Source organism: Streptomyces spirodelae, from assembly GCF_017676385.1.
Lineage (GTDB): Bacteria > Actinomycetota > Actinomycetes > Streptomycetales > Streptomycetaceae > Streptomyces > Streptomyces spirodelae.
In genome coordinates this window covers 115344-170382 of record NZ_JAFFZN010000004.1, presented here as the reverse complement: position 1 = coordinate 170382, position 55039 = coordinate 115344, and the positions used below count along the sequence as shown (strand labels likewise).

General features: G+C 70.1%; 56 protein-coding genes and 1 pseudogene (2 of these 57 only partly in view). 30 read left to right on the top strand and 27 right to left on the bottom strand.

All coding sequences use genetic code 11. The features are described 5' to 3' along the window. The 3 genes in view from JW592_RS06630 to JW592_RS06620 are tightly spaced (at most 14 nt apart) and all read right to left on the bottom strand, a layout consistent with a single transcriptional unit that may run on beyond the window. Nucleotides 1–41 carry the start of a flavin reductase family protein gene (locus JW592_RS06630; protein ID WP_209263965.1) on the bottom strand. 463 nt of this gene lie to the left of the window's left edge, so only the first 41 of its 504 coding nucleotides appear in the window; the start codon lies at nucleotides 39–41; the stop codon falls past the left edge of the window. A gap of 14 nt (nucleotides 42–55) precedes the next feature. Beyond that, complete coding sequence (locus tag JW592_RS06625) at nucleotides 56–493, bottom strand: ester cyclase (RefSeq protein ID WP_209263964.1); 438 nt, start codon at nucleotides 491–493, stop codon at nucleotides 56–58. Next, complete coding sequence (locus JW592_RS06620; protein WP_209263963.1) at nucleotides 480–2060, bottom strand: BCCT family transporter; 1581 nt, start codon at nucleotides 2058–2060, stop codon at nucleotides 480–482. Before JW592_RS06620 ends, JW592_RS06625 begins: the two co-directional genes overlap by 14 nt. Nucleotides 2061–2334: 274 nt before the next feature. On the opposite strand from JW592_RS06620, the gene JW592_RS06615 reads away from it, so the two are divergent. The 8 genes from JW592_RS06615 to JW592_RS06580 all read left to right on the top strand — a co-directional run bounded on the left by JW592_RS06615 (nucleotide 2335) and on the right by JW592_RS06580 (nucleotide 11529). Further along, nucleotides 2335–2964, top strand: coding sequence for an amino acid synthesis family protein (locus JW592_RS06615; RefSeq protein ID WP_209263962.1), 630 nt, complete (start codon nucleotides 2335–2337; stop codon nucleotides 2962–2964). Then, the gene (locus JW592_RS06610; RefSeq protein ID WP_209263961.1) at nucleotides 2961–3512 is read left to right on the top strand and encodes an amino acid synthesis family protein; all 552 of its coding nucleotides are present in this window, start codon (nucleotides 2961–2963) and stop codon (nucleotides 3510–3512) included. Before JW592_RS06615 ends, JW592_RS06610 begins: the two co-directional genes overlap by 4 nt. A gap of 5 nt (nucleotides 3513–3517) precedes the next feature. Next, nucleotides 3518–4249 carry an alpha/beta fold hydrolase gene (locus JW592_RS06605; protein ID WP_209263960.1) on the top strand — a complete coding sequence of 244 codons (732 nt, stop codon included), beginning with the start codon at nucleotides 3518–3520 and terminating at the stop codon, nucleotides 4247–4249. Continuing rightward, nucleotides 4242–5729 carry an aldehyde dehydrogenase gene (locus JW592_RS06600; RefSeq protein ID WP_209263959.1) on the top strand — a complete coding sequence of 496 codons (1488 nt, stop codon included), beginning with the start codon at nucleotides 4242–4244 and terminating at the stop codon, nucleotides 5727–5729. Before JW592_RS06605 ends, JW592_RS06600 begins: the two co-directional genes overlap by 8 nt. A gap of 1 nt (nucleotide 5730) precedes the next feature. Then, nucleotides 5731–6030, top strand: coding sequence for a tautomerase family protein (locus JW592_RS06595; RefSeq protein WP_209263958.1), 300 nt, complete (start codon nucleotides 5731–5733; stop codon nucleotides 6028–6030). Further along, a complete protein-coding gene (locus JW592_RS06590; protein ID WP_209263957.1) occupies nucleotides 6027–7070 on the top strand; it encodes an LLM class flavin-dependent oxidoreductase in 1044 nt (347 codons plus the stop codon). The genes JW592_RS06595 and JW592_RS06590 overlap by 4 nt, the downstream gene beginning before the upstream one ends. A 188-nt stretch (nucleotides 7071–7258) precedes the next feature. After that, nucleotides 7259–8956 (top strand): tetratricopeptide repeat protein, encoded by a 1698-nt coding sequence (locus JW592_RS06585; RefSeq protein WP_209263956.1) that lies wholly within the window; start codon nucleotides 7259–7261, stop codon nucleotides 8954–8956. Between the two features lie 179 nt (nucleotides 8957–9135). Further along, entirely contained in the window at nucleotides 9136–11529 is a 2394-nt protein-coding gene (locus tag JW592_RS06580) for an Orn/Lys/Arg family decarboxylase (RefSeq protein ID WP_209263955.1), read from the top strand. Here JW592_RS06580 and JW592_RS06575 read toward each other — a convergent pair. Then, complete coding sequence (locus JW592_RS06575; protein ID WP_209263954.1) at nucleotides 11478–11615, bottom strand: hypothetical protein; 138 nt, start codon at nucleotides 11613–11615, stop codon at nucleotides 11478–11480. The genes JW592_RS06580 and JW592_RS06575 overlap by 52 nt on opposite strands. Before the next feature lie 137 nt (nucleotides 11616–11752). Here JW592_RS06575 and JW592_RS06570 point away from each other — a divergent pair, with 137 nt between their 5' ends. Both JW592_RS06570 and JW592_RS06565 read left to right on the top strand, forming a co-directional pair. Continuing rightward, the gene (locus tag JW592_RS06570; protein WP_209263953.1) at nucleotides 11753–12838 is read left to right on the top strand and encodes an ATP-binding cassette domain-containing protein; all 1086 of its coding nucleotides are present in this window, start codon (nucleotides 11753–11755) and stop codon (nucleotides 12836–12838) included. After that, complete coding sequence (locus tag JW592_RS06565; protein ID WP_209263952.1) at nucleotides 12835–13305, top strand: hypothetical protein; 471 nt, start codon at nucleotides 12835–12837, stop codon at nucleotides 13303–13305. Before JW592_RS06570 ends, JW592_RS06565 begins: the two co-directional genes overlap by 4 nt. Before the next feature lie 45 nt (nucleotides 13306–13350). On the opposite strand, the gene JW592_RS06560 is transcribed toward JW592_RS06565, so the two are convergent. Genes JW592_RS06560 through JW592_RS06550 form a run of 3 tightly spaced genes read right to left on the bottom strand, consistent with a single transcriptional unit; the run spans nucleotide 13351 to nucleotide 17109 of the window. Next, nucleotides 13351–15774 carry an ABC transporter permease gene (locus JW592_RS06560; RefSeq protein ID WP_209263951.1) on the bottom strand — a complete coding sequence of 808 codons (2424 nt, stop codon included), beginning with the start codon at nucleotides 15772–15774 and terminating at the stop codon, nucleotides 13351–13353. A gap of 4 nt (nucleotides 15775–15778) precedes the next feature. After that, nucleotides 15779–16588 (bottom strand): ABC transporter ATP-binding protein, encoded by an 810-nt coding sequence (locus tag JW592_RS06555; RefSeq protein ID WP_209263950.1) that lies wholly within the window; start codon nucleotides 16586–16588, stop codon nucleotides 15779–15781. After that, a complete protein-coding gene (locus JW592_RS06550; RefSeq protein WP_209263949.1) occupies nucleotides 16585–17109 on the bottom strand; it encodes a PadR family transcriptional regulator in 525 nt (174 codons plus the stop codon). Before JW592_RS06550 ends, JW592_RS06555 begins: the two co-directional genes overlap by 4 nt. 175 nt (nucleotides 17110–17284) lie before the next feature. On the opposite strand from JW592_RS06550, the gene JW592_RS06545 reads away from it, so the two are divergent. The 5 genes from JW592_RS06545 (at nucleotide 17285) to JW592_RS06525 (ending at nucleotide 24151) form a co-directional block, all read left to right on the top strand. Further along, a complete protein-coding gene (locus JW592_RS06545) occupies nucleotides 17285–18568 on the top strand; it encodes an ABC transporter substrate-binding protein (protein WP_209263948.1) in 1284 nt (427 codons plus the stop codon). A 234-nt stretch (nucleotides 18569–18802) separates the two neighbouring features. Further along, complete coding sequence (locus JW592_RS06540; RefSeq protein WP_209263947.1) at nucleotides 18803–20479, top strand: glycoside hydrolase family 13 protein; 1677 nt, start codon at nucleotides 18803–18805, stop codon at nucleotides 20477–20479. Next, entirely contained in the window at nucleotides 20476–21810 is a 1335-nt protein-coding gene (locus tag JW592_RS06535) for an ABC transporter substrate-binding protein (RefSeq protein ID WP_209263946.1), read from the top strand. Before JW592_RS06540 ends, JW592_RS06535 begins: the two co-directional genes overlap by 4 nt. A gap of 11 nt (nucleotides 21811–21821) precedes the next feature. Beyond that, nucleotides 21822–23216, top strand: a complete 1395-nt coding sequence (locus JW592_RS06530; protein ID WP_209263945.1) for an ABC transporter permease — start codon at nucleotides 21822–21824, stop codon at nucleotides 23214–23216. A gap of 107 nt (nucleotides 23217–23323) precedes the next feature. Continuing rightward, nucleotides 23324–24151: a carbohydrate ABC transporter permease gene (locus JW592_RS06525; RefSeq protein ID WP_229375322.1), complete on the top strand. Its 828-nt coding sequence runs from the start codon at nucleotides 23324–23326 to the stop codon at nucleotides 24149–24151. 133 nt (nucleotides 24152–24284) lie between these two features. Here the strand turns inward: JW592_RS06525 and JW592_RS06520 are convergent, their stop codons facing one another. Next, the gene (locus JW592_RS06520; protein WP_209263943.1) at nucleotides 24285–25163 is read right to left on the bottom strand and encodes an alpha/beta fold hydrolase; all 879 of its coding nucleotides are present in this window, start codon (nucleotides 25161–25163) and stop codon (nucleotides 24285–24287) included. Between the two features lie 130 nt (nucleotides 25164–25293). On the opposite strand from JW592_RS06520, the gene JW592_RS06515 reads away from it, so the two are divergent. Next, nucleotides 25294–27237, top strand: coding sequence for an AfsR/SARP family transcriptional regulator (locus JW592_RS06515; RefSeq protein ID WP_209263942.1), 1944 nt, complete (start codon nucleotides 25294–25296; stop codon nucleotides 27235–27237). Nucleotides 27238–27302: 65 nt separating this feature from the next. On the opposite strand, the gene JW592_RS06510 is transcribed toward JW592_RS06515, so the two are convergent. Continuing rightward, nucleotides 27303–28421 (bottom strand): serine hydrolase domain-containing protein, encoded by a 1119-nt coding sequence (locus JW592_RS06510; protein ID WP_209263941.1) that lies wholly within the window; start codon nucleotides 28419–28421, stop codon nucleotides 27303–27305. 219 nt (nucleotides 28422–28640) lie between these two features. On the opposite strand from JW592_RS06510, the gene JW592_RS06505 reads away from it, so the two are divergent. Continuing rightward, nucleotides 28641–29312: a TetR/AcrR family transcriptional regulator gene (locus JW592_RS06505; RefSeq protein WP_209263940.1), complete on the top strand. Its 672-nt coding sequence runs from the start codon at nucleotides 28641–28643 to the stop codon at nucleotides 29310–29312. Between the two features lie 53 nt (nucleotides 29313–29365). On the opposite strand, the gene JW592_RS06500 is transcribed toward JW592_RS06505, so the two are convergent. Next, entirely contained in the window at nucleotides 29366–30070 is a 705-nt protein-coding gene (locus JW592_RS06500; protein WP_209263939.1) for a TetR/AcrR family transcriptional regulator, read from the bottom strand. A 190-nt stretch (nucleotides 30071–30260) separates the two neighbouring features. Between JW592_RS06500 and JW592_RS06495 the strand changes: the two genes are divergently transcribed. Further along, a complete protein-coding gene (locus tag JW592_RS06495) occupies nucleotides 30261–31223 on the top strand; it encodes a zinc-dependent alcohol dehydrogenase family protein (RefSeq protein ID WP_209263938.1) in 963 nt (320 codons plus the stop codon). A gap of 84 nt (nucleotides 31224–31307) precedes the next feature. Here the strand turns inward: JW592_RS06495 and JW592_RS06490 are convergent, their stop codons facing one another. Continuing rightward, nucleotides 31308–31715: a MerR family transcriptional regulator gene (locus JW592_RS06490; RefSeq protein ID WP_209263937.1), complete on the bottom strand. Its 408-nt coding sequence runs from the start codon at nucleotides 31713–31715 to the stop codon at nucleotides 31308–31310. Between the two features lie 49 nt (nucleotides 31716–31764). On the opposite strand from JW592_RS06490, the gene JW592_RS06485 reads away from it, so the two are divergent. Next, nucleotides 31765–32652, top strand: a complete 888-nt coding sequence (locus JW592_RS06485) for an NAD(P)-dependent oxidoreductase (RefSeq protein WP_209263936.1) — start codon at nucleotides 31765–31767, stop codon at nucleotides 32650–32652. A 52-nt stretch (nucleotides 32653–32704) separates the two neighbouring features. Here JW592_RS06485 and JW592_RS06480 read toward each other — a convergent pair whose 3' ends face one another. Continuing rightward, complete coding sequence (locus tag JW592_RS06480; protein ID WP_229375285.1) at nucleotides 32705–33730, bottom strand: hypothetical protein; 1026 nt, start codon at nucleotides 33728–33730, stop codon at nucleotides 32705–32707. A gap of 101 nt (nucleotides 33731–33831) precedes the next feature. Between JW592_RS06480 and JW592_RS06475 the strand changes: the two genes are divergently transcribed. The 3 genes from JW592_RS06475 (at nucleotide 33832) to JW592_RS06465 (ending at nucleotide 36056) form a co-directional block, all read left to right on the top strand. After that, nucleotides 33832–34500 carry a TetR/AcrR family transcriptional regulator gene (locus tag JW592_RS06475; RefSeq protein ID WP_209263935.1) on the top strand — a complete coding sequence of 223 codons (669 nt, stop codon included), beginning with the start codon at nucleotides 33832–33834 and terminating at the stop codon, nucleotides 34498–34500. Between the two features lie 223 nt (nucleotides 34501–34723). Continuing rightward, complete coding sequence (locus tag JW592_RS06470) at nucleotides 34724–35428, top strand: GNAT family N-acetyltransferase (RefSeq protein ID WP_209264121.1); 705 nt, start codon at nucleotides 34724–34726, stop codon at nucleotides 35426–35428. A gap of 130 nt (nucleotides 35429–35558) precedes the next feature. After that, nucleotides 35559–36056: a hypothetical protein gene (locus tag JW592_RS06465; protein ID WP_209263934.1), complete on the top strand. Its 498-nt coding sequence runs from the start codon at nucleotides 35559–35561 to the stop codon at nucleotides 36054–36056. Nucleotides 36057–36133: 77 nt separating this feature from the next. On the opposite strand, the gene JW592_RS06460 is transcribed toward JW592_RS06465, so the two are convergent. The 3 genes from JW592_RS06460 to JW592_RS06450 form a co-directional block, all read right to left on the bottom strand. Next, nucleotides 36134–37003 carry an alpha/beta fold hydrolase gene (locus tag JW592_RS06460; RefSeq protein WP_209263933.1) on the bottom strand — a complete coding sequence of 290 codons (870 nt, stop codon included), beginning with the start codon at nucleotides 37001–37003 and terminating at the stop codon, nucleotides 36134–36136. A gap of 119 nt (nucleotides 37004–37122) precedes the next feature. Then, complete coding sequence (locus JW592_RS06455) at nucleotides 37123–37629, bottom strand: anthrone oxygenase family protein (RefSeq protein WP_209263932.1); 507 nt, start codon at nucleotides 37627–37629, stop codon at nucleotides 37123–37125. Nucleotides 37630–37809: 180 nt separating this feature from the next. Continuing rightward, nucleotides 37810–38595, bottom strand: coding sequence for a DUF1963 domain-containing protein (locus tag JW592_RS06450; protein ID WP_229375283.1), 786 nt, complete (start codon nucleotides 38593–38595; stop codon nucleotides 37810–37812). Nucleotides 38596–39167: 572 nt separating this feature from the next. Between JW592_RS06450 and JW592_RS06445 the strand changes: the two are divergent. After that, nucleotides 39168–39488: pseudogene (locus JW592_RS06445) on the top strand (FAD-dependent oxidoreductase); the annotation flags it as partial. Nucleotides 39489–39604: 116 nt separating this feature from the next. On the opposite strand, the gene JW592_RS06440 reads toward JW592_RS06445, so the two are convergent. From JW592_RS06440 to JW592_RS06415, 6 genes are all read right to left on the bottom strand, one after another. Continuing rightward, nucleotides 39605–40240, bottom strand: a complete 636-nt coding sequence (locus tag JW592_RS06440; RefSeq protein ID WP_209263931.1) for a class I SAM-dependent methyltransferase — start codon at nucleotides 40238–40240, stop codon at nucleotides 39605–39607. A 150-nt stretch (nucleotides 40241–40390) separates the two neighbouring features. Next, nucleotides 40391–41080 carry a ribonuclease H family protein gene (locus JW592_RS06435; RefSeq protein ID WP_209264119.1) on the bottom strand — a complete coding sequence of 230 codons (690 nt, stop codon included), beginning with the start codon at nucleotides 41078–41080 and terminating at the stop codon, nucleotides 40391–40393. A 159-nt stretch (nucleotides 41081–41239) separates the two neighbouring features. Beyond that, entirely contained in the window at nucleotides 41240–42343 is a 1104-nt protein-coding gene (locus JW592_RS06430; RefSeq protein WP_209263930.1) for a chitinase, read from the bottom strand. A gap of 187 nt (nucleotides 42344–42530) precedes the next feature. Further along, complete coding sequence (locus JW592_RS06425) at nucleotides 42531–43076, bottom strand: AAA family ATPase (RefSeq protein WP_209263929.1); 546 nt, start codon at nucleotides 43074–43076, stop codon at nucleotides 42531–42533. 175 nt (nucleotides 43077–43251) lie between these two features. Further along, nucleotides 43252–43674, bottom strand: a complete 423-nt coding sequence (locus JW592_RS06420) for a DUF6223 family protein (RefSeq protein ID WP_209263928.1) — start codon at nucleotides 43672–43674, stop codon at nucleotides 43252–43254. 111 nt (nucleotides 43675–43785) lie between these two features. Continuing rightward, nucleotides 43786–43959, bottom strand: a complete 174-nt coding sequence (locus tag JW592_RS06415; RefSeq protein WP_209263927.1) for a hypothetical protein — start codon at nucleotides 43957–43959, stop codon at nucleotides 43786–43788. Between the two features lie 77 nt (nucleotides 43960–44036). On the opposite strand from JW592_RS06415, the gene JW592_RS06410 reads away from it, so the two are divergent. The 3 genes from JW592_RS06410 (at nucleotide 44037) to JW592_RS06400 (ending at nucleotide 46346) form a co-directional block, all read left to right on the top strand. Then, nucleotides 44037–44969, top strand: a complete 933-nt coding sequence (locus JW592_RS06410) for a haloalkane dehalogenase (protein WP_209263926.1) — start codon at nucleotides 44037–44039, stop codon at nucleotides 44967–44969. Nucleotides 44970–45291: 322 nt separating this feature from the next. Next, entirely contained in the window at nucleotides 45292–45627 is a 336-nt protein-coding gene (locus JW592_RS06405; RefSeq protein ID WP_209263925.1) for an ArsR/SmtB family transcription factor, read from the top strand. After that, entirely contained in the window at nucleotides 45627–46346 is a 720-nt protein-coding gene (locus JW592_RS06400; protein WP_209263924.1) for a cation efflux transmembrane domain-containing protein, read from the top strand. The genes JW592_RS06405 and JW592_RS06400 overlap by 1 nt, the downstream gene beginning before the upstream one ends. A 62-nt stretch (nucleotides 46347–46408) precedes the next feature. Here JW592_RS06400 and JW592_RS06395 read toward each other — a convergent pair whose 3' ends face one another. Continuing rightward, nucleotides 46409–46975: a dihydrofolate reductase family protein gene (locus tag JW592_RS06395; RefSeq protein WP_209263923.1), complete on the bottom strand. Its 567-nt coding sequence runs from the start codon at nucleotides 46973–46975 to the stop codon at nucleotides 46409–46411. A 305-nt stretch (nucleotides 46976–47280) separates the two neighbouring features. Between JW592_RS06395 and JW592_RS06390 the strand changes: the two genes are divergently transcribed. Then, nucleotides 47281–48285, top strand: coding sequence for a winged helix-turn-helix domain-containing protein (locus JW592_RS06390; RefSeq protein WP_209263922.1), 1005 nt, complete (start codon nucleotides 47281–47283; stop codon nucleotides 48283–48285). Between the two features lie 110 nt (nucleotides 48286–48395). On the opposite strand, the gene JW592_RS06385 is transcribed toward JW592_RS06390, so the two are convergent. Both JW592_RS06385 and JW592_RS06380 read right to left on the bottom strand, forming a co-directional pair. Next, nucleotides 48396–48959: a cysteine hydrolase family protein gene (locus tag JW592_RS06385; protein ID WP_209263921.1), complete on the bottom strand. Its 564-nt coding sequence runs from the start codon at nucleotides 48957–48959 to the stop codon at nucleotides 48396–48398. Nucleotides 48960–48987: 28 nt separating this feature from the next. Further along, nucleotides 48988–49824: an AraC family transcriptional regulator gene (locus JW592_RS06380; RefSeq protein WP_209263920.1), complete on the bottom strand. Its 837-nt coding sequence runs from the start codon at nucleotides 49822–49824 to the stop codon at nucleotides 48988–48990. Between the two features lie 54 nt (nucleotides 49825–49878). On the opposite strand from JW592_RS06380, the gene JW592_RS06375 reads away from it, so the two are divergent. Together JW592_RS06375 and JW592_RS06370 are read left to right on the top strand one after the other, a co-directional pair. After that, entirely contained in the window at nucleotides 49879–51150 is a 1272-nt protein-coding gene (locus tag JW592_RS06375) for a MalY/PatB family protein (protein WP_229375282.1), read from the top strand. Between the two features lie 123 nt (nucleotides 51151–51273). Further along, complete coding sequence (locus JW592_RS06370; protein ID WP_209263919.1) at nucleotides 51274–51717, top strand: nuclear transport factor 2 family protein; 444 nt, start codon at nucleotides 51274–51276, stop codon at nucleotides 51715–51717. A gap of 51 nt (nucleotides 51718–51768) precedes the next feature. Here JW592_RS06370 and JW592_RS06365 read toward each other — a convergent pair whose 3' ends face one another. The 3 genes from JW592_RS06365 to JW592_RS06355 are packed head-to-tail and all read right to left on the bottom strand — an operon-like array spanning nucleotide 51769 to nucleotide 54227. Continuing rightward, nucleotides 51769–52218, bottom strand: a complete 450-nt coding sequence (locus tag JW592_RS06365) for an aconitase X swivel domain-containing protein (RefSeq protein WP_209263918.1) — start codon at nucleotides 52216–52218, stop codon at nucleotides 51769–51771. A gap of 3 nt (nucleotides 52219–52221) precedes the next feature. Then, nucleotides 52222–53475: an aconitase X gene (locus JW592_RS06360; RefSeq protein WP_229375281.1), complete on the bottom strand. Its 1254-nt coding sequence runs from the start codon at nucleotides 53473–53475 to the stop codon at nucleotides 52222–52224. A 59-nt stretch (nucleotides 53476–53534) separates the two neighbouring features. After that, nucleotides 53535–54227 carry a GntR family transcriptional regulator gene (locus JW592_RS06355; protein ID WP_209263916.1) on the bottom strand — a complete coding sequence of 231 codons (693 nt, stop codon included), beginning with the start codon at nucleotides 54225–54227 and terminating at the stop codon, nucleotides 53535–53537. A gap of 95 nt (nucleotides 54228–54322) precedes the next feature. Between JW592_RS06355 and JW592_RS06350 the strand changes: the two genes are divergently transcribed. Then, on the top strand, nucleotides 54323–55039 hold the 5' portion of the coding sequence (locus tag JW592_RS06350) for an ornithine cyclodeaminase family protein (protein WP_209263915.1). The gene runs 204 nt beyond the window's last position; only the first 717 of its 921 coding nucleotides appear in the window; it begins with the start codon at nucleotides 54323–54325; its stop codon lies beyond the right edge, outside the window.

Below are 55039 nucleotides of genomic sequence, written 5' to 3'. Positions count from 1 at the left end.
TTCATCAGGTCGGTGTCGGGCTTCGTTGGAAGCACGGGCATGGGAGTGCTCCTTGTCACTGTGCTGGCCGGTCCTGTCCGACGTGGATGATGCCGAGCGCCGAGAGCAGGGCCCGGGGGTCCCACGTCACGAATTCCTCGACGATGCGGTCTTCCTCGAACCGCGCGAACGTCGCGCCGCCGACTTCCACCCGCCGCTTCGTGGCAGGGACGCCCATCAGGGAGCCCTCGTGGTTGCCCGTGCTGTGCCAGCGGATCGCAGCCCGGTCCCCCTCGATGAGGATGTCGTCCAGCGTGGTCGACAGATCGGGGAACGCGGAGCGGGTGGCGAGAATCGACGCCTTGAATGTACGCAGGTTCTGAGGGTGCGGTTCGCTGCTGTGGCGGAGGTAGTCGCTGCTGAGGAGTTCGTCCAGCGCATCGACGTCGCCGCGGTTCCAGGTGGCTTCCCAGACGCTCCGGATGAGCGCGCGGCGGGACTCAGCGTGCGGCATCAGCCTTCTCCTTCGGGTCCGGGATCTCGTCCCGCTCGGTTACGGGTTGGGCTCCGTGCCGCCGGTCGGATGCCAGCTCCCTCCAGAAGGACACCGCGAGGCAGGCGATGATGAACAGGAAGGGCAGCGAGGTGACGATCACGGTGTTCTGAAGTGCGCTGAGACCGCCGGCGAGCATCAGGGCGACGGCGGTGACACCGGTGAGGACTCCCCAGAGGACGAGGACGGAGCGGCGCGGCGCGAGTGAGCCGTTGGACGTCATCGATCCCAGCACATAGGTGTTGGAGTCCGCGCTTGTCACAAAGAAGATCACCGCGAGCAGGACGGCCATCACCGACGTGACTCCGGACAGCGGGAAGTGCTCGAGGGTGGCGAAGAAGGCGTTGCCGAAGTCGGCGGCCGTCTGCTCTGCGATGTCTCCGCCCTGGAACAGGTCCACGTGGATGGCCGAGCCGCCGAACACCGCGAACCAGGTGAAGAAGGCGAGGCTCGGAACCAGCAGGACTCCCATGACGAATCCGCGGATGGTACGGCCGCGGGAGATACGGGCGAGGAAGATCCCGACGAACGCGCCCCACGAGACCCACCACGCCAGCATGAAGTAGGTCCACAGCTGCATCCATTCCAGTCCGCCGAAGGCGGTGCCCTGCAGGCTCATCCGGAAGAAATCGCCGGCCCATACGCCGATCGACTCGACGTAGAGGTTGATCAGGAAGACGGTGGGGCCGGCGATCACCATGAACACGAACATCGCGATCGACAGGGCGCTGCTGGTGTAGCTCAGTACCTTGATCCCCTTGTTGATGCCGGTGACGGCCGACAGGGTGAACACGGCGGTGATGGCCGCGATGATGAGCACCTGAGCGACGGAGTTGACAGGCACGCCGAACAACCGGCCCATTCCGTTGTTGATCTGAAGCGCTCCCAGCCCCAGTGACGTGGCCGTACCGAAGAGCGTCGCGAAGACGGCGAGGATGTCGATCGCCTTGCCGATCGGCCCGTTGACCCTCTCGCCGAGGAACGGCGTGAACAGCTGACTCACCAGGGGGCGGCGGCCCTTGCGATACGTCGAGTAGGCGATTGCGAGGCCGAAGACGGCGAAGACGGCCCAGGCGTGCAGACCCCAGTCGAAGTAGGAGTACTGGAGCGCGCGGACCGCGGCCTCGTGGGTGTTCGGCTCGGCGAGGTCGTGCGGTGGCGTGGCCAGGTGGGATATCGGCTCGGCGACGCCGTAGGAGACCAGGCCGATTCCCATCACGGCGCCGAGCAGCATCGCCAGCCAGGCCGGGGTGGAGAACTCCGGCCTGTCGGTGTCCTTGCCGAGCCGGAGGCTGCCCATGGGGCTGAACGCCAGGAACACCAAGAAGATCAGAATCCCCAGGGTGACGACCAGATAGCTCCAGCCGAACGAGGAGGTGACCCAGTTCAGCGAGGAGGCCGTGACCCGGTTGAGGTTCTTGGTGAAGAGCGCCGCCCAGGCGACGAAGACGGCGGCGACACCGACCGACGTCCAGAAGACGGAGCCGAGCTCGCCGGCCCTCCGGGGGCGTTGAAGTTGTCTGGACATAGAGCTCCTCGAGTTGGATGCCGCTCAGAACCCCGCGCTGGCATACAAGCTGGGTCACCTGGAGCCGCTGGCATGCAAGGGACCGTAAGTCAGGCCACGGCAGCCATGTCAAGAGTCGCGTAAGCATTCGACTGGCCCGCTTGCTACCCGCCAGGCAAATGCGCACGTCAGAGCCGCCATAATGACCGCTTCATGCATCTGCTTCGCACTGCGCAGCGCGAGAACAACGCACCTCCCTTGACCTGAGACGACATGCATACCTACGGTCTCTGCCATGCAAGAGACTCCTGCTGATCCCGCTGCCGAACGGATCGGACTACGTAAGCTGGTGACGTACCGGGACGTGGTCGTCACCGAGGCGGGCCACGCCCCGGCCCGGCCCGCCCGGCGCGCCAGCGTGGCCGCCGTCATACGGAATCCGTGGTTCGGCGCGGCACCGCTCACCGACCTCTCCGAGGAGCAGGCCCGCGTCGGTCCCGTGCTGGCGAAGCTCCTCTCCGACCGGCTCGCCGAGGCACTCGGCGGAGTGGACGCGATCGAAGCCTTCGGAAAGGCCGCGGTCGTCGGCACCGCCGGCGAGATCGAGCACGCGGGAGCGCTCATCCACACGCCGTTCTTCGGCAATCTCGTCCGCGAGCTGCTCAGCGGCGAGTCGATCATCTGCTTCGCCGACGCACGGGCCGAAGCAGGCGACTCATTGATCGTCCCGCTCTGGCACAAGACGCACGCCGCGACCCGCAGCCACTACCAGACCATCAGCGCACGAGTCCCCGACGCGCCACGGGCCGACGAGATCGTCGTCATCGCCGCCGCATCCACAGGCCCCCGCCCGCACGCCCGCATCGGAGACCGCAGGACCGACCCGGTCGTCACCACCCGGACTCTGGAGGAGTCACCGTCATGAACGTCCGCAAGATCGTCACCGTCATCGAGGAGATCCGGACCGAGGGCGGCCGTGCGGTCAGCCCCCCGGCAACCGTCGCCGTCGTCGCAGCCGTGATCGACAACCCGTGGGCAGGCCGGGGCTTTGTCGAAGATCTCGCCCCCGGGATCGAAGCGCACGCCTCGGGCCTCGGCGCGCTGCTCGCGCCCGCCGTGCTCGAAGCGCTGGGGGCTCCCTCCGAGGCGTACGGCAAGGCCGCCGTCGTCGGCCTCGACGGTGAGATCGAGCACGGGTCGGCACTGATCCACACCCTCAAGTTCGGTGACCACTTCCGCAAGGCCGCGAATGCCACCACACTGCTGCCCGCCGTCGAGAAGCGGGGGCCGGCCGGCGTCGTGTTCGACATCCCGCTCAAGCACATCACCGATGCGACGATCCGCTCCCACCACCAGTCCGTGGAGGCTCGGATCGCCGACGCGCCCCACCCCCACGAGATCGTCATCGGGCTGGCCGCCGCCGCACAGGGCCGTCCCCAGCAGCGACTCGCGGCCCTTACGAGCGAGCAGTAGCGGGCATGCGGAAGCCGACACTCGTACTGCTGCACGGCGTCGGACTCGACCACACGATGTGGGAGCCCAGCGTCGAGCTGCTGGCCGACCGGTTCACCCTGGTGACGCCCGACCTCCCCGGACACGGACGGAACAGGCCCGCCCCGGCGGGCACCACCCTTGAGGACCTGGCGCTCGGCGTCGCAGCCGGGATTCCTCGGAAGTCCCACCTCGTCGGCTTCTCCCTCGGCGCCCTCGTCGCCCAGTACCTGGCACTCCACCAGCCGGACCTCGTCGCTACGCTGACGTCGGTCAGCTCGGTGTGCCGGCGTACACCGGCGGAGCGGGAGGAAGTCCTCAACCGTCTCGACACCGCACGAGCCGACTTCACGGCCGCGACCGCCGCGTCACTGCAGCGGTGGTACGCGGACACCGGCGTACCGGCGGAATGGGTGAGCCGTACGGAGGCGACCCTGCTCGGAAACGACGTGGAGTCCTTCCTCCACTGCTACCGCGTGTTCGCGACCGCGGACGCAACCCTCGGCCCCCACCTGCATCGGATCACCGCACCCGCGGTGGCGGTCACCGGTGAGAACGACCCCGGGTCGACGCCCGCGATGACCCGGCGGCTCGCCGCGGCACTGCCGAACTGCAGGGCCGTCATCGTCCCCGGGGCACGCCACATGCTCCCTGTCCAAAGCCCCGAGACCCTCGTCGACTGCGTCACCACCCTCATCAGGGACAACACTCATGGCTGATCTTGAGAAGCTGAACCACTTCATCGGCGGCGAGCAGGTCGAGCCCGCCTCCGGGGAGTATTTCGCGAGCACGAACCCGGCAACGCGCCGGCCGCTCTACCAGGCCGCGCGAGGCGGTGCCGCCGACATCGGACGAGCCGTGACCGCGGCGAAGGAGACGTTCGAGGACCCGCGATGGCGCGACCTCAGCCAGACCGGACGCGGGCGCCTGCTGCGCCGGCTCGGGGACCTGATCGCGGACAACTCGGCGGATCTCGCACGTATGGAGACACAGGACAACGGCAAGCTGCTGCGCGAGATGAGAGGGCAGCTGGCCGCCCTGCCCGAGTACTACTATTACTACGCCGGTCTGGCCGACAAGATCCACGGGGAGGTCGTTCCGACCTCGGACCGGAAGGTCTTGAACTACACGAGCCGCGAACCGCTCGGTGTGGTCGGAGCCATCACCCCGTGGAACTCTCCGATGACGCTGACCAGCAGCAAGCTGGCGCCCGCGCTCTGCGCGGGGAACACCGTGGTGGTCAAGCCCTCGGAGCACACGTCAGCCGCGCTGCTCCGGCTCGCCGAACTCGCGCTCGAGGCGGGCTTCCCGCCCGGCGCGGTCAATGTGGTCACCGGCTTCGGGGACGAGGCCGGACAAGCCCTCGTCGAGCACCCTCACCTCGCGAAGATCTCGTTCACCGGCAGCACCGCCACCGGTTCCCGTATCGCCGCGGCCGCGGCCGGCCGGTTCATCGGAGCGACGCTGGAGCTGGGCGGCAAGTCGCCCAACATCGTGTTCGAGGACGCGAACATCCCGAACGCCGCCATGGGCGTCGTCGCCGGCATCTTCGCCGCCGCGGGCCAGACCTGCATCGCAGGCAGCCGAGTGTTCGCCCACCGGTCCGTCTACGACGAACTGCTCCAGCGCGTGTCCGAGCGGGCCGAACGCATCCGCATGGGCGACCCGATGGACGAGAACACCGAACTCGGACCCCTGGCCTTCGAGGAACAGCGGGACAAGGTCGCAGGGTACGTCGAACTGGGGCGCAGCGAGGGCGCCCGCGTTCTCACGGGTGGCCGCGCCTCGGACGGCGGACTCGGCGGCTACTTCTACGAGCCCACCATCCTGGTCGATGTGGACAACAGCATGCGCGTCGTCCGGGAGGAGATCTTCGGCCCGGTCCTCACGGTCATGCCGTTCGAGACCGAGGAGGAAGTCGTCCGCCTCGCGAACGACACCGAGTACGGCCTCGCTGCGGGGGTGTGGACCTCCGACTTGGCCCGGGCCCACCGCATGGCTGCGCGGCTGGACGCGGGGACCGTGTGGGTCAACACCTACCGGGCCATGTCGCCGATGTCCCCGCGTCAGGGCTTCAAGGCCAGCGGCGTCGGTGTCGAACACGGCACCGAGACGATGAAGGAATACACCCGGCTCAAGAGCGTCTGGATCAACACCAGCGAAGAGCCGGTGGCCGACCCCTTCGTGATGCGGGGCTGAGATGCCACAGGTCGACATCGCCCTCGCCGAGGGGCGCACCCCGAGTCAGATCCGGAACCTGGTGCACGAGGTCCACGCCGCGGTCCTCCGCACCGTCGGCACCAGGCCCGAGAACATCCGTGTCGTCGTCCGCGAAGTGCCGCGGACCCACTGGGCCACCGGCGATGTGACTCTCGCCGAGACGGACGCCGTGAGCGGGACGGATGCCGTGAACGATACCGCCGCCCTTGCCACCGGCCGGCTGGACGACAGCGCCGCCACCGGGCAGTCCGCCAACACCGCACCCCAGGAGCAGCCGTGAAATTTTCCTTGTTCGTGCACATGGAACGCTGGGACGAGAGCGTGAGCCCCTCCCAGCAGTTCGAGAACCTCACCGAACTCGCACAGATCGCCGAGGCGGGCGGCTTCGGCACGGTGTGGATCGGCGAGCACCATTCCATGGAGTACGTGGCTTCCCCCAGCCCCATGCCACAACTCGCCTACCTGGCGGCGCGCACCTCGACGATCCGGCTCGGCGCGGGCACCATCGTCGCCCCCTTCTGGCACCCGGTCCGGGCCGCGGGCGAGACCGCACTACTGGACGTGATCAGCGGTGGCCGGGCCGAGATCGGCCTCGCCCGCGGTGCTCACCAGTTCGAGTTCGACCGGCTGGCGGGCGGCCTGCCCGCAGCCGAGGGGGGAAAGCACCTCCGCGAGTTGGTACCGGCAGTCCGTGCGCTCTGGCAGGGCGACTACGCGCACAGCGGCGACATCTGGCAGTTCCCCACCTCCACCAGCGTGCCCAAGCCGGTGCAGCAGCCGACTCCGCCGATGTGGATCGCCGCACGGGACCCCGACTCCCACGACTTCGCGGTCGCCAACGGGTGCAACGTCATGGTCACTCCCCTGATGAAAGGCATCGAGGAGGTCGAGAACCTCGTCGACAAGTTCGAGACCGCGGTGGGCAACCACCCCGAGGTGCCCAGGCCCCGGCTCATGGTGCTGCGCCACACCCATGTGCACAGTCCGGACGACCCCGAAGGCTGGCGCCCGGCAGCCGAGGCGATCCAGCGCTACTACCGCACCTTTGACGCATGGTTCGGCAACGACCGGACTCCCGAGAACGGATTCCTCGATCCGAGTCCGGTCGCGAAGTTCGAGGGACGCCCGGAGTTCGAGCCGGAGTCCCTGCACCGGACCGCGATGATCGGCACTCCGCACGAGCTCGTCGCGCGGCTGCGCCGCTATGAGGCCCTGGGCATCGACGAGTACAGCTTCTGGATCGACAACAGCCTGCCGCACGAGGAGAAGCGCAAGTCCCTCGAACTGTTCATCAAGGAGGTCGCGCCGGCCTTCCGTTAGCCGACACCGACAGAGAGCACACCGCCTGCCGAACACCCGGCCCTTGTCCCCCGCCCCCCGGGGGGCAAGGGAGGCGGCCCCGAGACGTGCCCGCAACCCAGCGCGTGTATTGCAGCAAGGAGCACGTCATCTGCTGCGAGGATATGGGCGGCCAGGGAGAAGAACGCCGAGGCGGCGCTGGAGGCTCGATGGGTGACTACTACGATCTCGGCCGCCACACCCGACCGGTGTCGACCGGGGTGGTGGAGGCACAGACCTGGTTCGACCGCGGCCTGGTGTGGAGCTATGCCTTCAACCACGAGGAAGCCATCGACTGCTTCGAGCGGACCCGCGAGCTCGACCCGGAATGTGCCATGGCTTCCTGGGGAATCGCCTATGCCCTGGGCCCCAACTACAACAAGCCCTGGGACCGCTTCGACCCTGCCGAGCTCGAGACGAACGTCTCCCGCGCGTTCGAGGCGTCCGCACAGGCCGAACGTCTCGCGCACAAGGCCACGCCCGCCGAACGGGCACTCATCGGCGCGCTCCGGCATCGTTACCCCCAGCCGGAGACGGCCGCGGTGCCGGACCTCTCTGCGTGGAATCACCGATATGCCGAGGCGATGCGCCTGGTGTACGCAGAGCACTCCACGGATCTCGACGTGATCACGCTGTTCGCCGACGCGCTGATGAACCTCACCCCGTGGCAGCTGTGGGACCAGAGGACCGGTGAGCCGGCCCCGGGATCGTTCGCTGTCGAGGTGCGTGACGCACTCGATCACGCACTGGAACTGCCTGGTGGGCAGGACCACCCGGGTGTGCTGCACATGTACATCCATCTGATGGAGATGTCGTCCACGCCGGAACGGGCCCTGCCGATGGCCGACCGGCTGCGCGATCTCGTTCCCGATGCCGGTCACCTGCAGCACATGCCCACACACCTGGACGTCCTGTGCGGCGACTACTCCCGCGTGGTGTCCTCCAACGCCCGTGCGATCGCGGCGGACGAGAAATTCGTGAGCCGTTCCGGCCCGATGAACTTCTACACGCTCTACCGCTGCCACAACTATCACTTCAAGATCTACGGCTCGATGTTCCTCGGGCAGCGCGCCGCCGCGCTGCGCACCTGCGACGAACTCGAGGCGGCGGTTCCCGAAGAGCTCCTCCGCGTGCAAGAGCCACCGATGGCGGACTGGCTCGAGGGGCTTCTCCCGATGCGGATGCATGTGCTGATCCGCTTCGGCATGTGGCAGGAGATCATTGACGCACCACTGCCGACGGACCCCGGACTCCACTGCGTGACGACGGCGCTGACGCACTACGCGAAGGCGATCGCCCACGCCTCCTCCGGCCAGGGGGAGACGGCCCAGACGCAGCGGGCGCTGTTCGAGGAGGCGGTGGAGCGGGTCCCGGAGTCGCGCATGCTGTTCAACAACACCTGTCAGGACATCCTCGAGGTGGCGGCCGCGATGCTGGAGGGCGAGGTGGAATACCGCAAGGGGAACGTCGACGCCGCCTACGCGGCGCTGCGGCGGTCGATCGAGCTGGATGACAACCTCCCCTACGACGAACCCTGGGGGTGGATGCAGCCGACCCGGCACGCCTACGGGGCGCTGCTGTTGGAGCAGGGCCATGTGGAGGAGGCCGCAGCGGTGTACCAGGCCGACCTCGGCCTGGACGGCACCATCCCGCGGTCGCAACAGCACCCGGGCAACGTCTGGAGCCTGCACGGCTTCCACGAGTGTCTGGTTCGGCAGGGCCGCAGAGGAGAGGCCGCCATCGTCGAGCAGCAGCTGCGCCTCGCCCGGGCGAGGGCTGACGTCCCGATCCACGCTTCGTGCTTCTGCCGACTGTCGGCGGTCGGGGAAGAGCCCTGTGGCACCGGGTCCGTCGAAGGCTGCCACTGACAGAATCGACCGCTCAGCCGTCAGATGTCCACTGGAACACCGTGGGCCCCTCTCCAACGGCCGAGCGATACCCACGTCCGGGTGGTTTCAGCACCGGCCGGGCGCGTATTCCGGTGCGGGCCCCGTTCACTCTCTCCAGACCTGTATGTGCGGGTCTCCAGCGACCGCGGAGGGGTGGCATGGCGGAGGGGACAGTTCTGTTCGCGGTACCCGAATCGCCCGGGGGCGGGGGCACGGGTGCCGAACAGCTGCACAGGGTCGGCGAGGAGCTGACGACCCACGGCTTCGAGGTGCGCTGGGCGTCGACGAGCGGGGACGCGCAGGCGGTGCTGCGCACCGAGGCGGGGCTGGCCGCCGCCGTGGTGGACTGGGGGCTTCCGCCCAACGGCACGGACTCGGGCGAGCCGGGCGGTGCCGAAGTGCTGCGCCAGGTGGGGCGGCGCTTCCAGAACCTGCCGGTCTTCCTGGTCATGGCCGGTGAGGACCTGGAACACCTGCCGCTGTGGGTGGCGGAGACGGTGGTCGGCTACATCTGGGCGCTGGAGGACACCGCGCGCTTCATCGCGGGCCGGGTCGCCCGCGCCGCCCGCGGCTATCAGGAAGAGCTCCTGCCGCCGTTCTTCCACGCGCTGCGCCGCTTCGACGACGCGCACGAGTACTCCTGGCACACCCCTGCCCACTCCGGCGGTGTCGCTTTCCTCAAGTCACCGGTCGGCCGGACCTTCCACGACTACTTCGGGGAACGGCTGCTGCGCAGCGACCTGTCCATCTCTGTCGAGGAGCTCGGCTCGCTGTTCGAGCACACCGGGCCGGTCGGTGCGGCGGAGCGCAACGCAGCCCGGGTCTTCGGCGCCGACCGCACCTACTTCGTCCTGCACGGCGACTCGACCTGCAACCGCATGGTCGGCCACTTCAGCGTCACCCGCGACGAGATCGCGCTGGTGGACCGCAACTGCCACAAGTCGGTGCTGCACGGTCTGGTCCTGTCCGGCGCCCGGCCGGTCTATCTGGTCCCCACCCGGAACGGCTACGGCTTGGCGGGACCCCTGCCACCCTCTCAGGTCCGGGCGGACGCGATCGCAGCCAGCATCGCCCGCAATCCACTCGCCCAGAGTGCGGTCACCTCCCAGGTCCAGTACGCGGTGCTGACCAACTCCACCTACGACGGGCTGTGCTACGACGCGCTCCAGGTCGCCAGAGCGCTCGCGCCCAGCACCCCGCGACTGCACTTCGACGAGGCATGGTTCGCCTACGCCCGCTTCCACCCCCTCTACGCCGGACGCTTCGGCATGTCGGTGGGCCCCGACACGTTCCCCGGCCCCGAACGCCCGACCGTCTTCTCCACCCAGTCGACGCACAAACTGCTGGCGGCCATGTCGCAGAGCGCGATGGTGCACGTCAAACCCGCGCCCCGTGCACCGGTTGAGCACGACCGCTTCAACGAGGCGTTCATGATGCACGGCACCACCTCGCCGCTGTACCCGATGATCGCCTCGCTGGACGTGGCCGCCGCGATGATGGACGGGCCGCAGGGCCGCTGGCTGGTCGACGAGTCGGTGACCGAGGCCATCCGCTTCCGCCAGACAGTCGTACGCGTGGGCCGGCGCGTCGCGGCCGCCGGCGACCGGCCCGGCTGGTTCTTCGGCGTCTGGCAGCCCGACACCGTGGTCGATCCCGCCTCCGGCGAGCGGCTGCCCTTCGCCGACGCCCCGGTGGAGCTGCTGCGCAGCGAACCGTCCTGCTGGCAGCTGGAGCCGGGCGCCGACTGGCACGGTTTCGCCGGGCTGTCCGACGGCTACTGCCTGCTCGACCCCGTCAAGGTCACCCTCACCTGCCCCGGCATCGACGCCGGGGGGCGCATGGCCGACTGGGGCGTCCCCGCCCGCGTCCTCACGGCCTACCTGGCCACGCGCAACATCGTGGTGGAGAAGACCGACACCTACACCACTCTCGTCCTGTTCTCCATGGGGATCACCAAGGGCAAGTGGGGGACGCTCATGGACGCTCTGATGGACTTCAAGGCGCTCTACGACCAGGACGCACCCCTGGAGCGCCTGCTGCCCGAACTGGTCGACGCGCACCCCCGGCGCTACGCCGGGCAGACCTTGCGCGCGCTGTGCCAGGAGATGCACGACCACCTACGGGAAGCCCGGCTGGTCGAGCTGCTCGACACCGCCTTCCAGGAGCTGCCCGAGCCTGTCGCGCCACCTCAGCACTGCTACGAGCGCCTCATCCGCAGCGGCACCGAACGGGTGCGGCTCGCCGACGCGGCCGACCGGACCGCAGCCGCCATGGTCACCGTCACACCGCCCGGTATCCCCGTCCTGATGCCGGGTGAGAACACCGGTGCGCCCGACGGTCCGCTGCTGCGCTATCTGAGGGCACTGGAGAGCTTCGACCGGCGGTTTCCCGGCTTCCACAGCGAGACCCACGGTGTCACCCTCGACCCGGACACCGGTGACTACCTCATCGAGTGCGTACGCCGCATCCCCGCCCAGTCGGCCACACGTAGCAACCGCACTCATGGCGAATCCGGCCCGTCCAGTCCGACGGCGAAGAAGGCGCGGAAGTAGCCGGGCGGGTGGTCCTCGCCGACCGGGGTGCGGTCGGCCTCCGCCCAGGCGCGCGGGGTGGGCTGGAAGCGAAGTAGGACCGTCACAAGAGCGCCGTATGCATCGACGCATCGATCGCGTATGACCGCCACGAGTGCATCCGCGCCGCGGCACGGATGCCGCCGGCCGCGATGGGAAGCCCTCCTGAGGACTTCATCCCCCGGCAAGAGGAGGGCAGGACCCGGTGGCCGACAGCACGTACGCCGTTCAGGCACACGGGCTGGTCAAGACGTACCCGCGCGGAGGCAGCGGCGGCACACCGGTCGAGGCGGTGCGCGGAGTGGACCTGGAGGTGGCCGACGGCGAGACCTTCGGGTTCCTGGGGCCGAACGGTGCGGGGAAGACGACCACCATCGCCATGCTGTGCGCGCTCGCCGTCCCCACGGCCGGACGCGCGTGGGTGCACGGCGCCGATGTGGCGACCGAGGCCGGGCTCGTACGGCAGCGCGTGGGCCATCTGTTCCAGACCAGCTCGCTGGACGACGGTATGACGGCGCGGCAGAACCTGTATGTGCACGCGCGTCTGTACGGGCTCTCCCGGCGGTACGCACACCGGCGCGTCGCCCGGCTGCTGGAGCTGGCGGGAGTGGCGGAACGGGCCCGGCAGCCGGTGCGTACGTACTCCGGGGGCATGCGGCGCAGGCTCGAGATCGCGAGAGGGCTGCTGCACCACCCCAGGGTGCTGTTCCTGGACGAGCCCACCGTGGGGCTCGACCCGCACGCCAGAGCCCAGACCTGGGAGCACCTCAACTCGCTGCCCGGACGCCGGCGCACCACGCTGTTCGTCACCACGCACTACCTCGATGAGGCCGAGAACTGCGACCGCATCGCCATCATCGACCAGGGCCGCATCGTGGTCTCCGGCACTCCGGATCGGCTGAAGGCCGCCATCGGGCGGGACCAGTTGCACCTGCGGACCGACGACAACGCCGCGGTGTGGGAGGTGGCGCGGAACATCCCTGAGCTGCGCGAGGCACTCACGGCTCAGGGGCCTTCCGGTGCGTCCGATCCGGCCAAGTCCGTGGCCCCGCCCGGCGGCGAGGGGGTCACCCTGCGCGTCCGTGAAGCGAGTGCCTGGCTCCCCCGGCTGTGCGCTGCCCTCGCTCAGCGGGGCGTCACCGTGTACGCGGCAACGGCGACGCCGCCGACGCTGGACGATGTGTTCTTCCACCACACCGGCCGAAGCATCAGCGTGGACTCGATGGCAGCAAGTGCCCTCGGCGGACCGGTCGAAGCGCCGCCCCCTGGCGGACGGGAGAAGCCCTCATGAGCGCCGAGTCGGCATCCCCCACTCCACCCACCGGGACAGCCGCCAAGGGAGCCGGAAGCCGGACCGGCGGGGGGTTGGAACCGGCCGACGCGCTCACCGGCCCGGACCCGGTTCCCGGTTCAGCGCTGCGCCGCGAACTGCGTGCGGCTCACGCCCTGGTGTACCGGGAGTGCCTGCGGCTGCTGTCCCTGCGCCTGCACACGGTGATCATCGTGCTGGAGCCCGCGGTCTATCTGGTGGCGCTCGGGGGCGGACTGTCCGGTCTGATCCCGTCCGAGACCGTGGGCGGCGACTACAAGACGTTTCTGTTCCCGGGCATCCTCGCCATCGCTGTGCAGGCTCCCGCCATGTCCGTCGGCATCCGCCTCATCATGGACAAGGAGAACGGCTACCTGCGCGAGACGCTGATGGCTCCGGTGCGCCGCTCGACCTGCTGGGCGGCACACCGGTTCGGCCGCCCTGAATGAGGCCACGGCCACCCACGCGAGTGGCCGCTCAGGGCGCAGGGACGCTCAGAGGGAGTCGCCGAGGGTGTCCGCCAGTCGCTGCCGTACGGCGCGTGACGCCGGGAGCAGGGAGACGGCGACCGCGCCCGCCACCACCGCGGCGACCAGCAGCAACAGCGCCGTGACCGGGGGCTGTTGAGCGATCCCGGCGCCGATACCGCTGGAGCGGCCCTGCAGGTCGATCAGCCATCCCGACGCGATGACCCCGGCCACGGTTCCGACCAGGGCAGCGGCAAGGGCGGTGAAGCCGGTCCCGGCCACGATCACCGCGATGATCTGCCGCGGCGTCAGTCCGATGGCCTTGAGGGCGAGCAGGTCCCGGCGACGTTCCCGTACGCCCGCGGCGATCGTCGTCGACAGCTCGGCCAGACCGATCAGCGCCAGCACCGTGACGAGACCGCCCAGCACCCCGCGTACGGACGAGAGTTCCTGCACCGGATTGGGGATCTCGCGCACGTCCAGTCGGCCGTCGGCCCCCGACGACAGTTCGGCGGCCACGGCAGCGGGATCGGCGTCCTCGTCCAGGACGAGGTTGTAGAAGCCGGGGCTCAGCGTGCTGTCGCCCTCGCGGAGCGTGTCGAGCGGGGTCGAGATCACCCGGCCGTCCTCCTCCGGCTCGATGCTGCGCCCGACGATGTGCAGCACCTGCGGGTCGCCGCCGACCGTCACCCGCACCCAGTCGCCGACCCGCACGTCCAGCAGGTCCAACAGCCCTTGTCCGGCGACCGCCTCGTGGGATCTGTCCGCGGCGCGCCCCTCGGCGATGGTGAAGGGGTAGGGGTCACGGTCCGTGCCGAGGCCGCGGAGTGTGATCGTGCCGGTCTGGCCGGGCACCAGCGCCTTGACCTCGTCCCCCGGATAGGCCGCGGTCACCTTCGGCTGGTCGGCGAGCATCCGCCGTACGGCGGCGGCGTCGAGCCCGTCGCCGCGCACGGTGAGCGCGGCCGGGATGCCCACTCTCTCCGGATGGTGCTCCAGACGGTCCAGGGTGGTCCACGCGCCGAGGACGATCGTGATCAGCAGCAGGGGCACGGCCAGCCGTCCGACAGCGGCGCAGGACCGGGCCCTGGAGTGGAAGGCCCCTCTCCAGCCGAGGACGAGGGCAGGCGGCAGCCGGAGCCCGAGGGCTCGCCGTACCGTGCCGGGCATCCGCCGGACGGCGGGAATCGCCGCGCGGGCGACCGGTACGGGCGATACGCGGCCGGCCCGCCAGGCGGCCAGCGCGGTCGTGCCGACGATGAGGAGCAGCGCGCCGAGCGGGATCGCGAGCGGTACCCAGGTGTGGGCCGGAAGCGCCTGCCACAGCCGCATCGCCTCACCGAGCCGTCCTGGCATCCGTGGGCCGAGGACCTCGGTGAGCACGGCACCGCAGGCCACGCCGAGCAGGGCGAGCGCCGCGTGCTCGACGAGGAAGGTACGGATGAGCTGGCCCGGCGTGAAGCCGATGGCCTTGAGGATCGCGATGTCCCGCAGGTGACCCCGGATGCGGGTGCTGATGGCTCCGGCCACGGCGAGCGCGGCGGCGAGCAGTGCGCTGAGGCCGAACAGGCCGAGGAGCAGCCCGAGGAGCCGGCCGCCGCCCTCGGCGTCGTCCCGCGCCTGCTGCCAGGTGGAGACGGAGACGATCTGGTTGTCGCCCAGTTCGGTGACTGCCCGCTGGATCGCGAAGTCGGTGTCCTCGGGATCGTCCAGCCGCAGCCCGATCGTCTGCCCGCGCTGGTCGGCCTCCGTCCCGAGGCGGTGCATGGCGCCCGGCAGCACCCAGCCGATGCCGGGGGTGCGGCCCGGGCTGTACCGGTCCTCGGCGGTCTCCGCGACACCGGACACGCGCAGGGCGTGGGCGATGCCGTCGGAGCCTCGAACGTGCAGCATGTCGCCGGGTTCGGCCCACAGGGCGCGGGCGAGCGAGCTCTCCAGCACGATGCCGTCGGCAGCTCCCGCCGTGTCGCGGTCTGCGGAGTCGGTGCCGGCCGGACCTTCGGTGGGGGCGCGTGCGGCCGCAGCCCTGGCAGGGGCGTGCGCGGCCGCAGCCTCGGCGGCGGCCGGTGCTTCCTGCTCGGGCCAGCGGCCCTCGGTCATCAGGGGGCGGGCCACCTTCGGGGGTTCGGCTCCCGCCGCGCGGAGCTGGACCCTCGCCTTGGCGCCGTCGAGTTCCACGGTGGTGACGGCGGTGCGGAACGGTCCGGAGGCGGACTCGACCCCGTCCAGCCCGGCCAGCGCCTTGGCATCGGCCCCCGCCGTGGTCTGGATCCACACGTGGGCGCCGGTGGACTCGGTGAACACCCGCTGCCAGGGGCTCGCCCCGTAGGCGAGGAAGGCGCCCGACAGCAGCAGCGAGACGATGACCCCTGCCGTGGCGAGGACCAGGAACAGCGCCTCGCCCCGGTGCGCCCGCAGATCGGCGCGGACCCAGCGCGCCGTGGCCCGCACCGCCTCAGCCCTTCAGTTCGAGCGTGCCGGACACGCCGCCCTTGGACCGGCCCGGCCGGGTTCCGCCGCCGAGCGCCGCGTCGTCGACTATGCGGCCGTCGAAAAGGCTGATCACCCGGTCGGCGGCGCTGGCCACCCGGGCGTCGTGGGTGACCAGCACGATGGTCTGGCCGCGCTGGTGGTAGCGGGACAGCAGCCTCAGCACCTCGCGGGTGCCCTTGCTGTCGAGGCTGCCCGCAGGCTCGTCGGCCAGCAGCAGGCTGGAGTGGTTGACCAGCGCGCGGGCGAGCGCGACACGCTGCTGCTCGCCCCCGGACAGCTCGCCGGGGGTGCTGTTGTCCTTGCCCTCCAGGCCGAGGTCGGCGAGCAGCTCCGCGCGTCTGGCGCGGGCCTGACGCGGGCTGCTTCCGGCGAGCAGCGCGGGCAGCTCGACGTTGTCGGCCACCGTCAGGTGGGAGATGAGGTTGAAGAACTGGAAGACGATACCGACGTGGCGGCGGCGCAGTACGGCCCAGCGTGCCTCGCTGTAGGTGTCGACCCGCTCGCCCTCCAGCCAGATGCGCCCGCTGTCCGGTTTGTGCAGTCCGCCCAGCAGGTGAAGCAGGGTGGACTTGCCGGCCCCGGACGGTCCTGTGATCGCGACGAACTCGCCGCGCTCGATCTGCAGATCCACACCTTGTACGGCCTTGACGGGGGTGCCGGACTCGGTGCGGTGGGTCTTGACCAGCCCCTCGGCCGAGACGACGAGGTCGGCGGCGGCCGATATGCCCCCCGCGTCGTCAGCGGCAGGGGCCTCACGGGCCTTGCGGCTCATTCCAGCTCCTCCAGCTGTTCCAGCTCCTCCTGGCAGCGCTCGAGCCAGTCGAGGTCCGCCTGGAGGTGCAGCATCGCCCCCTCGACGAGCAGCTGTGCGACCCGGTTGTCCCGGTCCTCGGCCGCGGAGAGCTTGGAGAGATCACGCATGGCGTTGAGGTAGTGACGACGCTGCTTGTTGATGAGGTCGACCTGGTCGGCCATCCCGGTGCCGGGGGCCACGGCGAGCTTCATGAAGAACTCGTCCCGCACCCGCGGCTCCTCGGTCGGCTCGTCGAACCACGCGGCCACCGCTTCCCGTCCCGCGTCCGTGAGCTGGTAAGTGCGCTTGTTCGGCCGGCTCGACTGTGCGATGTCTTCGCCTTCGATGAGTCCGGCCTTCTCGAGCCTGCCGAGGGTGACGTAGACCTGCCCGATGTTGGGCTGAGGGTACGCGGCGCCCAGAAGCTTCTCAAGGGCCTGCTTGAGTTCGTATCCGTGGGCCGGGCCTCTGGCGAGCAGCGCCAGCAGGGACAGCCGCATGCTCGCCCTCCTCTCCGGCCATTGTTACCTTCTCGTTAGCTGCCCAGCCCCTGCCTGTGAGCCGGATCGCCCCTGTATTGTCCAGGACGTTTAGTATCCCGCATACCTAACAGCTATGCAGAGGGCGCGGACGCCGACGCGGGCGGATCGACGCCGGTGTGCGAAGGAGGAACCTATGCGGTGGAAGCGGGCCGCGGGTAGGGGACTCCTGGCTGCCGTGCTGATCCTGGTGGGCTACACGGGGACCGGCGCCGGAGCCCGCGACGCGACGGTCGGCGGCTCCGGTACGGGGCGCGGACCGCTGACGGTAGTGACGGGCGGAGACCTGACCGGCTATCTGCGCGGGGTCCTGGACGACTGGAACCGTCAACGGCCGGCCGAGAAGGTCACCCTGGTCGAGCTGCCGGACGCCGCGGACGAGGTCCGCGCGCAGCTGGCGTCCAGCCTCCGGTCCGGCAGCGACCGCTACGACGTGCTCAACATCGACGTCGCCTGGACCTCCGAGTTCGCCGCCGCCGGCTGGATCGCCCCGCTGAACGCCGACCGCTTCCCCCTCGAGCACTTCCTGCCTCCCGTGGTGGACACCGCCACCTTCCGCGGCCGACTGTACGCGCTGCCGTACGTCACGAACGCGGGGCTGCTCTATTACCGCAAGGACATCCTGGACAAGGAGGGCAAGGCCCCGCCGCGCACCTGGGCCGAGCTGGAGCGGCTCGCGAAGACGGTGGCGCCGAAGTACGGCCTGGAGGGTTACGCGGGGCAGTTCCTGCCGTACGAAGGGCTCACGGTCAACGCGTCGGAGGTCATGAGGTCGGCGGGCGGCACCCTCCTCGCGGACGAGGGGAAGCGGGTCACCGTCGACTCCCCCGCGGCACGGAAGGGCATCGGCTTCCTGGCCCGGGGCGTACGGGAGGGCTGGATCCCGAAGGAGGCCCTCACCTACAAGGAGGAGGAGTCCCGGCAGGCATTCGAGGACGGGAAGCTGCTGTTCCTGCGCAACTGGCCGTATGTCCAGGGGACAGCGGCCGCGAGCGACTCGAAGGTCGCGGGGAAGTTCGGGGTCGTGCCACTGCCCGGCTCCCAGGGGGCGGCGGCCGGGGTGCTGGGCGGCTCGAATCTCGCCGTCAACGCACGGTCAGCGCACAAGGAGTCGGCCGCCGACCTGCTCGACTACCTGACGAGTGAGCACATCCAGCGGCGCGTGCTCACCGAGGGGGCCTTGCCGCCGGTGTGGGCCGGCGTCTACACCGATCCCGCGCTGGTGCGCCGGTATCCGTATCTGCCGACGCTGCGCAAGAGCGTACTCGCGGCCAAGCCGCGACCCAAGAGCCGCAGGTACGAGCAGGTGAGCCTGGCCGTACAGGCTGTCGTGTACGACGCGATGGCGCAGCGGGTGACGCCCCGGCAGGCGGTGGCGCGGCTCGAACGGGAGCTCCAGGAGATCGTCCGCCGCGGCTGAGCGGCTCCCTGTCGGGACTCCCTCCGGAGCCTGTCTCACCTCGAATCACCTACCTACTTGTTAAGTAGAGCTGTCGTGCTCTCGATGCTCTCGACGCCTCGAAATTCCGGTGCAAATACGGGCAAGTCGAACAGGTTTCCGGGTGGTTACGAGCAAACTCATTGACACCTGCGTGAAATTCCTACATAACAAGCATGCACAACGTCGGAACACTCGATGAGACAGGCACCACGCATGCACACAGCCATGGCCGTCACCCCCCAGCACTGGTGGCGGGATGCGGTGATCTACCAGGTCTACGTCCGCAGCTTCCTCGACAGCACCGGGGACGGCGTCGGCGACCTGGCCGGAGTCCGCGCCGGACTCCCGTACCTCAAGAAGCTGGGCGTCGACGGGATCTGGCTCAGCCCCTTCTACCCCTCGCCGCACCACGACCATGGCTACGACGTCGCCGACTACCAGGGTGTGGACCCGCTCTTCGGGGACCTGGACGAGTTCGACCGTCTGGTGACGGACGCCCACCGGCTCGGCGTGAAGGTCGTCATCGACATCGTTCCGAACCACTGCTCCAGCGAGCACCCGTGGTTCCGCGCCGCGCTGGCGGACCGTCCCGGCGGCCCTGCCCGCTCCCGTTTCCACTTCGCCGACGGAAGGGGAGCGGACGGCGAACTGCCGCCCAACAACTGGCGGGCCATGTTCGGCGGCCCCGCCTGGTCCCGCGTCACCGAGCCGGACGGCGAGCCGGGCCAGTGGTACCTGCACCTGTTCACCCCGGACCAGCCCGACCTCAACTGGCGTGACCCGGCGGTCGGCCGCGAGTTCGGCGATGTGCTGCGCTTCTGGCTCGACCGCGGTGTCGACGGCTTCCGCATCGATGTCGCCGCGGGCCTGTTCAAGCACCCCGAACTCCCCGACTCCCCCGACCCGGAGGCCGACGAGCGCGCCCGCGACTCGGTCAACCCGCTGGCCTGGAACCAGCCCGAGGTGCACCAGGTATGGCGTGACTGGCGCACGGTGTGCGACGAGTACACCGCGCGCGACGGCCTCGACCGGCTGCTGGTCGGCGAGGTGTCCGTGCCGACCGCCCGCGAGCACGCCAAGTACGTACGCCCCGACGAGCTGCACCAGGCGTTCTTCTTCGACCTGTTGAGCGCCGAATGGGACGTGGACGCCTTCCGGAAGGCCATCTCCGAGGCGCTCACCGACATCGCGGGCACCGGCTCCACCGTCACCTGGGTGCTCAACAACCACGACCAGGTCAGGACCGTCACCCGATACGCCGGGGAGAGCACCACAGTCGGCCCCGCCCGCGCCCGGGCCGCGGCCCTGCTGATGCTCTCGCTGCCCGGTGCCGCCTACATCTACCAGGGCGAGGAGCTTGGTCTGCCCGAGGTGGTCGACCTGCCCGACGAGGTGCTCACCGACCCCATCTTCCGCAGGACCGGCTCGCGTCGGCGCGTCCGTGACGGCTGCCGGGTGCCACTGCCGTGGTCCGGGCACGCCTCCCCGTTCGGCTTCACCGCCGCCGACAGCACGGCCCAGCCGTGGCTGCCGCAGCCCGAGTGGTTCGCCGAGCACGCCACCGAGCGGGCGCTGGCCGACACCCGCTCCTTCTGGCACCTCTACCGCGACGGGCTGCAGCTGCGGCGCAGCCTGCCACAGCTGGGCGAGGGCAGCCTGCGCTGGCTGGAGACCGAGCCTGAGGTCCTGGCCTTCGTACGCGGCGAAAGCCTGGTCTGCGCCGTCAACTTCGGCCTCGATCCCGTACCGGCGCCCGTCGCCGGCACTCCGCTGCTCGCCAGCCGGGACTGCCCGCCGGGCGTCCTTCCCGGGTCCACCGCCGCCTGGTGGATCAGCGACCTGTCCACCCGCTCCACCGACTCCAACTCCCAGGAGGGGAACACACCATGACCAACACCAGCACCAGACGACGGGCAGCGACGGCCACGGCGCTCACGCTCGGCCTCGCCCTGACCGCCACCGCCTGCGGCTCGGGCGACGACGACGCCGGGTCCGGCTCGCAGGAGCTCAAGGGCCAGACGGTCACGGTCGCCGGAGTGTGGACCGGCACCGAGCAGAAGAACTTCCAGAAGGTGCTGGACGCCTTCTCCGAGAAGACCGGCGCCAAGACCAAGTTCATCTCCACCGGCGACAACGTCTCCACCGTCGTCGGCAGCAAGATCGAGGGCGGCAACGCGCCCGACGTCGTCATGGTGCCGCAGCCCGGTGTGCTCAAGCAGTTCGCGAACAAGGGCTGGCTGCAGCCGCTGTCCACCAAGGTCCGCGACGAGACCAAGAGCAACCTCGCCCCGGTGTGGCGGGACTACGGCACCGTGGACGGCAAGTACTACGGCCTCTACTTCAAGGCGTCCAACAAGTCGACCGTCTGGTACAGCCCGGACGCTCTCTCCCAGGCCGGGGTGCAGCCCCCCAAGAGCTGGAAGGCGATGCTGAAGGCCGGCAAGACGATATCCGAGTCCGGGCTGCCCGCCTTCTCGGTCGCGGGCGAGGACGGCTGGACCCTCACCGACTGGTTCGAGAACGTCTACCTCTCCCAGGCCGGGCCCGAGAAGTACAAGCAGCTCGCCGAGCACAAGATCTCCTGGACCGACCCGACCGTAGTGAAGGCCCTGAGCACGCTCGCCGAGCTGTTCAAGGACAAGAACCTGGTCGCCGGCGGCAGCAAGGGCGCGCTGCGCACCACCTTCCCCGAGTCCGTCGAGCAGGTCTTCGGCGACAACCCCAAGGCCGGAATGGTCTACGAGGGCGACTTCGTGGGCGCCAGCATCTCCGGCGACCTGAAGAAGAAGGTCGGCACGGACGCCAAGTTCTTCCCGTTCCCCGCGGTCAAGGGCGGCAAGCCGCCGGTGGTCGGCGGCGGTGACGCGGCCGCGGTCATCAAGGCAGGAAAGCACCGCAAGGCCGGAATGAAGCTGCTGGAATTCCTGGCGACGCCCGAAGCGGCCGAGGTCTGGGCCGGGACGGGTGGCTTCCTCTCCCCCAACAAGAACGTGAAGCTCTCGGCGTACCCGGACGACGTCACCCGGCAGACCGCCAAGTCGCTGGTCGAGGCCGGGAACGCGGTCCGGTTCGACATGTCCGACCAGGCCCCGGCCGCCTTCGGTGGCACCAAGGGCACGGGTGAGTGGAAGCTGCTGCAGGACTTCCTGCGCGACCCGTCCGACCCCAAGGCCACCGCCCGCAAGCTCGAGGCCGCCGCGGCCAAGGCGTACAAGGGCTGAGGAACGTACGGATGCCAGCCACCCCTGTGAAGGCTCCCGCCGGCCCGGCACCGCTGCCGGGCCGGGCGGGGCCGGGCACCACTGAGCCCAAGGACAGTCCACGCCGCCGGGCCGACCGCCGACGGCGCCTGGTCGCTCTGCTCTTCCTGCTGCCCGCGCTGCTGCTGCTCGGCGCGCTCGTCGCGTACCCGATCCTCTTCACGGTCGGGCGCAGTCTCTTCGACGCCTCGGGCACGCGCTTCGTCGGCGCCGAGAACTACACGGCGATGTTCGACGACCCGGCGACGCTGAAGGCGATCCGCAACACCGCCATCTGGGTCCTGGTCGCGCCGGCGCTGTTGACCGGCCTCGGACTGGTCCTGGCCGTGTTGACCGAGAAGATCCGCTGGGCCACCGCTTTCAAGCTGGTGCTGTTCGTGCCGATGGCGATCTCCTTCCTCGCCACGGGCATCATCTTCCGCGTCGTCTACGAGCAGGACCCCGACCGCGGTGTGCTCAACGCGGTCGCCGTCGGTGTACACGACGCCTTCGACGAAGGCGCCCACTATCCGACGGCGCGCCCCAAGGACAGCACCGTGCTGGCCAAGGGCAAGGACGGTTCGTACACGACGAAGGAGAAGGCATCACCCGGCAACACGGTCAATCTCGGCCTGGTCGGCGTCCCGCCCAAGGACCTGCCCAAGGACGCAGGACCCGCGCGCAAGGCGGCGGACGCCACCGCACACGGTGACGAGCTGCGCGGCGTCGTCTGGGTGGACTTCACCCTGGGCGGCGGCGGAAAGCCGGGGCAGGTGGACCCGAAGGAGAAGGGTCTGCCACAGGTGGCCATCGAGGCGGTCGACGCCAAGGGCAAGGCCGTGGCCAAGACGACCACCGCGTCCGACGGCTCGTACCACTTCAGCAAACTGTCACCCGGCGACTACTCCATACGCCTGCCCGCCCGGACCTTCGCCGAGCCGTACACGGGCGTGGAGTGGCTCGGCCCCACACTCATCACCCCGGCGATCATCGGCGCGTACATGTGGATCTGGACCGGGTTCGCGATGGTCCTGATCGCCGCCGGGCTCGCGGCCATGCCACGGGACGTGCTGGAGGCGGCGCGGATCGACGGGGCGAGTGAGTGGCAGATCTTCCGAAAGATCACCGCGCCACTGCTGGCCCCCGTGCTCGGCGTGGTCTTCGTGACCATGGTGATCAATGTGATGAAGGTCTTCGACCTCGTCTACGTCATCGCGCCGGGTCCGGTGCAGGAGGACGCCAACGTCCTGGCGCTGCAGATGTGGCTGGTGTCCTTCGGCGGCGGCAACAACCAGGGCCTGGGCAGCGCGCTGGGTGTCCTGCTGCTGCTCCTGGTGGTGCCGGCCATGATCTTCAACATCCGACGCTTCCGCAGGAGCCAGTCATGACCGCGCTTTCCCCAACGGCTCCCTCCAAGCCATCTCCCGAGCCTTCCTCGAAGGCTTCGTCCAAGGCCCCGTCCCGGGCCGGGCGACCGGGACCCGTCGCCTGGCTGATGCGGCAGCTCAGCCGCGGCGTGGTGCAGTTGATACTCGCGGTCGTCGGACTCCTGTGGCTGGCACCGGCGTTCGGACTGTTCGTCTCCTCGCTGCGGCCGGACCAGGACAACGCCTCCTCCGGCTGGTGGACCGCGCTCACCAACCCCGGCGACCTCACCTTCGACAACTACTCTGCGCTGCTGGACAACTCCGGCATCATCGACTCCTTCTGGAACACGGTGCTGATCTCGGTCCCCGCGACCGTGACCGTCGTCGTGGTGGCGTCCCTGGCGGGATACGCCTTCGCCTGGCTGGAGTTCCCGGGCCGCGACTGGATCTTCCTGGCCGTGGTGGGCATGCTCGTGGTGCCGATCCAGGTGGGGCTGCTGCCGGTGGCCAAGATGTTCGGTGCGGTCGGTCTCTTCGGCACGATTCCCGGAGTGATCCTCTTCCACGTCGCGTACGGGTTGCCGTTCGCCGTCTTCCTGCTGCGGAACTACTTCGCGGAGATCCCCAAGGAGATGCTGGAGGCCGCCCGGACAGAGGGCTGCAGCGAGTTGCGCATCTTCACTTCGCTGGTACTGCCCCTGGGCCGGCCGGCGATCGCCTCCCTGGCGATCTTCCAGTTCCTGTGGGTGTGGAACGACATGCTGGTGGCCTTGATCTTCGCCGACAGCCAGTCGCAGCCGCTGACAGTGGCCCTGCAGTCGGAGATGCGGCAGTTCGGCAGCAACATCGGGGTACTGGCGCCCGGCGCGTTCTTGTCCCTGATCGTGCCGGTCACGGTCTTCTTCGCCTTCCAGCGGCACTTCGTCCAGGGGGTGATGGCGGGATCGGTGAAGTGACCGGCCGGTGAGACGGCCACCTCGGCCGCACACCGGCAAAATGGGCTCTCCCACCGGGGGGAGAGCCCAATGGCCCCTGTGGGCCGCCCCGAATCCCCCGGTGAGTGTGGCCGCTACGGGAACACCCGGGCGGTCACCGCTTCATCAGGTCCAGGATCAGCGTGGCGATGTCCTCCGGGGCCTCCTCCGCCATGAAGTGGCCGGCCTGGGTGGTGAAGTGCTGAAGGTCGGTGATCCACGGCCGCCAGATCGCCTCGGCGTCGAACCCCAACTGCCGGCCCCAGTCCTGCTGGACGACCGTCACCGGCATGGAGAGCCGGTTGCCGACGTCGAGGTCTGCCTGGTCGTGTTCGATGTCGACGGTCGCGGTGGCGCGGTAGTCGGCGGTGATCGACGGAACGGCGTTCCGGCAGGCGCGAAGGTACTCGGCGCGTACGTCTGCCGGGATCGCGTCGGAGCTCGTGGACCAGGCGTCGAGGAAATGGCCGAAGAACGCGTCGGCGCTGCCCGCGATCATCTGCTCGGGCAGCCCGGGCGGCTGGGCCATCAGGTACAGGTGGAAGGCCACAGCAGCGCTGACTCCGTGCAGGACGTTCCAGGTGTCCAGAGTGGGAACGATGTCCAGGATGCCCAGTCGGCTGATCCGGTCCGGGTGGTCGAGCCCGGCACGGAAGGCGACGTGCGCCCCACGGTCGTGCCCGACCAGCGCGAACCGGTCGAATCCGAGCGCGTCGGCCAGGCGGACGATGTCCGCGGCCATCGTCCGCTTCGAGTAGGTGTCCTCGGTGACCGCCTCCGGCTTGCTGCTGGCGCCGTAGCCGCGGAGGTCGGGGCAGACCACGGTGTAGTGCCTTGCCAGGAGGGGCGCGACGTGCCGCCACATCAGGTGGGTCTGGGGAAATCCGTGGAGCAGCACAACGGCCGGTCCCTCTCCCCCGACCGCCGCGTGCAGCTCCACACCGTCCGCCACCTCGAACGACCTGGTCTCGAACCCCGGAATGCTGGTGCTCATCGTTGCCGTCTCCCTCTCCCACGCTCGTGGGTCGCTGCCGCTCACGCCCGGATGCGTGAACGACAGGGATCATCCGGGAGGCGGATCAGCAGTGGATCAGCGGTGGCCCGGAACCAAGGAGAATGAGGACATGGAGATCCTCGTCAAGGTGCTCGGGCCGATCGAGGTCACGGACGCCGAGGGCCGCTCCGTACCGGTGGGCAGCAGACGCCGCCGCGAGCTGCTGGGACGGCTGGTCGCGGCCGATGGCCGGGCCGTCCCGCTTCCGGTGCTCGTCGACGATCTCTGGGATGATCCCCCGCAGGCAGCGGCCGGGACGGTGCGTACCTTCGTCGGCGAGCTGCGCCGCGCCCTCGAACCCGATCGCCCTCCGCGGGCCCCGTCGCTCACCATCGAGACGGTCGGGACGGCGTACGCCTTGCGGATTCCGCGGGCGAGCGTCGACGTACACCGGTTCGAGGACACCCTTCGAGCGGTGCGCGAGGCGCCCAGCGGCCGGGCCGCCGGTGCGCTGAGCGAGGCGCTGTCGTGGTGGCGGGGCGAGCCGTACGCGGACCTCGACGCCTCGCCCTGGCTGACGCCGGAGCGCGCCCGGCTGACGGAGCTCCACCGTCAGGCCGTCGAGCTGCGCGCCCGGGCGATGCTCGACCTCGGGCGTGGCGCGCCACTCGTCCCGGAGCTGGAAGTGTTCGCCACCGCGCACCCGTGGCGGGAGCGGGCCTGGGTTCTGCTCGCCCATGCGCTCTACCAAGCCGGCCGCCAGGTCGACGCGCTGGCCTCGCTGCGCAAAGCGCGGGCCGGTCTGCTGGAGCGGTTCGGACTGGAATCGGCGGACAGCCTCGACCACCTGGAACGTGACATCCTGCGGCACGCCCCCCACCTCACGCCCGCGCCCCGGGACGAGGACCGGCAGCGGCTGCTCACGCGTACGGAAGCGACGGGCACATACACCCGGCTGCGCTCGATGAGCACCGTCGCCGGGACCGCGGCGGTCACCGGCGGCACCAACCTGGTACTCGCCCAGGAGCAACGTGCTGCGGCAGTCGCGGAAGCGGAGCGGACCGAGGACGCCGCTCTCACCGCCCGCGTGATCACGGCGTACGACGTCCCCACCATCTGGACGCGCGCCGACGACCCCGAGCGGTCCGCAGCTCTGGTCGCGACCGCTCGGCGCACCTTGCACCGGCTCGGGCCTGGGGCTCCGCCCGCACTTCGGTCGCGTCTCCTTTCGACCATCGCGCTGGAACACCGCGGGACCCGTGACCGCTGGGCCGTCGAGGCGGCGGCCGAAGCCGAGCAACTGGCCCGTGACCTGCACGACCCCAACGCGCTGGTGCTCGCGCTCAACGCCCGATTCGTCCAGTCCTTCCAGCACCCGGGGCGCACCGGCGAGCGGGACCTGATCGCCGGTGAGGTCATCGAACTCTCCGCGCGCCACGATCTCCCGATGTTCGAGATCCTCGGCCGGCTGATCAAGATCCAGGTCTGCGCGGCCCGCGGCGACACCGGGACCGCGGAGCGCCACGCCGTGGCGGCCGAGCGGCTCGCCACCGTCCACGAGTCCCCGCTCGTTCACGTCCTCACGGCCGCTTTCCGTGCGATGCGACTGGCAGAACAGTCGAGCGATCCGGCCGAGGTCGCCCACGCCTACCGCTCCGTGGCCGACGGCCTCGCAGGCGCGGGCATGCCCGGGGTGGAGGCCGGCATCTTCCCGCTCGCGCTCCTCTCCCTCCGGATGCGCCACGGCCGCGCCGCGCCCACGGACCCCGCCCTCGACTGGGGGCCCAACCGTCCCTGGGTCCAGCCCCTGCTCCACCTCGCCCGCGGCAACCCCGAGGCAGCCCGCGAGTCCGCAGCCGGCCTGCCCGAACCCCCTGCCGACCATCTGAACGACGCGCTCTGGGCCGTCAACGCCCATACGGCGAACCTGCTGCGGGACGCCTCACTCGCCGCACGAGCGCGCGACGCTCTCTCCCCGCTGCGCGGCGAGGTCGCGGGCGGCACGAGCGGCATGCTCACCTTCGGCCCCGTCGACGACATCCTGGCCACTCTCGATCAGCACCTCGTCCGGTAGCCACGGGCCAGCGGGAGGGACCGGCCACCACGTCGGTCGCCGTCTCGTGGTCGCCCGGGTCCCGGTCAGCCATACATCGCCACGCGGTGGAGAGCCGCGAGCGCCTCGTCGATGGGATGCGGCTGCGGCCTGCCCGAGGAGTCGAGCCTGTTCCACCTCTGCGAGTTCACCGCGACGGCCAGCTGCCGCTTGCCGTCGTCGCGGGTCATGGCCAGCGCTCCACCGCCCCAGACGGTGCCGCCGTGGCCCCAGAAGGTCCGCTGACCGGGAGCGTCCGTCGGGTGCATGCCGAGGCCGTAGTCGATCGTCTTTCCTTCCTGGGAGACGACCGGCACGGTGCGCTGCATCTGCGCGAGCGAGGAGGGGCTGACGATCTCGCCGGCCAGCAGCAGGCCGAAGAAGCGGTTGAGGTCCGCGACGGTCGATATCAGCGCGGCGGCCGGTCCCACCCATGACATGTCGTAGACGCTGTAGTCGCGCGGCGGGTCGATCATGCCGAACCATGCCTCGTAGATCCGCGAGTGCGGCCCGTGGATGTGTGGTCCGGTGGGAAGTTCGGTCTCCCGGAGTCCGGCACGCTCGATGACGTTCCGGGTGATGCAGTCCTCGGCCTTGGTTCCGGTCACCTGTGCCAGGAGTTCACCGAGGAGCAGGTAGTTGGTGTTGGAGTAGACGCCCGGAGTGCCGCCCGGTGCGGCGACGGGAGGTGCGGTGGCGCCCATCTCGATCAGTTCGGTGGCGTGGAACCGGGTGAACCGGTGGTCGTCCAGGCTCTGGGGCGAGGTTTCCGCGAGGTCGGGAAGCGCCTTGAGCGAGGGGTAGGCGAAGGGGAGGTACTCGGCGAGGCCGCTGGTGTGGTTGATCAGCATCCGGACGGTGATCGCGTCGCCGCGTTCACCGGGCACCAGTCCTGGGAGGTACCGGCTGATCGGCGTGTCGAGGCCGATCTGACCGCTGTCGACCTGCTGCAGAACCGCGGCGGCTGTGAAGGTCTTGGTGATGCTGCCGACGCGGTGCCGCATATCAGCGGTGACGGGGCGACCGGTGTCGACGTCGGCGACCCCGGCGGCGCCGCGCCAGACCTGGTCGCCGTCGCGCACCTCGGCGAACACGCCCGGCACTCCGGCCCGGTGGACGTTCTCAAGAGCGGCGTTCAACTCGGCGCAGTCCAGTGGGTTGGTCACAGTATGCGTCCTTTCGTCTTCCCGGGAGTGAGCTCCGCGTGGGACGCCCGGCCCGGATGCAGGGCATGCCGCTGGCCCGGGTGCAAGGCGTGAACGGCACGCCGACCGCCTGATTCCGGCCTAGGGCGCGCTGATGTCCTCATTATGCACGCGGTGCGTGCAGCACCAAGCGCTCAGCCGAGTGCATGGGCTAGGCTGAGCGCAGTCGAGAGGAGCGAAATGGCAGGCGGAACGGCAGGCCGAAGGCGATGGTCGACCGATGAGATCCTGGACGCGGCGGCGCAGCTGCTGCGCTCGAGCGACGCCGAGTCGTTCAGCGTGCGCAAGCTCGCAGCGGCACTCGGGACCGACTCCTCCAGCCTCTACCGGCACTTCCGCAGCAAGACAGAGCTCCTGCGGGCCGTCGCCGACCGGATCCTCGTATCCGCCATGAACGGCTACAGCCCCGAGGGCGACTGGAAGCAGCGCATCACAGCCGTGGCGCTGCGCGTGAGAGAGGCGTTCGGGCAGCAGCCCCAACTCGCGGCGGTCTGGGGACGCTATGTGTCGAGCGGCACCGGTTCCCGGCTGGTCATGGAGGAGGTGCTGCAGGCCCTGCGAGCGTCGGGACTGCCCGACGAGGAGATCCCGGTGCGCTACCACCGGCTCGCGGTGCTCCTCGCCGCGTTGATCGCCTCCGAAGCGGGGGTCAGCACCCTCACCCCAGAGGAACACGAACAGGGCATGGAGCTGTTCCGCGTCGCGGTACTGGGCGCCGACCCCGAACGTTTCCCCGCCCTGGCCCACTTCGCCCGCGACGTCCGCCCCCTCGGCGCGGACCGCCGCGCCGCCTTCGAAGAACTCCTCGCCGCCCACCTCGCCCACATCGAGACCGCGATCGACCCGAGCTAGGAACGGCGACCCGGCTCACGGACGCGGCTGCCCGGAAGGCCCCCCGCTTGAAGTCACCGGGAGGAAGGGTCCGGTGTGCTCCGGGGGTACGCGGACCGCAGGCGGGGAGCCGGCGGCAGCGGCGGGGACGCTCCCGCCTCCGGTGCGGCGCTCTCCGATACGGGGTCCCCCGGGACGGCGTCCCCCGGAACGGCGCGGAACGCCTCGATCAGGTAGGCGGCGAAGCGGCGGGAGGCCGCGAGCCGGGCGGCACGCGGCACGTCCTGGACGCCCCGATGGGCCATGAGCATCAGGAGCAGGTCGTCGACGACGAAGCCGGGGCGCAACCGGCCGGCCTTCTGGGCGCGGCGGGCCAGCTCGGCGACCGCGCGCACAGTCCGCTCCCGGTCGGCGTCGAAGTCCATGGCCTCGGGAAAGGCCGTCATGAAGGCGTCGGCGAACCCCCTGCTGTGCGCGTGGAGTTCGCAGATCTGCTCGACCAGGTGCCGGAATCCCCTCCACGGGTCGGAGTCCGCGAGGGCATCGCGGACGATGGTGTGGCAGGTCCGCCGCTGCTCGGCGAAGGTCTCCGTGATGAGGGCCCGCTTGGTCGGGAAGTGCCGGTAGAGCGTGGCGGGGCCGACCCCGGCGTGCCGGGCGACCTCTCGCATGGGCGCACCCAGTCCCTCCTCGGCGAACACCGCACGGGCCGCGTCGAGGATGCGGGCCCGGTTGTCGCGGGCGTCGGAGCGCACGAGGTGAGGCAAACGGCCGGTCATCACCTCTCACTTTAGCCAACCGGACGGGGGCGTCCGCTACGGTCCGATGACGGAGCCGCCGCCGTGGCCCAACCCGCAGCCGGTGAGGTCACAGCCGTCTGAGCCGGCTCGACCGGTGCCGTTGCGCCGTTGCGCCCGGCCGTTGCGGCAGTGCCCCGTCCACCCGCCGGACCGAACCCGAGGAGCCGAGATGAAAGCAGTCGTGATCAGGAAGTTCGGAAGCCCCGAAGGTCTGGAAGTGGTCGACTTGCCCGCACCCGTACCCGCCCCGGGACAGGTGCTGATCGCCACGGAGGCCATCGGGGTGGGCGGCGTGGATGTCGTGATCCGCCGGCGAACTCTCACCCACGCCTTCCAGGAGGGCCATCTCCTCGGCAGCGAGGTCGCCGGAAGCGTCACCGCGGTGGGAGAGGGCGTGGACGCCTCGTGGACGGGGCGGCGGGTGTGGGCGTTCACCGGCCTCTCCGGTGGGTATGCCGAGCAGGCCGTCGCCGCTGTCGAGGACATCCTTCCGCTGCCCGACGACCTGACCTGCACCGACGCGGTGACTCTCGGCGGCTCCGGCGTAGCCGCCCACTTCGCTTTGGACCGCGCCGGTATCGGACGTGGTACGACACTGCTGATACGCGGAGCTGCAGGCAGCATCGGTATCACGGCGGTCCAGCTGGCGGCCAGAAGCGGCGCTGACGCGGTGGCGGTCACCACCTCCTCGGCCGAGCGTGGCGCCCGGCTGAGGGCCCTGGGGGCGACCCATGTCCTCGACCGCGCGGGCGAGGGCGGCGGCCCCGGCACGCCGTTGGGCTTCGACGCGGTGATCGATATCGTGGCAGGTCCCCGACTCCCCCATTTCCTTGACAAGTTGAACCCCAACGGACGGTATGTGGCCGTCGGAATCGTCGGCGGGCAGCCACCGGTGGACTTCGGCATGCGGCTGGTGGAGAACTTCCGCCGCTCCCTGTCGTTCGTCACCCTCAGTTCCGACACCGTGCCCGGGCCCGACAGGCAGGCCGTCCGGTCGTCCCAGTTCAGCGATGCCGCGCGCGGGAGCCTGCGCACGGTCGTGCACGAGGTGCTGCCGCTGGACCAGGCGGTGGCGGCCCACCGGAAGATGGACGCGGGCGAGGTGTTCGGCAGAATTGCGCTGACTCCCTAGCGGGCGAGAGCTGACTCCCCAACGGAAGAGCGCCATCCCGGTCAACGCGGACCGCGCTGTCAGGACAGGCGAACCCGCTGCTGCTCAGGTGGGGACGGGTTCCAGGTCGGGATCGGCAAGGGGCGGATAGCTCTCGGCGCCCATGCGCTCGGCCGCATCGATGTAGTCGGCAAGAGCGGTACGGGAGCGGGAGAGCCGCTCCATCTGGTCGTCCAGTCGTCCGAGCCGTGACCGCATCGCGGCCAGCAATTCCGGACATCCGAACAGTTCTGGGGCCTCTCCGACCGCACAGGGCAGCAGATATGCGATGTCCTCGGTCGACAGACCGGCGCCGAGCAGGTGCCGGATCTGCTTCACCCGGACCACGGCGCCCTCGTCGTACTCGCGGTAACCGTTCGCCCCGCGGTCCGCCTCCAGCAGGCCCTGGGCCTCGTAATAACGCAACTGATGAGCGTTGACGCCCGTCCGACGACTCAGTTCCCCGATCCGCATCGAAACCCCACTTGACCTTCACACCGGTATCAACGTCGACGATGCTGCCATGAACAACAACCGCCATGAACCCGTGACAGTCATCGGACTCGGACGGATGGGGCAGGCACTCGCCAGTGCGTTCCTGAAAGCCGGGACTCCGACAACAGTATGGAACCGTACCGCCTCCCGGGCCGATCAATTGGTGGCCGAGGGCGCTCGGTTGGCGCCGAGCATCGGTGACGCGCTCGAGGCAAGTCCGCTGACGATCATCTGCGTCACCGATTACCAGGCCGTGCACGAGCTGCTCGGTGCGAGCGATGTCGATCTGGACGGCACGGGACTGCTCAATCTGACCTCCGGCGACTCGGCCCAGGCCCGTAACGCCGCGGAATGGGCCGAGCAGCGCGGTGCCCGCTACCTGGACGGCGCCATCATGGCCGTCCCCTCGGCGATCGGAACGAGCGAGGCGGTGATTCTGCACAGCGGGCCGCAGTCGGACTTCGAGGCACACAAGTCCACGCTCGACGTCCTCGGCACCGTCACCTACCTGGGCGCCGACCACGGGTTGGCGTCCCTGTACGACGTAGCCGGCCTGGCCATGATGTGGAGCGTTCTCAACGCCTGGCTCCAGGGTACTGCCCTGCTGCGGACAGCCGGTGTGGATGCCGCGACATATGCGCCGTTCGCCCAGCAGATCGCTGCCGGCGTGGCCACATGGCTGCCTGGGTACGCCGAGCAGATCGACAGCGACTCCTTCCCGGCCGAGGTGTCGGCCCTGGAGACCGACGCACGCGCCATGGCGCACTTGATCGAGGAGAGCGAAGCGGTGGGCGTCAACGCAGAACTGCCGAGACTGCTCAAGGCGATGGCTGACCGCTCCATCGCCGCCGGACACGGTGGAGAGCAGTATCCCGTGCTGATCGAGGAGTTCAGCAAACCCCGCAGCAGGGACTGACCAGTACGCGATCGACCAGCGGTTGCCCGTGGTCACCGCGTACGGAGCCCTGTTACCTCCGGTACCGCTGCGCCACTGCCAGGAAGGCGGCTTTGGGTTCCCATTCCATGTCGGGGTATGTCTGCCCCCTGCGCCCTTCGAGCAGTTTGACGATGCCCAGGCCGGCTCGGTCCAAGTCGTCCCTGGGGTCGCCGTCCGGGCGGTGCGGGTAGCCGGGCAAGGCGAACAGGAACACGAACGCGCTGTCCACGCCCTCGGTCTGGAAGATGTCCAGCAGTTCGCCCAGATACGCGGCCTGGCCGGCCTCGTCACGCTCGTACGTGCCGTCCAGCCGTAGCGGGGCCTTGGTCTCCGGGTCGTACTCGACCACTTCCAGCACCCTCCCCCCGCGGTCCCCCGCACCGCGGTAGGCCGCGGTGCCGAACCCGGTGACGGCGAGCGGCTTCGGGCCTTCGGCCAAGGTGCGCACCGCGTCCCGGAACCGGTCGGCGACCTCGGCGGAACGGAGCAGCTCGAACGTCACGATGTCGAAGGGAGCCCAGTCGACCTGCTCGAACTGGATGGATGCATAGGTGAGCCTGCCCTGGAAGCGCTCGCGGATCGTGGCCGCGGCGTCGCCGAGGAACGCGTTCACGCGCACACCGAGCTCACGCATCGCTTCGGCGCGCCGCTCGGGTTGGCTCATCAGTTGCTCGACTCGCTCCTCGGGGCTCTCTCCGGGCAGAAATCCGCGGTTCATCACACTCAGCTCCACCCCTGCGACGAACACGACGGTGGCTCCCCGCCGTCGGAGCCGTTCCGCTCGCTCGGCGCAGTCGCGGAAGAGGGTGAGGATCTGCTCCGTATCCAGCTCCAGCGGATAGGGCGAGAACCAGACCTCCAGGCCGAGCTCGGCGGCGGCAACGGCGGCCAGCTCCAATCGCCCCGGGTCGCCGCCGATGATCTGGACCGCGTTGCAGTGCAGGTCGTCGCGGATGATGGCGAGCTCGCGCCGGACCACCGCGGGGTCGAAGTGCTCGCGGGACGTCTGGCCGTGCAGGACGAATCCGGTGTCGTAGGTCATTCCTCTTGCTCGCATGGTGACGTCCTCTCCCTCGATCCCAGCCGGGTCGAGACTGACAAGAAAAGTGCGCGCACGCAAGTTTGCGTGCACGCAGTTCTGTGTGGAACGCTGACGCCGTGACGACGCCACCACCAGGGCTGCGGGAGCGGAAGAAGCAGGCCACGCGTGAGGCGCTGCGTGAGGCGGCCCTGCGCCTGGCCGTGGAGCGCGGACCGGACCAGGTCCGGGTCGAGGACATCGCGAAGGCCGCAGGGGTCTCACCGCGCACCTACAACAACTACTTCGCCAGCCGCGAGCAGGCGATCGTCTCCGCTGTCACCGCGGACCGGGAGGTGCGGATCGCGGCGGCGGTCGCGGCCAGGCCCGCGGAAGCGAGCCTGGCTGACGCCGTGACCGACGCAGTGGTCGAGCAGTACACAAACGCCGGCGAGCGCGAGCACGAGACGCTTCTCCTGATCACCACCCGGCCCGCGCTGCGCGACGCGTTCCTCGACGCCACGGCCGGCATCGAGCCCCCTCTCACCGCGGTGATCGCCGAGGGCCTGGCCGAACGCCCAGGTGACGCTGGAGCGCACACAGCCCGCGTTCTCGCGGCGAGCGTGGTCGCGGCGGTTCGCGTCGCGCTGGAAGGCTGGCTCCGGCCGACCGGGGAAGCCAGGGCCACCAGGAGTGTCTGTGCCGGTGGACTCGTCGTGCCCGCCGGCTCACTGCCCGACCAGCTCCGCGCGGCGCTGGCCCCACTCGCGCCCGCGTTCGATGCCGCCGAGCGAGGCACCCAGCCGTGAACCGACCCGACCGGGGCGCCCGCTTGGCAGGCAGCAGGTGGACAGAACCATCTCAGTCCGCAAAGGAACTCAACGGCACAGCCGGGTTCCCGCTCACGGACGCGCCCCCCGCTGGATTCCCCCGCCCACCGAGTCGGTCACAGGGCCGGCCGGAGTCAGGCTCCACGGCCGGGGATGGAGAATGCGCTCGAACGACGGCGCACATGCGGAGGGGCACAGCACGATGACGAGTGGGCATACTACGGCTCTCGACGATCCGGTGAGCGAGTCGCTGCGCGGCCACCACGCCGGCCTCGGGCGCCGGCTCGGCCGGGCCGCCACCTACCTGCCGGGAGTCGCGACCTTCTCGTCGGTACCCGCCGACGCGGAAGCTGCGGACTGGGCCGACCTCGCGCGTCTCCTCGGCCGCGACGCGTTCGCCGACATGTTCAGCTGCCCGGCACCACCCCCTCCGGGCTGGGAGCCGGTTTTCGTCCTCGACGGCCGGCAGCTGATCTGGCCGGGCAGCAGCCGCCCCGACCAGGCCCGAGCCGGGACCGGTACAGACGTGGTCGAGCTAGGGGCCGACGATGTGCCGCAGATGCTCGACCTGGTCGCAGCGACCCGACCGGGGCCCTTCTGGGCACGCACCCATGAACTCGGCACCTACCTCGGTATCCGCGACGGCGGCAGACTGGTGGCCATGGCGGGCGAACGGCTACGGCCCCCGGGATGGACCGAGATCAGCGCCGTCTGTACAGCTCCCCAGGCACGCGGGCAGGGCCACGCCGCCCACCTGATCGGCGCCCTCATCACACGCATACTCGCGCGGAACGAACGCCCCTTCATCCACGTGGCCGAGGCGAACACCGCCGCCATCGCGCTCTACGAACGGCTCGGCTTCGAGACCCGCAGGCGCGTGACGTTTCGCGGCTTCCGCATCCCGTGACCGTACGTCCGGCCCCGACCAGGTACCGACCGGCCGCAACGCCACAGCGTGGCATATCAGCGCGGTGGTCCGCGAGAAGCAGAGGTCGGTCCACGGCAAACAGTCGGCGCCCGGAGGCTAGGCTTCGACCATGCTCAGTCAGCACGAGTCGGCGAGTCCCACCGATGACCAGTTGTCGACCATCGACAGCCTGTGCACCCTGCCGTTCCCCGAGCAGGAGGGCAAGTCAGGAAAGGACGGCAGGTGGAGCGGGCCCGGATACCACATGGCCGTACTCCGGGAGAGCCAGGACTTCTGGGATGACCGCAGCGAAGAGGTCGTCGAGGCGGCCGAACGGGAGCTGGAAGCGGATCTCGCCGTACTGGCCGCCACTTTGACCGACCGCTGGGGCAGCCCCCAGGTGGTCGATCTGTGGCCGTATCTCGGGTTCGACACCGAAGCCACCCACGACCCCGACTCCGTGACCCCCGAGCCGCTCCTCTTCCTGTCCGGCGTCGCAGGCGACATGCGCATGTGGCGGCTGCCCGACTCCGGTCGCTGGATCGCCCTGACGATCGGGCAGGCCGACCCGGAATGGCCCTTCCAGCTGCTCGCCGCCGTGGGTGAGACGTCGGCCCTCCGGCCCTGACAAGCGGTAGACGCGGCACGCGGGGTGACCGTCGCCTCGCCATGGGTCCGGGCCGGGGCCCGTGAGAAGGACGGTCGTCAGCCGGCTGCGTCGAGAACCTCGCGCAGCTTGCGCGCGAAAGCCTCCGGCTGTCCCGGATACCCGAACTCGCCGTCGAGGAACCCGCCGTGGTGGCTCGGGAACACCGTCGGGGGCTGACCGAGCAGTTCGGCGGTTGCCGTCGCGGTGCGTCCGGTGACGGTCTTCATCGATTCCTCGCCCACCGCGATCACGATCCGCGTCGGCGCGGCGGCCAGCGCCTCCACCTCGGGCCGGTAGCTGCTGACCGCCCAGGACCGCTCGGAGAGCAGCGGATCGTCACGGGAGCCGTCGTCCTCGGTCGGCATCCCGAACACGGCGGGGTCCGGGGCGGGCTGGGCAAAGTAGTCGCCGGTGAACTCGCCCTGCCACGACGTCATCGCGAGGAAAGCCGCCATGCCGGCGCCGAAGCCCTTCTCCTCGTACGCGTCGCGGATGTCGGCACGGGCGCGCTCTGCGGCCTGGGCGTCGGGGAGCACCGAGAAGAGCGGCGGCTCGTGCGCCACCAGGGTGGTCACGTCATCGGGGTACGCCGCTACGAGGGCGAGCGCGGTCACCGCGCCGCCGCTGCTCGCGAACATCTCGACCGGTCCGGTGCCGAGCGCCTCGATGACGGCGTGCACGTCGCCAGCCTGCACCTCGGGGTTGTGGTCGGTCCGGCCGTCCTTGCGGGTGCTCCGGCCCAGACCGCGCGGGTCGTAGGTGACCACGGTGCGGTCGGTGAAGTGCGAGGCCAGCGCTCTGAAGCCGCTGGCGTCCATGGGCTGGCCGATCATGAGCAGTGGCGGGCGTCCGTCGGTGGCCGGGAGCGGGCCGCGGACGTCATAGGCGAGGTCTGCTGCGGAGGTCTTGAGCGTTTGCGTAGTCATAACCGTCATAACCGTGTAGACGTCTCCGACGCCGAGAACTCATCGGTCACGCCCCCACGTCTTCGATGCCCCCGTCAGCCCGGCCGGCATGCGAGGCCGGCCGGACCTCGAATGACGGCTCAGGCCCGGCCTGTTGCGTGCCCGACGCGCATGGCCCAGGCGAGGCAGCCCAGCGCGGCTGTGGTGACCAGCGTTCGTATCACGTTCCACCGCACCCACGCCGCCTCGAAATCGTCGCGGACAGCGGCGAGGTCACGGATCGCGCCGGGTTCGCCCGCGGCGGCCAGTTTGTCGTTGAGCGGCACGTTGAGGCCCATGGTGACGACCAGCGAAACCGCGTAGAGCACGACACCCGCGATGATCCACGGCAGCGCGGGCCGGCCCTCACCATGCCAGTGCAGCGCCGCCGCGATCCCGCCGAGAACCAGTGCTCCGCCGAACGCGAGCCCGAACCAGCCATTCAAGATCGCTACGTTGACGCGCTGCATCGCCTCCACGAAGGTGCGGTTGTCCGAGCGGCCGAGACCGGGCATCACGGCGACCGCGAAGGCGAAGTAGAGACCGGCCATCAAGCCGGTCATGAGCGTGGTCGTGAGCAGTACGAGGCCGCGGAGGTCACCGTTCATGGCATGTCCCTGTTGTCGGTTGTGGGAGCGGACTGTGCACGGGGTCGGCTGGTGTGTGACCACCAGTACAGCCGCGCCTGCCTGACCTCGGCCATCGCTCGGAAGCTCATAGCCATGCGCGCTCGTCCAACCGCTCCCCGTAGACGGCCGCGACCTACGGCACCCCGGTGGGATGGGTGATCAGCACGCGTCGACGTATACGTACACCCGGTCGAAACGGAGGGCGGCAAGGTCTGCGCGGGGTATCACCCAGTGGAAGAGGCCCGACTCCAGTTCCTCGCAGTCGTCCCCGCCGCGCCAGGTGGCCAGCAGGGTCCAGTCGTCTCCTTCCGCGACGGGCAGCGGCTCTTCTTCCCGGGCCACCTCGACCGGGTCCCAGTTGAAGGCGCTCGGGTGTCCGCCGAGTTGAAAGCGCCAGTGCGGGCGCCGGCCGACCACGTGCGACCAGGCGGACTCCAGTTCGGCCTCCCGCTGCGACTCCTCGTCGTCGTCCTCCTCCGGGGTGGGCCATGACCACTGGTGGAAGCAGAAGTCCAGCCGCGCCCGGTGGTACGTCACCGGACCCGCCTCCGGATCGGCCGGCCGCTCGGACGACGGTGTCCCGGCCGGTATGTACCGCACCGCGTCGGCGGTCACATACCCGCTGCCCGGATCGGGGTCGGCGAAGAACAGCAGCCGGCCCTCGGCCGGCAGCGGCAGGTCCGTCGCTCCGGGCGGAAGGGACGCACAGTCGACGGCTGCGACGAAGGCGGTTGTCGGTGCGGGAGCGCCCTCCGGCAGGGGCGGGTTCCCACCGGTCAGTGCCGCTACCGGGCCGGGGCCGTCCTCGGCAAGGTAGACCGCCGCGCGTGCGGCGCGGATACGCGCCTCCACCTCGGCGGCCGGAATCCCCCGCGCTGCGGCCTCAGCGCGGAAGCGGGCGGCCATGGCCGCCGGGGTCTCGTCAAAGGTTGCCGTATCGGTCATAGGAGGACCTTAAGCAAAGTTTGTCGATCATGTGCCGGGCCGGACGAATATGCTGGCCTACGAGTCTGCGCAGGGCGAATGGGGTGCCCTTCAGGCCCCAGGCGTCGAAGAGGTGAGCGCCAACCCGGTCACCGGCCGGGTGCTGCTGCGGCACGACCGTACGCTCAGTCCGCGGGAGGCCGCCCGATTGCTGGGCAGGGCGGTTGACCGGGCGCGGACCGCCTGGCAGAAGTCCGTGGCGACAATGCGTGGCCGCGACTCGACCGCACAGCCCGGGGACGGTCAAGAACCGGCCGAAAGTCCAGGGGACACCGGTGTTCACGGCAGTCTCCACGGCATTCGTTCAGCGGTGCTTCGTAGCGCGACGGAAGGCGAGGGCACTGCAGGTCGGCGTCCGATGGTCCTGGGGGCTCGGGGGCGCAGCAGCGGCGGCCGTTGGCGGAAGTTCCTTCCTCCTTGGAGTCTTCAGCGGCCCTCTCGTCGCTCTCGGAATCGCGGCCGCGGCCACGACAGCCGTCGTCCGACGGGCGAGCCGCCGATCCGCAGCGCTGATACAGCAGCAGTCGGACGGTCCTGCTCCGAGTCACGCCCTGCCGATCGGACACCGCTGGGACCGCGTGCCCGGGGTGACGCTGCTCGGCGACGCCGCGCACCTGATGTGCCCGTCCGGCGAGGGGGCCAATCTCGCCATGTACGACGGCGCCGAACTCGGCAACGCCATTGCCGCGCACCCGGACGACACCGAGGCCGCACTCGCCGCGTACGAGGAGGCCCTCTTCCCGCGCAGTGCCGCCACCGCCGAAGAGGCTTCCCGCGTACACAAGCTGTGCCTCGACGACAATGCCCCGCACAGCCTCGTCCGCTTCTTCACCAACCACGGGCAGGCCGGGTGACGACGGCCCCCAACGGCGAATAACCGCTCAACCGCTCGACCAGCCGTACCGTCGCAGTGCGGCGTGGCGGAGAGCCGTCCTGGCTCCCTACCGAGGCGGTGCCGCAGTCGGCGCGGTCACTGCCGGTCGCGGCGGGCCAGCAAGTGCGCGTCCAGAAAGCCCCGTTCGGAGGCCGGATCGTGGAGCAGCCGGGCGAACGGGACGAGCCCGGCTGCGGCCAGCAGCTCGGCGAACCGGTCCACGGGCCAGCTGTACGCGGGCGTCACCTTGTGGTCGAAGCGGACGGGCTCAGACCCTTCGGTCGCGAAGAAAGAGACCAGGAGCAGGCCCCCGGTTGCCAGCACTCGCGCCTGTTCGGTGAGCAGCGCGGGCAACTCCTCGGGCGGGGTATGGATCACCGAGTAGTGGGCCAGCAGACCGCCGAGCGCACGGTCCTCGACCGGCAGGGCCTCCATCCGCGCCTCGTCGAACCGCAGCGACGGATGAGCCCGCCGTGCGTGAGCGACCATGGCTGGGGACAGATCGAGTCCGAAGGCGTCCAGCCCCAGGTCGTGGAGCATAGCGGTCAAATGTCCTGGCCCGCAGCCGACGTCGGCCGCTCGCGCATTTCCCGTCCCGCGCACCAGCTCGGCGAAGGTGCCGATCATGTTCCGCGAGAACGGCTGCGTCTCCAGCCGGTCGGCGAACATCGACGCATACAGTTCGACGATCCCGTCGTAGGCCGCCCTGGTCTCCTCCTGGTACGCCACCACGGGGAGGAAGCTAGCACCCGCGCACGTGCGCCGCGTCGGCACCCCCGCGCCGCCCTGCCCTCCCCTCCGGAGGTCAACTCCGGTTTCCGCGGAGCTTTTTCCGCTTACGCTGAGCCGTTTCGGTGGCGCGCCCGACCGACCGTCGACGCGCTACGAGGAGGTGGCGTTCTCGCGGCAGGCTCGGTGGCCCCAGCCCGAGGCGATCTTGGTGATCTCGGTGCCCGTCTCGTAGCGGGAGTTGCAGTGGCCGCAGCGCCCGGGAAACTTCGCCTTGATCACCGGGCCCCCTCCCCCCTTCGACGGGCGGCTCGTGCGGGCCTTGCGCGAGCGGGCCGGGTGCGGCTTGTCCTCGGTCGCTGGGCTCGGACGCGGAATGTCGGTGGCGCCGTGTGCGGTGCCGGCGGGGGCCTGCTCGGTGGCCGCGGTGCTGGCGGCCGCGTCGGCGATGGCATTGAGCGGGTCGCCGTCCACCTGGTGTGCCAGGACGTGCCGGAAGACCACCTCGCGGCCTTCGAGAAGGGTGTCGATACGGACCACGAGGTCCTTGTTGGCCACCGGCTTCTTGGACGCCGTCTGCCAGCCGTTGCGCTTCCAGCCCGCGATCCACTTGGTGACAGCGTTCATCGCGTACTGCGAGTCCATCCGGATCTCCAGCGGCACGGCCGGATCGGTGGCCTCCAGCAGCTCGGCGAGCGCGGTCAGCTCGGCCACGTTGTTGGTCGTACGGCCGAGCGGGCCCGACTCCCAGCGCTGCGGGGTACCCGCCGAGTCGGCGAGCACCCAGGCCCAGCCCGCCGGTCCTGGGTTCGACTTGGCGGCTCCGTCGCAGGCCGCAACCATGGTTTCTGGCATCCCTCGATCATGCCAGGTCCCGCGGACCTGCCCCCCGCCGCCCGTCCGCCACCACGGCACCGGCGTTCCGATCCCGGCCGACCCCGGGTCGCCCTCGGCACGGTCCCTGCGCATGCTCGCCACGGCGGCCGAGCAGCCAGGGGTTCTCTAGCGGCCTTGCAGCGCCTTCACGTTGTCGCCGAACGTCCAGTTCTTCGAGCCGTCCCAGTTGAGGGACCAGGTCATCAGGCCCTTGAGCCGGCCGCCGTAGTGGTTCCACGCCTGGGCGACCTGCGACGGTGCCATGTACCCGCCGCCCGCGCCGGGCTGCGCCGGGAGGCCGGGAACCTGCTTGTCGTACGGCACGCGGATCGTGGTGCCCTGGACGACCAGGCCCTTGTCGAGGCAGTCGGTCTGGGCGGTGAAGCCCTGGACGGTGCCCGCTGAGTAGGAGTCGCCGCTGCAGCCGTACATGCTGCCGTTGTAGTACTGCATGTTCAGCCACCACAGGCGGCCGTTGTCGGCGTACTTCTTGATGACGGGGAGGTACGCGCCCCAGATCGAACCGTAAACGACGCTGCCGCCCGTCACGTAGGCCGTCTCGGGTGCCATCGTCAGGCCGAACCCTGGCGGCATCTGGGCGAGGACGCCGTCGATGATGTGGACGAGGTTGGCCTGCGAGGTCGAGAGCTGGTTGATGTTGCCGCTGCCGACGAGGCCGGTCTCGATGTCGATGTCGATACCGTCGAAGTTGTACTTCTTCAGGATCGGCACGATGGTCTCGATGAACCGGTCGGCGACCGCGCGCGAGCTGAGGTCGATGCCGGCCGTCGCACCGCCGATGGACATCAGGAGGGTCTGGCCCTGAGCCTTGGCCTCGCACATCTCGGCCGGTGTCGCGACCTTGACGGTGGAGTCCATACCGTCCTCCCACAGCACCGTGCCGTCCGAACGGATCACGGGAAAGGCGGCGTTGAGGACGTTGTAGCCATGGGCGCGGATGCGGGAGTCGGTGATGGGGGTCCAGCCGAAGGGCGGGTGGACGCCGTTGGCGGCGCCGTCCCAGTTCTCCCAGTAGCCCTGGAGTACCTTGCCGGACGGCTTGCCCTTCACCGGGCAGGACTCGGTGGCCTGGGACGGCGGGGCCGCTGGGTGCCGGAGTTCCGCAGCGCGGGGAGCCGCTGCGGTGAGGACCTGGACGACGCAGGCCAGCACCACGCCGATGCCGAGCAGATACCAGGAGCGTCGTCTTCGAGCGGATGTTCGGTGCATGCCGTGTTCCCTCCGCCTGTGTGTGGGGTTGCTGAGAGGGTTCTGCGGTCCAGACCATTCGTCAATAGGTCTGGACCGGACGTGACACTGATCAGGGCGTCACCGGTCCAGCACCATCGATCGTCCGCGCGCGGCGCCGGGCAGGAGTCGGCGTGCCCCGGAAGTCGGGGCGTGGTGATACGTGGTCCTAGCCGCGGATCAAGGCGGCTGGGAGGCCGGTGAGGATCTGGTCCACGGTCCGGTCGGGGGTGTGCTGCGAGGTGTCCAGCCACAATCCGCGGCGCGGCGTCTCGTCACGCAGGACTGCGTCGAGGCCGTCGACCGTCCAGGGAGTGCCGTAACCGCTCTTGCCACGGTCCGCCTCGCGCCGGGCCACCTCGGCCGGGGCAGGAGCGAGGACCACCAAGTACAACGGCCTGGCCGTGACGGACTCAAGGTACGCGTTCAGGTGGTCGCCCAGGATGAGGTCCTGGACGACCACGGTCCATCCCGCCCGCGCGTACACGTCCGCCACCGCAGCGGATGCCTGGTAGCGTAGCCGCAGCTGCGCCGTCGCTTCTTCAGTCGGCTCGGGCGTGAACTCCTCGCGACCGGACACGATCATCCGCCGGAAGCTGTCCCCGCGCAGGTGCACGGAGCGGTCGAGGCGTTCGGCCAACAGCTGGGCGACGGTGGACTTGCCGGACGCCATGACGCCCGTGATCACCACAACTGCGGATCTCAGCTCGTGCACCGCCGGCCCCCTTGTAGTACCTGCGGGTCACTCGCCAGCCCCCGCACCATCGAGCTCTCCGACACCGCCGCGCCGGCCGACGTGGCGATCATAGGTCGACATCGCTGCCGAACACGATGGTGACCGTATGCCGGCCGGTGAAGCTGTCACGTTCTCGAGTCGGCGGCCGCCGCGGTCAGGCAGTGCGGCGGGAGCGGATCAGGGCCACCCCGCCGAGTGCGGTGCCGAGCAGCCCCACCAGCAGGGCCACGTAGGCACCGCCCATCCCGTTGCCGGTGCCGAGCCCACCGTCGGCGGTGCCCGCGACCAGCCCGCCGAGGGTCATGCCGACGACCCCCGCCACAACAGCCGCCACGCCCCCGAACGGTCCCTTGGAAGCCCCGAGCCGACCGTCGGGCCGGGCCAGCGCACGCCAGGCGATGACCACGCCGGCCAGCCCCAGCAGCGCTCCCGCAGTGGCTCCGACCCGTCCGAGGCTGAAGGAGTAGACGCTCGCGGCGACCGGCTGGACCGAGGCATGGGCGGCCGCCGGTGCGGCGAGCCCGAGGCACACGGAGCAGGCGGTCGCAACGACGGCGAGCAGGCGACGAACAGACATCAGGCACTTCCTTTTTCCTGCGGCTGGGTGTCGTCTGATCATGTCCGCCGGGCCCGGCCCCGGTCGTCCGCCGGATGCGGACACTTCGCACTGCCGCCGCCGCGTATACGGCTACCGCGGACGGCGCAGGCGGCGCGGAGGTACTGCGAGTGCGGTAGCCCGCGGCTCGTCGACGTCGGTGATGGTGCGCGGGATGAGCTGCGGCGGCTCCTGCGCGGCCAGGCGGCGGGCCTCCTCGGAAGCCGGCCCAAGGCCGTGCATCCGCCAGGCATCGGGAGGCTGCACCCCGGGTCCTCGGCAGGTCTCCGGGGTCCCGCTCGCGGGGAGGTCACGCGGTTGATCGGTCGCTACAGTCGGCGTCCATGCAGATCCTCCGCACCCCCGACGACCGATTCGCCGATCTCCCTGATTTCTCGTACGAACCCCGGTACGCCCATGTCTCCGACGACGAGGGCGGCACGCTGCGGATGGCATGGGTGGAAGAGGGCCCGGCTGACGCAGCTCCGGTACTGATGCTGCACGGTGAGCCGTCCTGGTCGTTTCTGTACCGGCGGATGATCCCGGTACTGGCTGCGGCCGGCCACCGCGTCATCTGCCCCGACCTGGTGGGGTTCGGCCGCTCCGACAAGCCCAGCAGTATGGACGACCACACCTACGCCCGCCACATCGAGTGGGTGCGCGCCCTGGTGTTCGACCAGCTCGGCCTCACCGGTGTGACACTGGTCGGCCAGGACTGGGGCGGCCTGATCGGGCTTCGTCTGGCCGCCGAGCATCCGGAGCGCTTCGAGGGACTGGTGGTGGCCAACACCGGCCTGCCCAGCGGTGACGTCCCGATGCCCGACGTGTGGTGGAAGTTCCGCCGAGCAATCCAGACGCAGCCCGGCATCGATGTCGGCCGGTTTGTGCAGTCCGGGTGCCGGCGCCCCCTGAACGACGCGGAACGCGCGTGCTACGACGCGCCGTTCCCCGACGATTCCTACTGCGCCGGTCCCCGGGCGATGCCCGGACTTGTACCCACCTCGCCCGACGATCCAGAGACAGCGGCCAACCGGGCCGCTTGGGCCGCCTTGTGTGACAGCCCGACGCCGATGCTGGTGGCGTTCAGCGACAGCGACCCCGTCACCGCGGGCATGGCGCCGCTCTTCCGGAACGAGATGCGCGGCGCGCAGGGACACGACCACCCGGTCATCCGCGACGCCGGGCACTTCCTTCAAGAGGACGCCGGCCCGGAGTTGGCTCACCGCATTGCCGAGTTCCTCGAGCGCCACAACGGGGCGACCCCCGTCCGCCCCTGAAGGAGAGCCCTCGCCCTTGGAAGGGTCCCTCCATCGCGGAGACCGCAGTCGAAGTTCGCGCGCCGGGGCGGCGCCGGTTCCGGCGGCGAGCCGTATCGGAAGAGGAGCGAGGGCAGGGTACGCCCCGGCCGTCGAGTTCGGCGGTGACGCTGTCGGCCTGCGGGTGGGCCAGCTCCGCGCGGATCAGTTCGGTACCCACCTCGGGGCTGGGACGTCGGACGGAAAAGCGTGCGCGTGTGCGATCCCGGCGCTCCGGGCGAGTCCTGCATCCCGTTCAATCCATGATCTCGTGAATTCACGACTTCGTGTACAGTCATCGACTGTGCTGACTGTTGCTGCTGACATCGACGTACTGGCGCGGTTCGGCCGCGCGCTGGCCGACCCCATCCGCTGCCGACTGCTGCTCGCGCTGCGCGAGGCTCCGGCGCACCCGTCCGACCTGGCTGAACAGCTGGGGATCTCCCGTACCCGGCTGTCCAACCATCTGGCGTGCCTGCGTGACTGCGGCCTGGTCGTCGCAGTGCCCGTCGGCCGCCGTACGCGCTACAACCTGGCCGACGCGCGACTCGGCCACGCGCTGGACGACCTGCGCACGGCCGTCGTCGCGGTCGACGCCGACCGGCACTGCGCCAATGCCGCCGACGAGGGGTGCTGCTGATGGCCGCCATATCCCTCGCCCCCTCGCCGCAGCGGCGCGAGGTCCTGGCCCGGCGAATACGGCTGCTGGTCGCCGCCACCATCACCTACAACGCGATCGAGGCGGCCGTCGCCCTCACCGCCGGAACGCTCGCCTCCTCCACCGCCCTGATCGGCTTCGGCCTGGACTCGCTCATCGAGGTCTCCTCCGCCGCCGCGGTCGCCTGGCAGTTCTCCGCCCGCGAGCACTCCGTACGCGAGGCACGGGAAAAGACGACGCTGCGCATCATCGCCATCTCCTTCTTCGCGCTCGCCGCCTACGTCACGGCTGACGCCGTCCGCGCACTTGCGGGCAGCGGTGAGGCCGACTCCTCCCTGCCCGGCATCGTCATCGCCGCGCTCTCGCTGGCCGTGATGCCGTTCCTGTCGGCCGCCCAGCGCCGGGCCGGGCGCGAACTCGGCTCCGCGAGTGCGGTGGCCGACTCCAAGCAGACCTTGCTGTGCACCTATCTTTCGGCCGTGCTGCTGGTCGGTCTGCTCTTCAACGCCGCCCTCGGCTGGTCCTGGGCCGACCCCGTCGCGGCCCTGCTCATCGCCGCCGTCGCCGTGAAGGAAGGCCGCGAAGCATGGCGGGGCGACGGCTGCTGCGCCGCCCCTCCCACCACCGCACTGCTGAAGCCCTCGGGCGGTGCGGCCGAGGACTCGTGCGGCTGCCGCCCGGGCTGCGACTGCCGCGCTTGAACGCACGGTGGGAACCACGTGCCGGAGGGCACCCCTACTGTGCGTCTTCGAGGACGAGTCGGCTAGCGCCGCGCCACGCGGTGGCGGAGGTAGACGACTCTTGAGTTGAAGGTACGGGTCTCGACCAGTTCGAGATCCACCCTGCGCTCGTGCCGGGGGAAGAACGGAATGCCACCGCCGACCAGCACCGGGTAGACCATGGCCCGGTATTCGTCGATCAGATCCGACGCGGCCGCCTCGGCGGCGAGAGTCGCGCCGCCGATCGCGATGTCGCCCTCCCCGGGCGCGGCCCGCAGCCGCTCGATCTCCTCCGCGAGGCCGCCGGAAGCCAGGCGGGCATTGCCCTGCACCGCCGACAGCGTGGTGGAGAACACCACCTTCGGGAGCGGCTTCCAGAGCGCGGTCCACTCGAGCATCGACTCGTCGAGCGACGGATCCTGGTCGGCGGTCTCCCAGTACAGCATTGTCTCGTACAGCCGTCGTCCCATCAGATGGACGTCGACCTCCCGGATCTCGTCGATCCAGAAGCGAAAGACGTCCTCGTCCGGCACCGACCAGTCGAAATCGCCGTCCGGCCCGACGATGTAGCCGTCAAGTGAGACGCTCATCGAATAGGTCACGCTGCGCATCAGAAGCCCTCCTCGGTGACGGTTTCGACAGTACGACCGCTGAACACCGCAGAACTCATCGCGACTCGCACAGGTCGCTACCGGTCTCGAAGACACGGCCTGGCGCCGACGGGCGGACGTTATCTGCTCACCTCCGCCCCCGGACCCGGGCAGCCGGTTCGGGGTCCGGTCACGCGCTGCGGAAGCGCCGCACTCGCTTCCTGCCCCCGGAGGCTCTGGCGACGTGATTCGGTCTGGACTGGACCGAACGACGGCATACCCCGGAGGATTGCCCCCGGACTGGCGTACCGAGCTGGGGGCCGAGCGTGGTCTACCGCATACATTTCACGGTTGAGGATCTGGCACGGACCCGTGTGGCGCAGCCTCCGCCGCTGATGGAGCTGAGTGCCGCCGTACGCACGCTCCAAGGTCGCAGCCACCCGGTACGGTTCGGGGCGTGGCGGCGTGGCGTCTTCGCCGGTCTCAAACCCAAGGCACGTATGGTCCTCGACCTGATCCCGCCCGGCGGCTGGGCCCCTACGTTCCTGACCTCTGCCGGGCAGGGCAGCCCGCAGGAGCTGCTGGAGCGGGCGCGCTCCACTCCCCGTTCTCGGATTCGCCAGGATCTCGCCCATGTCGCGGAGTGGCAGCCGCTGCCGTCCTGGGCGCACCACCTTGCCGACGACACGGAACTGCAACGGCAGCTCTACGACAGCTTGGACCATGTCTGTGCCGCGCTGCTGTCCCCGCATTGGCAGCATCTCGAAAGGGAGGCGGCAGCCGACCGGGACGTGCGGATGCGGCAGGTCCTCACTGGAGGGGTGGAAGCGCTCCTCGCCTCGGTGCACCCCCAGCGTGTCCGCTGGAATCCGCCCGTCCTGGAGTTCGCGATGCTCTCCGGCTTCGACGGCGACCTGCATCTCGAGGGCCGTGGAATGCTCTTCGTTCCCTCGCTCTTCGGGGCGGACGGGCCCGCTGTCGACATCGATGCCGAGCCGCAGCCCGTGATGAGGTATCCCGTCAGCCACACTCGGACTTCCGACTCCGCCCCGCTGTTCGTCCCACCGGCACAGCACGCCCGCTCCGGGTGCCGCTCACCACTGGCCGCGCTCCTCGGCCGGACCCGGGCCGCTGTTCTGCTCACCATCGCCGAGCACCCGGGCTGCTCGACCAAGGAGCTGGCCGCCCTCAGCGGGCTCGCGCCTCCCAGCGCCAGCGAACATGCAGGCGTTCTGCGTGCGGCCGGACTGATCCAGACCTCCCGGCACCGCAACACGGCACTCCACAGCCCCACCCCGCTCGGTAACGCGCTCCTCGACTCGAGGCAGTGAGCATTCGGGTCCGGGCCGGGGCACGGCCGAGCTGCGCTCGCATCGGTTGACCGCTGTGCTGGTGCTGGTGCTGCCGGTGCTGGTGCTGGGTCGGGGGTGGCGGGTTCTGTCTATCGCGGTGTGATGTCTGCGAGCCAGTCCTCGACGGTGACGACCTCTGCCCACCGCGGGAACAGCCTGTCGATGAGCATCTGGTGCACCTCGGGGTCGGTGTCGAGGCAGGCGTCCGCCAGGACGGTGAGACCGAAGTCCAGGTCGTTGGCCTGGCACAGGGTGGAGAGCACTACACCGCTGGTGGCGATTCCCGTGAGAACGAGGCTGTCGATACCGCGGGTTCTGAGCACCAAGTCCAGGTCACTGCCCGAGAAAGCGCTGGCCCGCCTCTTGGTGATCACGGTCTCGCCCTGCTGGGGCGCGATGTCGTCGTGGATTCCGGTGCCCGGCTCGCCCTCGGTGAACAGGCCGGCCCGTACGGCGTTGGTGAGCACCTTGTTGCGCGGACTGACCTCCGGCCGGCCCGGCCGCAAACCGATGACCACATAGATCACGGGGAGCCCCGCCGCGCGGGCGCCGTCAATGGCCCTGCGCAGCCGCGGCAGATACCCGGAGCCGACGTCGGCGATGTCCACGATGTCCCGTTGGACGTCCATCACGAGGAGAGCGCTGTTACCCACGTCTGCCGTCCCTTCTCCGCCGTACCCTTCACTCGACAGTATGGCGTGCGGGTTGCCGCCCCGGCGTATGGCCGAACGCGCGGCGGAAGACGTCGATGAAGGCGCTGCTCGATGCCCATCCGCAGCGGTGGGCCACGGTGGTCACCGAGTTGCCCTCGGCGAGGAGCCGCAGGGCGTGGTGGAGGCGTAGCTGGGTGCGCCATTGCGGGAAGCTCATACCGAACTCGGCGCGGCAGAGGCGGCTCAGGGTGCGCTCTGCGGCCCCGACGGCGGCACCGAGCTCGGCCAAGGTGCGGCCGTCGGCGGGGTCGTCGTGCAGCAGTCCGCAGACCGCGGCCAGTCGCGGATCCGTGGCGGTCGGTACGTGGACGGGCTGCTGACCCGCGCAGTGCCGTAGCTGGTCGAGCAGTACCGCGCGCAGCCGTCGGCGCTCCGCGGCGGTGCCCCGGGAGTCCCGCCGTTCGGCGGGACTCCCCGCGTCGGGAGAGCTCCCCGTGTAGGCGAGGAGGAGTTCCCGCAGCAGCGGGCTGACGTCGAGTACGGCCGGACGGTCGAGCCGGAGCGGGTTGTCCTGGACCGGCAGCCCCACCAGATGGAGGTCGGTCGTGCCGTAGGCACGGTGCTGGTGCGGTGTACCGGCCGGAACCCATAGGGCACGCGTTGCGGGTGCGACCCAGCTCCCGGCCTGGGTGGTGACGGAGACGACGCCGCGCCCGGCATAGACGATCTGGTGCTCGTCGTGCCAGTGAGCGTCGACCTCGGCACCCGGCGGCAGGGCGATCGTCCGCGTCACGGCGCGCGGGGAGTGACGCGGGGAGCAGCGCGGGGTGAGGCCCGCAGAGCCGGCGTGGCGGGTTTTCGTCATCAGTCGGCAATTTATCGGAAGCGGTGCGACCGCGGAGGACCGCAGGATCGCCCTATGACGACACAGAGCTCCCTCGACTCCTCTTCCGCTCCTCGCGTGCCCCCTCTCGTCCCTCCTCTCGCCACTCTCCGTCGCCGCCGCAGCGCCAAGTGGCGGAGCCATCCGGTGGACGTGCTGCCGCTCCCCGTCGCGGAAATGGACTATGTACTGGCCGAGCCGGTGGTCCAGGCGCTCCGCGAGGCCATCGACCGCTCCGACGCCGGCTACGCGGCTCCCACCCGGGATCTCGCCCTCGCGCTGTGCGGTTACGCCGGTCGCGCGTGGGACTGGGCGGTCGACCCGGAGCACGTCCGGACGGTCACGGACGTGGGGTTGGGCATCGTGGAGACGCTGCGCCGCTTGGTCTCCCCCGGTGACGGAGTCGTGTTGAGCCTGCCGGTGTACGAGCCGTTCAGTTGGTGGATACGGGAGGTCGGCGCCCTGCCGGTGGAGGCTCCCCTCACCTCCAGGAGCGGCAGCGGCGGAGAACCGCGGCTCGATCTGGACGCGCTGGAGGAAGCCTTCGCCGCGCCGCAGACCGTGGCGTACCTGCTGTGCAACCCGCACAATCCTCTCGGGCTGGTGCACAGCCGGTCGGAGCTGGCGGCGCTCGCCGAACTGGCCGACCGGTACGGTGTCCACGTCCTCTCCGATGAGATCCACGCACCGCTCACCCTCCCCGGCGCGGAGTTCATCCCGTTCCTCTCCGTGTCGGACGCGGCCCGTCGCCGGGGCTTCGCGTTCCACTCCGCGAGCAAGGGCTGGAACCTGGCGGGGCTCAAGGCGGCCACCGTCGTCACCGCTCATCCGGCCCCGAAGCGGTATGTCGACCGCCTCTCACCGCACTCCCTCTTCCGTACGGGGCACTTGGGTGTGCTCGCCACCGTCGCCGCGTACGAGCACGGTGACGCGTGGCTGGCCGAGGTCGTGGAGGCGCTCGACCACAACCGGAGGCTACTGGGCCAGTTGCTGACCCAGCACCTCCCGCGAGTGGGCTACCGCCCGCCGGGCGCGGGGTTCCTCGCCTGGCTGGACTTCCGTGACCAATTCCCCCGCCTCCCCCCAAGTCCCCGGAGCCCCTCGGACCGCCGAAGCCCGGAAGCCCGGGACGGGGCCGACGATCCCGCCGCGCATCTGCTGGAGACCGCACGGGTCGCTCTCACCTCAGGACTCGGCTACGGCACCGGAGGGCGCGGTTTCGCCCGTCTCAACTTCGCCTGCGCGCCCGAGACGCTGGTCGAGGCCGTCACCCGCATCGCCTCCGTGGTCGATGGAGCCGGGGGATGAGGAAGCGGCGGCCCCGGCCTTTACCCCTGACGTAATCGACCCGCGCTCCCCGGCCCGGCAGTGTGGTGCACGTCAGAGCGGGACCCGGACAAGTTCCGGCACCACAGACCAGAGGAGCACGCCATGACCGTCACTCCGCCCGACACCGCAGCGGACTCAGTCGCCGAGGCCACCCGTCGTGTCGTCCAGGATTTCCTGTACGCGCGGCTGGCCGGTGACGGCGAGCGACTCGTCGCGCTCTTCGCGGACGAGGTCGACTGGCTGCTCGCGGACAACCCCGGCGTCCCATGGATCCGGCCGCGCTCCACCGGAGCCGAATGCGCGGCGCAGGCAGCGGAGTTGGCCGAGCACACGGTGGCCGAGGACACGCGCGCTTCCGTGGACACATTCCTGGTGGACGGCGCCGATGCCGTCCTGATGGGGCACCTGTCGGGCACGGTACGGGCGACAGGGAAGTCCTTCGAGGGGCCGTTCGCCCTGCGCCTCACCGTCGAGGATGGGCGGATCACCCGTCACCACCTCTACGAGAACAGCCTTTCCGTCGCCCAGGCGTGCACCCCGTCCTGAGACCGGCCGGACCACTTGTGCCGCTGAGGAGCACACCCCCGGCGGGGCTGCTCAGGCGCAGGCGCCGCCCCGTACGAGCGCCTCGCCGGACAGGCGCGCGGTCACGTGTACGTGGCCTGCCAGGGTGGTGATCGCTTCCGGGTCGGCCTGGACGATCGGCAGGTGCACGTCGTACAACTCCGCGGCCACCAGTGCCCCGACGACGAGGATGGTGTCGCAGGAGGCGAGGACCAGCGCGGCCGGTGCGGTGCCGTCCTGGAGGCGCTGGGCGAGCACCGCCGCGGACGAGCTCGATCCCCGGCCGGAGCGCATCACCACGACGCGCCCGGTGAGCGACTGGCCGTGCTGAGGGTGGTGCACGTCCACCACGGTGCCGTCCTCGCCGACACCGCCCCAGAACGACAGCGGCTCGTCGAGGTGGAGCACCGCGCCCCGGGCCTCGCCGACGTGCAGGGTGCGGCCGTACAGCCCGGGTGCAGGCGTCTCGGGTGCAGGCGTCACAGCTCAGCTCCAGGCGTCGTCATCGCGTACCACCTCTCCGGCGCAGGCGGAGGCGACACACTCCGCGAGGCTGCCCAGCACGGTGTCGATGCCGAGGTTGTTGGGCGCGTACCAGGCCCACTTGCCCGAGCTGGTCATCACGGTGCGTACGCCGGGGTCGAGTACGGGGGTGAGGTAGGTGCAGGTGTCGGTGACGATCCGTGCGCCCGCCGCCTCCAGCGGGGCGAGGAGTCCGAGCCGGGTGGCCTCGGCGAGTACGGCACGGCTGGTGGAGACGTAGACCGGTACGGCGAAGCGCGGACCCTCGCCCACCTCGCGGGCCAGCGCGGCGAACTCGGTGACGGAGAAGTGCGGTGTGCCGAGGCTGACCGCGTCGATCAGGCCGTCCGCTGCGGTGGACAGCCGGCCACGCGCCGCCAGCAAGTCGGCGGTGGTGACCGCGTGCGTCGGCAGCCCGTCGGTCGTCACCTCTTCCGGCGTCACGCCCACGACGTGGAAGAGCGCGACGCCGCCCGCGGAGGCAGCTGTCGCACCGAGGGCCTTGAGCCGGTCCTCGGTGACCCCGTCGTCGAGCGAGCCGGGCAGCCCGGTCAGCGCGGCGACACGGGTGCCCGCCTTCTCGCCGAGCAGCATGCCCAGCGCCGCCCAGGCGGCGTGCTGTTCCCACAGGTCCGCGCGGACCGTGGAGCAGTCGAGCACCAGCACGGGGCGGCGCTCGGAGTCCAGGTGCAGCCCGGCTGCCGGAACCCGTCCGGTCAGCGCAGCGGCGATGTCGAGGAAGTCCCCGTACCGGTCGGTCCTGGCACCGAGTACCGAGTTGACGAAGGCGATGGCGTTGGACTCCGCCCATGCGACATGCGTGCCGAAGGCCGGGCGGTGGGAGAGCTGGTAGGGCGCGCATGTCCAGGTGGGCTCGCAACCGAGCGCGACGTAGGCGTCCATCAGCCGCCGCGCGCCGTCGGCGAGCGCTGTGTCGGCCCGTACGAGACCGGGGTGCAGCAGGTCGAGGGAGCCGACGTTGAGCGTCGTACGCACGGCCACCTCGCCGCCCGATTTCACCAGCCGTTCCGCCAGGTCGAGCCCGGCTGGTCCGTGGTACAGGCAGCCGTCGACGTGGACGGAGCCGACCGGCAGCAGCTCCCGTGCGCCGCCCGCCCGGGCCACCCCGACCACCAGGCGCATCGCGATCGCGACTGCCTCACCCGCCTCGCCGTCGAGCATCGCCTGTTCGTCACCGGTCAGCCGCAGTGCGGTCATCGGGGAAACCTCCTCTTCAACGGCGCCGGGCTTGTGGGAGGGGCCGGGCCGCATTCGTCTCAGGAGTCGGCTTCCACCCGGCCTGCCCAGATTCCGCGACTGTGGGCGAGATGCCTGCGCATCAGGTCGGCGGCCAGCTCCCCGTCCCCCGATTCGATGGCGTCCACGATCGCGATGTGCTCCTCGCCGGACTGGGTCAGCTCCCCTTGATCCGCCAGCTTCTGCAGCCCCCGCATACGGGCCTGGTCGCGCAGTTGGCCGACCATGGCCACAAGGCGGCGGTTGCCCAGCAGTTCCAACAGGCCGAGGTGGAACTGCCGGTCCAGGTCGAGGAAGGAGATGAGGTCCCCTTCGCGTGCGGCGTCGGTGAGCTGCCCGGCGAGCTTCCGGAACTCCGGCACGGCTGCCCCGTCCAGGACCTTGACGAGCTCGGTCATGGCGGGCACTTCGAGCATCGTGCGGATGTGGAAGATTTCGTCGAGATCGTGCTCGGTGAGCACGGGGACCCGGAAGCCGCGGTTGCGGATGATCTCGACCATGCCGAGATTCGCGAGGTCCATGATCGCTTCTCGGACCGGGGTGACGGAGACGCCGAGCGTCGCGGCCACGTTGATGACGCTCTCCACCTGCCCGGGCTCGATCTGCCCCAGCACGATCCGGGTCCGCACCGCGTCCCGCGCCTGCTCCCGGAGACTGACTGACTTGAGCTGGGGGCTGGTCGCCGGCCCCGCCGACGGGCGCGAAGTGGTCACACCTCATACATAACACGGAACCTCCAGAGGGTCGACGCTCCCTTGCTCTGCGTTGTGAGGTGTAATACCTTACATCACCGACCTCTGGGGGTGCCATGAAGACCATCACCGTCGACGAACACGACATCCGCGCGGCCGTGCCGATGAGCGAGGCGATCGACGCGGTACGCAGCGGCTTCATCGACCTGGCCAAGGGCGAGTTCGAGATGCCCACCCGTACCGCGCTGCGGGACGGACAGTTCCTGGTGATGTCAGCGCATCACCGTCCTACCTCGTCCGCCATGATCAAGACGCTGAGTCTCGATTTCGGACGAAAGCCCGCCATCGCCGGCACCGTCGTCTGGAGCGAGACCGGCCGCCTGGACAGCCTGGTCGCCGACGCGAGCACGGTGACCACCCTGCGCACCGGCGCGGCAGTCGGCGTCGCCACCGACCTTCTCGCCCCGCCCGAAGCCGGACGGCTCACCCTCATCGGAGCGGGCGCACAGGCCCCCGACCAGGTCCGCGCCGTGCACGCGGTCCGGCCACTGCACCGGTTGACCGTCGTTGACACCGACACGCAGCGTGCCCTGGGACTGACCGAGATGCTGGCATCCGAGCTGCCCGGCGTGGATCTGAGGACGGCTGAAGACGCCGCGGCGGCCGTGGAGGAAGCCGAGATCGTCTGCTGCGCGACCAACGCGACCAGCCCGCTCTTCCCGGAGCCGGCCCTTCCCGCACAGGTACACGTCAACGCCATCGGCGCGTACCGACCCACCATGCGCGAGCTGCCCGACGAGCTGCTCGCCACGAGCACCGTCGTCATCGACGAA

What these genes read in the sequence shown, in the direction of transcription:
- JW592_RS06505 (WP_209263940.1), top strand. Translation starts at nt 28,641, where the DNA reads ATGGCAGGCGGAACGGCAGGCCGAAGGCGATGGTCGACCGATGAGATC.
- JW592_RS06430 (WP_209263930.1), bottom strand. Translation starts at nt 42,343, where the DNA reads ATGCACCGAACATCCGCTCGAAGACGACGCTCCTGGTATCTGCTCGGC.
- JW592_RS06530 (WP_209263945.1), top strand. Translation starts at nt 21,822, where the DNA reads ATGCCAGCCACCCCTGTGAAGGCTCCCGCCGGCCCGGCACCGCTGCCG.
- JW592_RS06435 (WP_209264119.1), bottom strand. Translation starts at nt 41,080, where the DNA reads ATGGTTGCGGCCTGCGACGGAGCCGCCAAGTCGAACCCAGGACCGGCG.
- JW592_RS06400 (WP_209263924.1), top strand. Translation starts at nt 45,627, where the DNA reads ATGGCCGCCATATCCCTCGCCCCCTCGCCGCAGCGGCGCGAGGTCCTG.
- JW592_RS06610 (WP_209263961.1), top strand. Translation starts at nt 2,961, where the DNA reads ATGAACGTCCGCAAGATCGTCACCGTCATCGAGGAGATCCGGACCGAG.
- JW592_RS06410 (WP_209263926.1), top strand. Translation starts at nt 44,037, where the DNA reads ATGCAGATCCTCCGCACCCCCGACGACCGATTCGCCGATCTCCCTGAT.
- JW592_RS06620 (WP_209263963.1), bottom strand. Translation starts at nt 2,060, where the DNA reads ATGTCCAGACAACTTCAACGCCCCCGGAGGGCCGGCGAGCTCGGCTCC.
- JW592_RS06535 (WP_209263946.1), top strand. Translation starts at nt 20,476, where the DNA reads ATGACCAACACCAGCACCAGACGACGGGCAGCGACGGCCACGGCGCTC.
- JW592_RS06520 (WP_209263943.1), bottom strand. Translation starts at nt 25,163, where the DNA reads ATGAGCACCAGCATTCCGGGGTTCGAGACCAGGTCGTTCGAGGTGGCG.
- JW592_RS06480 (WP_229375285.1), bottom strand. Translation starts at nt 33,730, where the DNA reads ATGCGAGCAAGAGGAATGACCTACGACACCGGATTCGTCCTGCACGGC.
- JW592_RS06375 (WP_229375282.1), top strand. Translation starts at nt 49,879, where the DNA reads ATGACGACACAGAGCTCCCTCGACTCCTCTTCCGCTCCTCGCGTGCCC.
- JW592_RS06625 (WP_209263964.1), bottom strand. Translation starts at nt 493, where the DNA reads ATGCCGCACGCTGAGTCCCGCCGCGCGCTCATCCGGAGCGTCTGGGAA.
- JW592_RS06595 (WP_209263958.1), top strand. Translation starts at nt 5,731, where the DNA reads ATGCCACAGGTCGACATCGCCCTCGCCGAGGGGCGCACCCCGAGTCAG.
- JW592_RS06380 (WP_209263920.1), bottom strand. Translation starts at nt 49,824, where the DNA reads ATGACGAAAACCCGCCACGCCGGCTCTGCGGGCCTCACCCCGCGCTGC.
- JW592_RS06465 (WP_209263934.1), top strand. Translation starts at nt 35,559, where the DNA reads ATGCTCAGTCAGCACGAGTCGGCGAGTCCCACCGATGACCAGTTGTCG.
- JW592_RS06485 (WP_209263936.1), top strand. Translation starts at nt 31,765, where the DNA reads ATGAACAACAACCGCCATGAACCCGTGACAGTCATCGGACTCGGACGG.
- JW592_RS06450 (WP_229375283.1), bottom strand. Translation starts at nt 38,595, where the DNA reads ATGACCGATACGGCAACCTTTGACGAGACCCCGGCGGCCATGGCCGCC.
- JW592_RS06395 (WP_209263923.1), bottom strand. Translation starts at nt 46,975, where the DNA reads ATGCGCAGCGTGACCTATTCGATGAGCGTCTCACTTGACGGCTACATC.
- JW592_RS06550 (WP_209263949.1), bottom strand. Translation starts at nt 17,109, where the DNA reads ATGCGGCTGTCCCTGCTGGCGCTGCTCGCCAGAGGCCCGGCCCACGGA.
- JW592_RS06565 (WP_209263952.1), top strand. Translation starts at nt 12,835, where the DNA reads ATGAGCGCCGAGTCGGCATCCCCCACTCCACCCACCGGGACAGCCGCC.
- JW592_RS06580 (WP_209263955.1), top strand. Translation starts at nt 9,136, where the DNA reads ATGGCGGAGGGGACAGTTCTGTTCGCGGTACCCGAATCGCCCGGGGGC.
- JW592_RS06525 (WP_229375322.1), top strand. Translation starts at nt 23,324, where the DNA reads ATGCGGCAGCTCAGCCGCGGCGTGGTGCAGTTGATACTCGCGGTCGTC.
- JW592_RS06420 (WP_209263928.1), bottom strand. Translation starts at nt 43,674, where the DNA reads ATGTCTGTTCGTCGCCTGCTCGCCGTCGTTGCGACCGCCTGCTCCGTG.
- JW592_RS06460 (WP_209263933.1), bottom strand. Translation starts at nt 37,003, where the DNA reads ATGACTACGCAAACGCTCAAGACCTCCGCAGCAGACCTCGCCTATGAC.
- JW592_RS06370 (WP_209263919.1), top strand. Translation starts at nt 51,274, where the DNA reads ATGACCGTCACTCCGCCCGACACCGCAGCGGACTCAGTCGCCGAGGCC.
- JW592_RS06455 (WP_209263932.1), bottom strand. Translation starts at nt 37,629, where the DNA reads ATGAACGGTGACCTCCGCGGCCTCGTACTGCTCACGACCACGCTCATG.
- JW592_RS06515 (WP_209263942.1), top strand. Translation starts at nt 25,294, where the DNA reads ATGGAGATCCTCGTCAAGGTGCTCGGGCCGATCGAGGTCACGGACGCC.
- JW592_RS06555 (WP_209263950.1), bottom strand. Translation starts at nt 16,588, where the DNA reads ATGAGCCGCAAGGCCCGTGAGGCCCCTGCCGCTGACGACGCGGGGGGC.
- JW592_RS06470 (WP_209264121.1), top strand. Translation starts at nt 34,724, where the DNA reads ATGACGAGTGGGCATACTACGGCTCTCGACGATCCGGTGAGCGAGTCG.
- JW592_RS06600 (WP_209263959.1), top strand. Translation starts at nt 4,242, where the DNA reads ATGGCTGATCTTGAGAAGCTGAACCACTTCATCGGCGGCGAGCAGGTC.
- JW592_RS06360 (WP_229375281.1), bottom strand. Translation starts at nt 53,475, where the DNA reads ATGACCGCACTGCGGCTGACCGGTGACGAACAGGCGATGCTCGACGGC.
- JW592_RS06605 (WP_209263960.1), top strand. Translation starts at nt 3,518, where the DNA reads ATGCGGAAGCCGACACTCGTACTGCTGCACGGCGTCGGACTCGACCAC.
- JW592_RS06585 (WP_209263956.1), top strand. Translation starts at nt 7,259, where the DNA reads ATGGGTGACTACTACGATCTCGGCCGCCACACCCGACCGGTGTCGACC.
- JW592_RS06495 (WP_209263938.1), top strand. Translation starts at nt 30,261, where the DNA reads ATGAAAGCAGTCGTGATCAGGAAGTTCGGAAGCCCCGAAGGTCTGGAA.
- JW592_RS06545 (WP_209263948.1), top strand. Translation starts at nt 17,285, where the DNA reads ATGCGGTGGAAGCGGGCCGCGGGTAGGGGACTCCTGGCTGCCGTGCTG.
- JW592_RS06540 (WP_209263947.1), top strand. Translation starts at nt 18,803, where the DNA reads ATGCACACAGCCATGGCCGTCACCCCCCAGCACTGGTGGCGGGATGCG.
- JW592_RS06490 (WP_209263937.1), bottom strand. Translation starts at nt 31,715, where the DNA reads ATGCGGATCGGGGAACTGAGTCGTCGGACGGGCGTCAACGCTCATCAG.
- JW592_RS06500 (WP_209263939.1), bottom strand. Translation starts at nt 30,070, where the DNA reads ATGACCGGCCGTTTGCCTCACCTCGTGCGCTCCGACGCCCGCGACAAC.
- JW592_RS06615 (WP_209263962.1), top strand. Translation starts at nt 2,335, where the DNA reads ATGCAAGAGACTCCTGCTGATCCCGCTGCCGAACGGATCGGACTACGT.